The 55,989-nt window shown below is 63.8% G+C and carries 54 protein-coding genes and 1 tRNA gene (1 of these 55 only partly in view); 24 read left to right on the top strand and 31 right to left on the bottom strand.

What is annotated here, in order from left to right:
• Window positions 1-212: 212 nt before the first annotated feature.
• Complete coding sequence (locus AC0YKC_RS14495; RefSeq protein WP_320293106.1) at window positions 213-680, bottom strand: Hsp20 family protein; 468 nt, start codon at window positions 678-680, stop codon at window positions 213-215.
• 517 nt (window positions 681-1,197) lie between these two features.
• Here AC0YKC_RS14495 and AC0YKC_RS14500 point away from each other — a divergent pair.
• Window positions 1,198-2,154, top strand: a complete 957-nt coding sequence (locus tag AC0YKC_RS14500) for an alpha/beta fold hydrolase (RefSeq protein ID WP_488511532.1) — start codon at window positions 1,198-1,200, stop codon at window positions 2,152-2,154.
• A gap of 45 nt (window positions 2,155-2,199) precedes the next feature.
• Here the strand turns inward: AC0YKC_RS14500 and hisN are convergent, their stop codons facing one another.
• Together hisN and AC0YKC_RS14510 are read right to left on the bottom strand one after the other, a co-directional pair.
• Entirely contained in the window at window positions 2,200-2,973 is a 774-nt protein-coding gene (hisN, locus tag AC0YKC_RS14505) for a histidinol-phosphatase (RefSeq protein ID WP_488511533.1), read from the bottom strand.
• A gap of 357 nt (window positions 2,974-3,330) precedes the next feature.
• Window positions 3,331-4,272: an N-formylglutamate amidohydrolase gene (locus tag AC0YKC_RS14510; protein WP_320293103.1), complete on the bottom strand. Its 942-nt coding sequence runs from the start codon at window positions 4,270-4,272 to the stop codon at window positions 3,331-3,333.
• A gap of 164 nt (window positions 4,273-4,436) precedes the next feature.
• Between AC0YKC_RS14510 and cpdR the strand changes: the two genes are divergently transcribed.
• Window positions 4,437-4,799 (top strand): cell cycle two-component system response regulator CpdR, encoded by a 363-nt coding sequence (gene cpdR, locus AC0YKC_RS14515; RefSeq protein WP_006199474.1) that lies wholly within the window; start codon window positions 4,437-4,439, stop codon window positions 4,797-4,799.
• 127 nt (window positions 4,800-4,926) lie between these two features.
• Window positions 4,927-5,001: transfer RNA gene (locus AC0YKC_RS14520), tRNA-Val, on the top strand.
• Between the two features lie 61 nt (window positions 5,002-5,062).
• Here AC0YKC_RS14520 and AC0YKC_RS14525 read toward each other — a convergent pair.
• The 4 genes from AC0YKC_RS14525 to AC0YKC_RS14540 all read right to left on the bottom strand — a co-directional run bounded on the left by AC0YKC_RS14525 (window position 5,063) and on the right by AC0YKC_RS14540 (window position 8,580).
• On the bottom strand, window positions 5,063-5,356 hold the full coding sequence (locus AC0YKC_RS14525; RefSeq protein ID WP_278206875.1) for a DUF1330 domain-containing protein: 294 nt from the start codon (window positions 5,354-5,356) through the stop codon (window positions 5,063-5,065).
• Window positions 5,357-5,384: 28 nt separating this feature from the next.
• Window positions 5,385-6,149 (bottom strand): SDR family NAD(P)-dependent oxidoreductase, encoded by a 765-nt coding sequence (locus tag AC0YKC_RS14530; protein ID WP_488511534.1) that lies wholly within the window; start codon window positions 6,147-6,149, stop codon window positions 5,385-5,387.
• 209 nt (window positions 6,150-6,358) lie between these two features.
• On the bottom strand, window positions 6,359-7,327 hold the full coding sequence (gene fcl, locus AC0YKC_RS14535) for a GDP-L-fucose synthase (protein ID WP_488511535.1): 969 nt from the start codon (window positions 7,325-7,327) through the stop codon (window positions 6,359-6,361).
• 98 nt (window positions 7,328-7,425) lie between these two features.
• Window positions 7,426-8,580, bottom strand: a complete 1,155-nt coding sequence (locus AC0YKC_RS14540; protein ID WP_488511536.1) for a dihydrodipicolinate synthase family protein — start codon at window positions 8,578-8,580, stop codon at window positions 7,426-7,428.
• A gap of 243 nt (window positions 8,581-8,823) precedes the next feature.
• Here AC0YKC_RS14540 and AC0YKC_RS14545 point away from each other — a divergent pair, with 243 nt between their 5' ends.
• The 14 genes from AC0YKC_RS14545 to AC0YKC_RS14610 all read left to right on the top strand — a co-directional run bounded on the left by AC0YKC_RS14545 (window position 8,824) and on the right by AC0YKC_RS14610 (window position 24,968).
• On the top strand, window positions 8,824-9,867 hold the full coding sequence (locus tag AC0YKC_RS14545; protein WP_488511753.1) for a LacI family DNA-binding transcriptional regulator: 1,044 nt from the start codon (window positions 8,824-8,826) through the stop codon (window positions 9,865-9,867).
• On the top strand, window positions 9,864-10,880 hold the full coding sequence (locus AC0YKC_RS14550) for a Gfo/Idh/MocA family protein (RefSeq protein ID WP_488511537.1): 1,017 nt from the start codon (window positions 9,864-9,866) through the stop codon (window positions 10,878-10,880). Before AC0YKC_RS14545 ends, AC0YKC_RS14550 begins: the two co-directional genes overlap by 4 nt.
• Window positions 10,877-12,478, top strand: a complete 1,602-nt coding sequence (locus tag AC0YKC_RS14555) for an acyl CoA:acetate/3-ketoacid CoA transferase (protein WP_488511538.1) — start codon at window positions 10,877-10,879, stop codon at window positions 12,476-12,478. Before AC0YKC_RS14550 ends, AC0YKC_RS14555 begins: the two co-directional genes overlap by 4 nt.
• Entirely contained in the window at window positions 12,471-13,247 is a 777-nt protein-coding gene (locus AC0YKC_RS14560; RefSeq protein ID WP_488511540.1) for an enoyl-CoA hydratase/isomerase family protein, read from the top strand. Before AC0YKC_RS14555 ends, AC0YKC_RS14560 begins: the two co-directional genes overlap by 8 nt.
• A 10-nt stretch (window positions 13,248-13,257) precedes the next feature.
• On the top strand, window positions 13,258-14,769 hold the full coding sequence (locus tag AC0YKC_RS14565) for an aldehyde dehydrogenase family protein (RefSeq protein WP_488511541.1): 1,512 nt from the start codon (window positions 13,258-13,260) through the stop codon (window positions 14,767-14,769).
• 58 nt (window positions 14,770-14,827) lie between these two features.
• Window positions 14,828-16,081 carry an ABC transporter substrate-binding protein gene (locus AC0YKC_RS14570; RefSeq protein WP_488511542.1) on the top strand — a complete coding sequence of 418 codons (1,254 nt, stop codon included), beginning with the start codon at window positions 14,828-14,830 and terminating at the stop codon, window positions 16,079-16,081.
• A 126-nt stretch (window positions 16,082-16,207) separates the two neighbouring features.
• Complete coding sequence (locus AC0YKC_RS14575; protein ID WP_320293093.1) at window positions 16,208-17,167, top strand: carbohydrate ABC transporter permease; 960 nt, start codon at window positions 16,208-16,210, stop codon at window positions 17,165-17,167.
• Complete coding sequence (locus AC0YKC_RS14580; protein ID WP_320293092.1) at window positions 17,164-18,108, top strand: carbohydrate ABC transporter permease; 945 nt, start codon at window positions 17,164-17,166, stop codon at window positions 18,106-18,108. Before AC0YKC_RS14575 ends, AC0YKC_RS14580 begins: the two co-directional genes overlap by 4 nt.
• A gap of 23 nt (window positions 18,109-18,131) precedes the next feature.
• Window positions 18,132-19,247 carry an ABC transporter ATP-binding protein gene (locus AC0YKC_RS14585; RefSeq protein ID WP_434723899.1) on the top strand — a complete coding sequence of 372 codons (1,116 nt, stop codon included), beginning with the start codon at window positions 18,132-18,134 and terminating at the stop codon, window positions 19,245-19,247.
• A 68-nt stretch (window positions 19,248-19,315) separates the two neighbouring features.
• Window positions 19,316-20,818 carry a GMC oxidoreductase gene (locus AC0YKC_RS14590; protein WP_488511543.1) on the top strand — a complete coding sequence of 501 codons (1,503 nt, stop codon included), beginning with the start codon at window positions 19,316-19,318 and terminating at the stop codon, window positions 20,816-20,818.
• Entirely contained in the window at window positions 20,815-21,576 is a 762-nt protein-coding gene (locus tag AC0YKC_RS14595; RefSeq protein ID WP_488511544.1) for a 3-ketoacyl-ACP reductase, read from the top strand. The genes AC0YKC_RS14590 and AC0YKC_RS14595 overlap by 4 nt, the downstream gene beginning before the upstream one ends.
• A 6-nt stretch (window positions 21,577-21,582) precedes the next feature.
• Window positions 21,583-23,211: a GMC family oxidoreductase gene (locus AC0YKC_RS14600; RefSeq protein WP_488511545.1), complete on the top strand. Its 1,629-nt coding sequence runs from the start codon at window positions 21,583-21,585 to the stop codon at window positions 23,209-23,211.
• A 10-nt stretch (window positions 23,212-23,221) separates the two neighbouring features.
• Window positions 23,222-23,542 (top strand): Dabb family protein, encoded by a 321-nt coding sequence (locus AC0YKC_RS14605; RefSeq protein WP_488511546.1) that lies wholly within the window; start codon window positions 23,222-23,224, stop codon window positions 23,540-23,542.
• Between the two features lie 178 nt (window positions 23,543-23,720).
• Window positions 23,721-24,968 carry an MFS transporter gene (locus AC0YKC_RS14610; RefSeq protein WP_488511547.1) on the top strand — a complete coding sequence of 416 codons (1,248 nt, stop codon included), beginning with the start codon at window positions 23,721-23,723 and terminating at the stop codon, window positions 24,966-24,968.
• Between the two features lie 98 nt (window positions 24,969-25,066).
• Here the strand turns inward: AC0YKC_RS14610 and AC0YKC_RS14615 are convergent, their stop codons facing one another.
• From AC0YKC_RS14615 to AC0YKC_RS14680, 14 genes are all read right to left on the bottom strand, one after another.
• A complete protein-coding gene (locus tag AC0YKC_RS14615) occupies window positions 25,067-25,912 on the bottom strand; it encodes an EamA family transporter (RefSeq protein WP_488511548.1) in 846 nt (281 codons plus the stop codon).
• Complete coding sequence (locus tag AC0YKC_RS14620) at window positions 25,909-26,844, bottom strand: endonuclease/exonuclease/phosphatase family protein (RefSeq protein ID WP_488511549.1); 936 nt, start codon at window positions 26,842-26,844, stop codon at window positions 25,909-25,911. The genes AC0YKC_RS14615 and AC0YKC_RS14620 overlap by 4 nt, the downstream gene beginning before the upstream one ends.
• 109 nt (window positions 26,845-26,953) lie before the next feature.
• Entirely contained in the window at window positions 26,954-28,507 is a 1,554-nt protein-coding gene (locus AC0YKC_RS14625) for a cation:proton antiporter (protein ID WP_488511550.1), read from the bottom strand.
• Between the two features lie 176 nt (window positions 28,508-28,683).
• Complete coding sequence (locus AC0YKC_RS14630; protein WP_320293082.1) at window positions 28,684-29,748, bottom strand: ABC transporter ATP-binding protein; 1,065 nt, start codon at window positions 29,746-29,748, stop codon at window positions 28,684-28,686.
• Window positions 29,749-29,763: 15 nt separating this feature from the next.
• Complete coding sequence (locus AC0YKC_RS14635; RefSeq protein ID WP_320293081.1) at window positions 29,764-30,555, bottom strand: ABC transporter permease; 792 nt, start codon at window positions 30,553-30,555, stop codon at window positions 29,764-29,766.
• A complete protein-coding gene (locus tag AC0YKC_RS14640) occupies window positions 30,552-31,469 on the bottom strand; it encodes an ABC transporter permease (protein ID WP_430699200.1) in 918 nt (305 codons plus the stop codon). The genes AC0YKC_RS14635 and AC0YKC_RS14640 overlap by 4 nt, the downstream gene beginning before the upstream one ends.
• 63 nt (window positions 31,470-31,532) lie before the next feature.
• Entirely contained in the window at window positions 31,533-32,639 is a 1,107-nt protein-coding gene (locus tag AC0YKC_RS14645; protein ID WP_488511551.1) for an ABC transporter substrate-binding protein, read from the bottom strand.
• 245 nt (window positions 32,640-32,884) lie between these two features.
• Entirely contained in the window at window positions 32,885-34,057 is a 1,173-nt protein-coding gene (locus AC0YKC_RS14650; RefSeq protein ID WP_320293079.1) for an iron-containing alcohol dehydrogenase, read from the bottom strand.
• An 18-nt stretch (window positions 34,058-34,075) separates the two neighbouring features.
• Entirely contained in the window at window positions 34,076-35,461 is a 1,386-nt protein-coding gene (locus AC0YKC_RS14655) for an aldehyde dehydrogenase family protein (RefSeq protein ID WP_488511552.1), read from the bottom strand.
• A gap of 14 nt (window positions 35,462-35,475) precedes the next feature.
• Window positions 35,476-35,895 carry a type II toxin-antitoxin system VapC family toxin gene (locus AC0YKC_RS14660; RefSeq protein WP_320293077.1) on the bottom strand — a complete coding sequence of 140 codons (420 nt, stop codon included), beginning with the start codon at window positions 35,893-35,895 and terminating at the stop codon, window positions 35,476-35,478.
• Entirely contained in the window at window positions 35,885-36,364 is a 480-nt protein-coding gene (locus AC0YKC_RS14665; RefSeq protein WP_434723911.1) for a DUF7662 domain-containing protein, read from the bottom strand. The genes AC0YKC_RS14660 and AC0YKC_RS14665 overlap by 11 nt, the downstream gene beginning before the upstream one ends.
• Before the next feature lie 72 nt (window positions 36,365-36,436).
• The gene (locus tag AC0YKC_RS14670) at window positions 36,437-37,807 is read right to left on the bottom strand and encodes a glutamine synthetase family protein (RefSeq protein WP_320293075.1); all 1,371 of its coding nucleotides are present in this window, start codon (window positions 37,805-37,807) and stop codon (window positions 36,437-36,439) included.
• 100 nt (window positions 37,808-37,907) lie between these two features.
• A complete protein-coding gene (locus AC0YKC_RS14675) occupies window positions 37,908-39,443 on the bottom strand; it encodes an amino acid permease (protein WP_320293074.1) in 1,536 nt (511 codons plus the stop codon).
• A 22-nt stretch (window positions 39,444-39,465) separates the two neighbouring features.
• A complete protein-coding gene (locus AC0YKC_RS14680) occupies window positions 39,466-40,284 on the bottom strand; it encodes an N-formylglutamate amidohydrolase (RefSeq protein ID WP_434723912.1) in 819 nt (272 codons plus the stop codon).
• A gap of 146 nt (window positions 40,285-40,430) precedes the next feature.
• On the opposite strand from AC0YKC_RS14680, the gene AC0YKC_RS14685 reads away from it, so the two are divergent.
• On the top strand, window positions 40,431-41,255 hold the full coding sequence (locus AC0YKC_RS14685) for a MurR/RpiR family transcriptional regulator (protein ID WP_488511553.1): 825 nt from the start codon (window positions 40,431-40,433) through the stop codon (window positions 41,253-41,255).
• Between the two features lie 251 nt (window positions 41,256-41,506).
• Here AC0YKC_RS14685 and AC0YKC_RS14690 read toward each other — a convergent pair whose 3' ends face one another.
• The 6 genes from AC0YKC_RS14690 to AC0YKC_RS14715 all read right to left on the bottom strand — a co-directional run bounded on the left by AC0YKC_RS14690 (window position 41,507) and on the right by AC0YKC_RS14715 (window position 47,367).
• Entirely contained in the window at window positions 41,507-41,917 is a 411-nt protein-coding gene (locus AC0YKC_RS14690) for a GtrA family protein (protein ID WP_488511554.1), read from the bottom strand.
• Window positions 41,914-42,732: a ChbG/HpnK family deacetylase gene (locus AC0YKC_RS14695; protein WP_434723914.1), complete on the bottom strand. Its 819-nt coding sequence runs from the start codon at window positions 42,730-42,732 to the stop codon at window positions 41,914-41,916. Before AC0YKC_RS14695 ends, AC0YKC_RS14690 begins: the two co-directional genes overlap by 4 nt.
• A complete protein-coding gene (locus AC0YKC_RS14700) occupies window positions 42,729-43,697 on the bottom strand; it encodes a glycosyltransferase family 2 protein (RefSeq protein WP_434723915.1) in 969 nt (322 codons plus the stop codon). Before AC0YKC_RS14700 ends, AC0YKC_RS14695 begins: the two co-directional genes overlap by 4 nt.
• Window positions 43,690-44,856: a glycosyltransferase 87 family protein gene (locus AC0YKC_RS14705; RefSeq protein WP_488511556.1), complete on the bottom strand. Its 1,167-nt coding sequence runs from the start codon at window positions 44,854-44,856 to the stop codon at window positions 43,690-43,692. Before AC0YKC_RS14705 ends, AC0YKC_RS14700 begins: the two co-directional genes overlap by 8 nt.
• 226 nt (window positions 44,857-45,082) lie before the next feature.
• Complete coding sequence (locus tag AC0YKC_RS14710) at window positions 45,083-46,120, bottom strand: zinc-binding dehydrogenase (protein WP_488511557.1); 1,038 nt, start codon at window positions 46,118-46,120, stop codon at window positions 45,083-45,085.
• A gap of 5 nt (window positions 46,121-46,125) precedes the next feature.
• Complete coding sequence (locus AC0YKC_RS14715) at window positions 46,126-47,367, bottom strand: acyl-CoA dehydrogenase family protein (protein ID WP_488511558.1); 1,242 nt, start codon at window positions 47,365-47,367, stop codon at window positions 46,126-46,128.
• 115 nt (window positions 47,368-47,482) lie between these two features.
• On the opposite strand from AC0YKC_RS14715, the gene AC0YKC_RS14720 reads away from it, so the two are divergent.
• The 6 genes from AC0YKC_RS14720 to AC0YKC_RS14745 all read left to right on the top strand — a co-directional run bounded on the left by AC0YKC_RS14720 (window position 47,483) and on the right by AC0YKC_RS14745 (window position 51,947).
• On the top strand, window positions 47,483-48,298 hold the full coding sequence (locus AC0YKC_RS14720; RefSeq protein WP_488511559.1) for an SDR family oxidoreductase: 816 nt from the start codon (window positions 47,483-47,485) through the stop codon (window positions 48,296-48,298).
• A 52-nt stretch (window positions 48,299-48,350) separates the two neighbouring features.
• On the top strand, window positions 48,351-48,830 hold the full coding sequence (locus AC0YKC_RS14725) for a MaoC family dehydratase (protein ID WP_430699199.1): 480 nt from the start codon (window positions 48,351-48,353) through the stop codon (window positions 48,828-48,830).
• Window positions 48,827-49,864: a phosphotransferase family protein gene (locus AC0YKC_RS14730; RefSeq protein ID WP_488511560.1), complete on the top strand. Its 1,038-nt coding sequence runs from the start codon at window positions 48,827-48,829 to the stop codon at window positions 49,862-49,864. The genes AC0YKC_RS14725 and AC0YKC_RS14730 overlap by 4 nt, the downstream gene beginning before the upstream one ends.
• 17 nt (window positions 49,865-49,881) lie before the next feature.
• On the top strand, window positions 49,882-50,658 hold the full coding sequence (locus AC0YKC_RS14735) for an SDR family NAD(P)-dependent oxidoreductase (RefSeq protein WP_488511561.1): 777 nt from the start codon (window positions 49,882-49,884) through the stop codon (window positions 50,656-50,658).
• A 241-nt stretch (window positions 50,659-50,899) separates the two neighbouring features.
• Window positions 50,900-51,544 carry a TetR/AcrR family transcriptional regulator gene (locus AC0YKC_RS14740; protein WP_488511562.1) on the top strand — a complete coding sequence of 215 codons (645 nt, stop codon included), beginning with the start codon at window positions 50,900-50,902 and terminating at the stop codon, window positions 51,542-51,544.
• Between the two features lie 169 nt (window positions 51,545-51,713).
• Window positions 51,714-51,947 (top strand): DUF680 domain-containing protein, encoded by a 234-nt coding sequence (locus AC0YKC_RS14745; RefSeq protein ID WP_320293061.1) that lies wholly within the window; start codon window positions 51,714-51,716, stop codon window positions 51,945-51,947.
• Between the two features lie 85 nt (window positions 51,948-52,032).
• Here the strand turns inward: AC0YKC_RS14745 and AC0YKC_RS14750 are convergent, their stop codons facing one another.
• From AC0YKC_RS14750 to AC0YKC_RS14765, 4 genes are all read right to left on the bottom strand, one after another.
• Window positions 52,033-52,257, bottom strand: a complete 225-nt coding sequence (locus AC0YKC_RS14750) for a hypothetical protein (protein ID WP_488511563.1) — start codon at window positions 52,255-52,257, stop codon at window positions 52,033-52,035.
• 85 nt (window positions 52,258-52,342) lie between these two features.
• Entirely contained in the window at window positions 52,343-52,921 is a 579-nt protein-coding gene (locus AC0YKC_RS14755) for a sarcosine oxidase subunit gamma (protein ID WP_488511564.1), read from the bottom strand.
• Window positions 52,914-55,907: a sarcosine oxidase subunit alpha gene (locus AC0YKC_RS14760; protein WP_488511565.1), complete on the bottom strand. Its 2,994-nt coding sequence runs from the start codon at window positions 55,905-55,907 to the stop codon at window positions 52,914-52,916. The genes AC0YKC_RS14755 and AC0YKC_RS14760 overlap by 8 nt, the downstream gene beginning before the upstream one ends.
• On the bottom strand, window positions 55,904-55,989 hold the end of the coding sequence (locus AC0YKC_RS14765) for a sarcosine oxidase subunit delta (RefSeq protein ID WP_434723926.1). The gene runs 211 nt beyond the window's last position; the window shows 86 of its 297 coding nt (coding positions 212-297); its start codon lies beyond the right edge, outside the window — the gene reads right to left on this strand; the stop codon is at window positions 55,904-55,906. Before AC0YKC_RS14765 ends, AC0YKC_RS14760 begins: the two co-directional genes overlap by 4 nt.

A 55,989-nucleotide genomic window follows, 5' to 3' on the forward strand; every position in this document is an offset into this window, starting at 1 on the left:
AGATCGCAATCAGCCTCTGGCCAAAACCCAAACCAAGCCTCGCATGAGGCCAATCCGCCGCGGCAGCCTCCTGACATCTATTTGCCGAGCGCAATCTATCCACAAAACAAAACCCCGCCGAAAATCGACGGGGTTTGTCAGCGGTCTGGCGGCGCCTCTCGGCGCCGCTTCCGTCTCGGGAGGGAGACGTCGTCCAGGGTGGAGCCGGCCGATTACGCGGCGGCTTTGGCCTCGATCTGCTTGGCCTTGTCCGAAGACTGGGTGATCGCGATCTTGCGCGGCTTCAGCTCCTCGGGAATGTTGCGCTTGAGGTCGACGAAGAGCAGGCCGTTCTTCAGCGTCGCGCCTTCGACCTCGACATGGTCGGCGAGCTGGAAGCGGCGCTCGAAAGCGCGCGAGGCGATGCCGCGATAGAGCAGCTCGGAACCCTCGCCATCGCCCTCTTCCTTGCGCTCGCCCTTGACGGTGAGCACGTTGCGGTGGGCTTCGATCGAAATCTCGTCTTCCGAGAAGCCGGCAACGGCCATCGAGATGCGGTAGGCGTTCTCGCCGGTGCGCTCGATGTTATAGGGCGGATAGGTCTGCGCGGTCTCGGGCTGGCCGAGCGAATCGAGCATGGTGAAGAGCCGGTCGAAGCCGACGGTCGAGCGATAGAGCGGGGAAAAATCAACGTGACGCATGAGGTGTTCTCCTTTGAGCAACATGGTTTGCGTATGACCCGGTGCGAAACCCTCGAAAGGCGTTCCGGATAGGCCAGCGGCCCCGACATCAGCGGCCGCAACCTTCATTTGGGAAGCGCAAAAAGCCATTTCAAGGCTTTTGACCGGCGCAAAACCGCCATGTTGATGAACGGCGGATGAACCCAGGCTTCGGCATCCGTTCAGCCACGCGTCGCTAAGCTTCAGCCAAGGTCGAGCAGTTCCGGGAAAAACGCGAAGCGGTTTCCGCCAGGAATTGCGTCACGACAAAGAGACAAGCGGCGCCTCCTTTCCCGTGCCGCGACGAGGCCGAACCGGGTGCAACGTCCCTTCCTCCCGGATCGACAGAGGCCGGAAGTGCGCCGCAGGCACTTCCGGCCTTCCCATTTCAAGGCGGCCGCGTAAATCCTCGCAACGCCTTTGCTTTTGCCGCCTGGCCGTCTATCACCATGGCCGACGCCTCGCCCGTCCGGGCAAAGGTCAACCAACGACGCGCCGAATGACGTATCTTTTCCATCTGACCGAGGACAATCCCGCGCCGCAGAATGCCGCGGGCGGCTTCTTCACCACGCGTGACGGCAAGAAGATCCGCTACGGCGTCTTTGCCGCTGTCGCCCGTCCGCTGCAGGGCACGGTGGTTCTGCTGACCGGCCGCAACGAATGCATCGAGAAATATTTCGAGACCATTCGCGATCTCGCCGACCGCGGCTTCGGCGTCGCTGTGCTCGACTGGCGCGGCCAGGGCGATTCCAGCCGCCTGCTGCGCAACCGCCAGCGCGGCTATGTCCGCAGCTTCCGCGACTATACGCGCGACCTCGAGCAGTTCTTCGAGGAGATCGTGCTGCCTGACTGCCGCGGCCCCTATTACATCCTCGCCCACTCCACGGGCGCGGTGATTGCGCTGCTTGCCTCGCCGTCGATGGTCAACCGCGTGCGCCGCATGGTGCTGCTGACGCCCTTCCTCGCCGTGCCCGACCTGCCTGTTTCGATAAGCACGGTGCGCCGCATCTGCGCGATCTTCTGCGCGCTGGGTCTTGGCTGGCTCTATGCCGCGCTCGGCCCGCGGCCGAAAGTGCCGCCGCCTTTCGAGCTGAACAAGGTGACCTCGGATCCCGCGCGCTATCGGCGCAATGTCGGCATCTACGAGGCCTGGCCGCATCTCGCGCTCGGCGGCCCGACGATCCGCTGGCTCAAGGCCGCCGCCGCGGCTGCGGAAGCCGTTAGCCATCCGGATTTCATGGCAAGGGTCAAGGTGCCGATGCTGATCGTCGCCGCCGGCGCCGACCGGGTGGTCTCGACCAGGGCGGTGGAGGCCTATGCCAGGAAACTGCGCGTCGGCTCGCTGTTGATGATCGACGGCGCCGAGCACGAAATCCTGCAGGAGAAGGACATCTATCGCGAGCAGCTCCTGGCCGCTTTCGACGCCTTCATTCCAGGCACCGGCGACGGTCCCTGATCGCGGTCGAAATCCTGCGGCGGCCAGCCCACGCCGCTGAGCGCATCAGCCGCGCAGCGCCGCCATCGCCGCAGCGTGAAGCTCGGGCGTCGCCGCCGCCACTATGTCGCCGCCCTTCTCCGCCGGTCCGCCTTCGAAAGTGGTGATGACGCCGCCGGCCTTCTCGATGATCGGGATCAGCGCAACGATGTCGTAGGGCTTCAGGCCCGGATCGGCGACGATGTCGATGCTGCCCGCCGCCAGCATGGCGAAGGCGTAGCAGTCGGTGCCGTAGCGGGCGAGTTGCACCTTTGTCTCGAACTGGTCGTAGCGCTTGCGCGCATCGCCCTTGAACAGGGCCGGCGTGGTCGTGAACAGCGTCGCTTGCGCAAGGTCGGTCGTCTTGCGGGTGGCGAGCCTGCGCGGGCCGCCCGGTCCTTCGTAGTGCGAACCGGACGCGTTGGCATAGAACAACTCGCCGGTGAAAGGTTGCGACATCATGCCGGCGACCGCATCGCCGTCGACGGTCAGCCCGACCAGCGTTCCCCACACCGGGACGCCGGAGATGAAGGCGCGGGTGCCGTCGATCGGATCGATCACCCAGACATGCCGGCTGGCGAGGTTCTGGCTGCCATGCTCCTCGCCGAGAATGCCGTGCTGGGGATATTCGGCGGAAATCAGTGCCCGGATCGCGCGCTCGGCCTCGCGATCGGCCTCCGTTACCGGATCGAAGCTCCCCGCCTCCTTGTTGGCGACCGCCCCCTGGCTGCGGAAGCGCGGCAAGGTTTCGGCGGCGGCGGCATGTGCGATGCGCCGCATGAAATCGATGCTGATATCCAAGTCGCTCTCCCCATCGCGGCCTTTGACGGCCACTCTTTCTCGCCAAACAGGCGCGCTGAAGACCGGTCAGACGCCCGTTTTCTGTTGCCTGAATGTCACATTTGAGCCGCCGAAGCGGAATTTCCACATCATATTGAATTAAAAAAGCCAACTGTCGATTGACATTTGTGCGGCGCACAATAATTTTGCCATCGGACAGGTTTTCCTGTCCATGCCCTCCTTGGGCGTTTCCTCCCTAGACTTCGACCGTGTCGTGAAAACGATGCGGTCTTTTTTTCGAGCAATTCCAGGAAAAGTGTGAGGCGGTTTTCCGTCCGGAATTGCGTTTACAAAGAACTCGGCGCGCCGACCGCGCCGTCATTCCGCCGCCAGCGGCAAATCGACGAAATGATGGTCGGGCATCGACATCAGGTCGGCCGAGAAACGGGTCAGGTCGCGGGCCAAGGTGTCGAAGCCGGCCGATTTCTGGAACGTCCGCTCGTCCATGTAAAGCCCGCGATTGACCTCGATCTGGAGCGCATGCAGATGCCGTGCCGGTCTGCCGTAATGCTCGGTGATGAAGCCGCCGGCATAGGGCTTGTTGTGCGCGACCGTGTAGCCCATGCCGACAAGCAGGCTGATCGCCATTTCGGTCAGCGCCGGCGAGGCCGAGATGCCGAACCGGTCGCCGATGATGAAGTCGGGCCGCACGCCATTGTCGCCGACGCGTATGCTGGCCGGCATCGAGTGGCAGTCGATCAGCACGGCATAGCCGAACCTGGCATGCGTCCTGGTCAGGAGCCGCTTCAGCGTCTCGTGATAGGGCTTGTACACCGCTTCGATGCGTCCCACTGCCTCGGCCAGCGGCAGCCGCCCCGGATAGATATCGAGCCCCTCGCCGACCAGCTTCGGCACCGTGCCGAGCCCGCCGGCGACGCGCGCCGAGCGGATGTTGCAGAAGGACGGCACCGGCTCCGCGAACATGCGCGGGTCGAGCTCCCACGGCTCGCGGTTGACGTCGAGATAAGCGCGCGGAAAGTTCGCCGTCAGCAGCGGTGCGCCGAGCGGCACTGCGCCGCCGAAAAGCTCCTCGACATAGCAGTCCTCCGACCGGCGGATGGCATTGCGGTCGAGCCGCGCCATGGCCAGGAACCGGTCCGGATAGTGGCGGCCGCTATGCGGTGAGTTGAACAGGAAAGGGACGCGCTGTTCGGCGCCCGATCGGATTTCGAAGGGTGGAACGACCGAAAAATCCTCGGCTGCCGTCTTCAATTTGTACGAACCAGGATGAAGCACTGCGTCATGACGTAAAACTGCCACCTTGCGCCTGGCATGTCCAGCATTTCAGGCGGCGAAACCGCGCCCTAAACCGCATGTCGCATGCCCTTCATTCACTTGATGTTTACCGGCTCCATCTCATATACAGGATGGTTAACGGCCTTGCCCGGCGGCAGGCTTGGGGCGGGTGATTCGGACGGGACATGATGGCACGCATTCTGCTGGCGGAAGACGATGACGATATGCGCCGCTTCCTCGTCAAGGCGCTGGAACGCGCCGGCTACCAGGTAAGCGATTTCGACAATGGCGCCAGCGCCTATGAGCGGCTGCGCGAGGAGCCGTTCTCGCTGCTTTTGACCGACATTGTCATGCCGGAAATGGACGGCATAGAGCTCGCCCGCCGCGCCACCGAGATCGACCCGGACCTCAAGGTGATGTTCATCACCGGCTTTGCCGCGGTCGCCCTCAATCCTGATTCCAAGGCACCCAAGGACGCCAAGGTGCTGTCGAAGCCCTTCCACCTGCGCGATCTCGTCAACGAGGTCGAGAAGATGCTGCAGGCGGCCTGAGCCGTCCTTAGGGTGCATCGAGGCCTGCGTCGGCAAGCACTTCGCCGATGCGACAAACGGAAGCCGTCTTTCCACATTCCCGCTATTGACGCGCCGGATCAAAAGTGGTGTATGCGCGGCGTCGGATGGGCGTGTAGCTCAGCGGGAGAGCACTGCATTGACATTGCAGGGGTCACAAGTTCAATCCTTGTCACGCCCACCATCCTTTCAATAACTCAGCCACTTGGTTTGGCACCGCCCCCGGGCAGCACCGTTTAAAGCTGCTACCCGAGATCCCCTTCGAACATCACCAGCACGCGATTCGACGCCTTGAGCGCGAAGCGCATGGCTTCCTCATAGGCCGGGTCGGCATAGCAGGCCTTGGCGATCTCCAGCGACGGAAATTCCACCAGGACCATGCGCTTGGCATCGCGCGCCTCGACGAGCAGAGGCGGTTGCTTCGTCGTGTTGGTGCGTGCCTGGTATTTTTCGCCGATCGGCTTCCAGAGCCGGCCATATTCGGCCTGCGCCTCCTGGTCCGAGATTTCGGTTCCGACGATGAGCCAGTATCCCTTCACGCTGAAGCGCTCCCTGATGATTGCAGGCCTACACCATGAACTCGCCGCCGTTGATGTGCAACAAATGGCCGGTGACGAACTTGCCCATATCCGATGCGAGATAGAGGCAGGCATTGGCGACGTCCTCGGCTGTCCCCAGCGCCCTTAGCGGCACGGTCGCCTTAACATGCTCGTAGGTTTCCGCGAGGTCGGGGTACCACGCTGCGTTCCTGTCGGTGTCCAGCCATCCGGGGGCAATGCTGTTGGCGGTCACGCCGTCCGGCCCGCATTCCAGCGCCACGGCCTTCGCCAGCCCGTGCATGCCGTGCTTGGCGGCAACGACATGCGCCCTGTTTGCCAGCGGGAAAAGAGCGTCCGTGCCGGCCATGTAAAGCAGGCGCCCGAACTTTTTTCGGCGCATGTGCGGCAGCACCGCCTGGGTTAGGATGAATGCCGACCCAAGGTTGGTGTCGATCACTTTCTGCCAGTCCTGAACGGTAATCTCGTCGATGCGCTGATGCGGTCTTATCCCCACGCAGGATACCGCGATGTCGACGCCGCCGAGCTCCGCGGCTGCCCTCTCGACCAGAGCGTTCATGGCGATCTCGTCGGTGCCGTCGCAGATAGATGCCAGCGCCTCGACACCGAGGGATCGAGCCTCGTCCGCGACGGCCTCGATCTTGGCCGCGTCGCTGCCGCCAGTTATGACGATGTGCGCCCCGGCTCGAGCGAACGCCAGGGCGGCGGCCTTGCCGATGTTTTGACCGGCCGCGGTGATGACCGCCACCCGCCCCTTCAAGCCGGAAACTTCCATATGCTCACCTGTAGTCACAGTCGCGTTGACGGATCGCGTCCTTTTCGGACCGATCATTTTGCAAGATGAGAACCAAAGCCGAGGCTCCGCGGAGAAGCAAGCCGAAGCGATAGCCAAGCGTGTCGGCAAGCGACTTCGCATTGACCATGGCCAGAAGGCGGCCGCCCAGACCGTCGTCCCTTGTCGCCGCTATGAGCTTCGATCGGGGATCATGCCGAGCCAAGACGGATGTCGCCCTTCTCGACATGTTCGAGGAACCAGGCATAGGTCTGCTTCAGTCCGTCGCGCAGCGCGTATTTCGGCCGCCAGCCGGTCGCGAACAGGCGCGACACATCCATCAGCTTGCGCGGCGTGCCGTCCGGCTTCGTCGGATCGAACACGATCGTGGCGCCGGCGCCGACGACCGATACGACGGCGCCGGCAAGCTCGGCGATGGTGACGTCCTCGCCGCTCCCGACATTGACATGGCCATCGCCGGAATAATTCTTCAAAAGCCAGACAAAGGCATCGGCCGCGTCGTCGACATGCAGGAACTCCCGCATCGGACGGCCCGATCCCCACACCTGCAGGGTCTTTTGACCGGTGAGCTTCGCCTCATGCGCCTTGCGCATCAGCGCCGGCACGACATGGCTGCTGTCGAGGTCGAAATTGTCGCCCGGACCGTAGAGATTGGTCGGCATGGCCGAGATGTAGTTGACGCCATATTGCCGCCGGTAGGCCTGGCAAAGTTTCAAGCCGGCTATCTTGGCGACGGCGTACCATTCGTTGGTGGGTTCGAGCGGGCCGGTGAGCAGCGCGTCTTCCGGGATCGGCTGCGGCGCGAGCTTTGGGTAGATGCAGGACGAGCCCAGGAACAGGAGCTTCCGCACCCCGCTGCGGAAGGCAGCCTCGATGACGTTGGTCTGCACGACGAGGTTTTCGTAAAGGAAATCCACCGGGAAGCTGTTGTTGGCCAGGATGCCGCCGACCTTGGCGGCCGCCATGATCACCGCGTCCGGCCGCCGGTCCTCCATCCAGCGGCGCACGCCGGCCTGGTCGAGAAGGTCGAGCTCGCTTCGCGCCACCGTCACGATCTCGCAATCCTCGCCCGCCAGGCGGCGCACCAGCGCCGAGCCGACCATGCCGCGATGGCCGGCGACGAAAATGCGCTTTCCCTTGAGATCGAAGGTCTGATCCATCCGGCAGCCTCCGCCATTGCCGTATTCGTCCGCGCCCGTTTTCGGCAAGCGAATACGATTTACCGGCGGAACGCAAATCCCCCGCGCGGGGGATGACCTCAGATGCCGGCCATCGCCAGCAGGGTCTTCATCCTGGCGACGGCCAGCTCGGGGTCGGCCAGCAGACCGGCCTGGTCGGAGAGGCGGAAGACATCCGCGTAATGGCATATGCCGCGCGCCGACTGCATGCCGCCCACCATGGTGAAGTGGTTCTGATGTCCGTTCAGCCAGGCCATGAACACGATGCCCGCCTTGTAGTATTCCGTCGGCGCCTCGAAGATCTTGCGCGACAGCGGCACTGTCGGCGCCATCAGCACGTCGTAGCCGGCCCTGTTGCCTTCCGCCAGTTTCGCCAGTGCGGCGTTCGCCACGGGGGCGATGGCGTCGAAGATGCCGAGCAGCGCGTGCGAGTGTTTCCTGCCGTCGCCGACGATCAGCTCGGGGTAGTTGAAGTCGTCGCCGGTGAACATCATCACCCCGTCGGGCAGTCGGTCGCGCAGCAGCACCTCCTTCTCCGCATCGAGCAGCGATATCTTGATGCCTTCGACCTTGTCGGCGTGCCGCTCGATGATGGCCACGACCGTGTCCAGCGCCGCGCCGAAATCGTTGCTGCCCCAGTAGCCCTTGAGCGCCGGATCGAACATGTCGCCCAGCCAGTGCAGGATGACCTTGCCCGATGCCTGGGAGAGCATCCGGTCATAGACGCGGGCATAATCGTCGGGACCTTTTGCCACCGCCGCCAGCGCGCGGCTCGCCATCATGATCGCCTTGCCACCCTCGCCTTCGATGAAGGCGAATTGTTCTTCATAGGCGCGGATGACGTCGTCGAGCGTCTTGGCCGCAGCCGGCGCCAGGTGATCGGTCCCAGCTCCCGATGCGAGGTCGGCGCCCGGCACCGTTTTAGCCTCCGCGATCGAACGCCGGATCAGTTCCTTCGCGCTCGCCCAGTCGAAACCCATGCCGCGCTGGGACGTGTCCATGGCCTCGGCGATGCGGAAGCCGAGCCGCCACAGATGGTGGCGGAACGCCATCGTCCTGTCCCAGTCGACCGCCGGCCGCGACCACGGATTGGTCATGGCGATGGGGTCGGCAACGACATGGGCGGCGGCATAGGCGACGCGCGAAAAACGCGCGCCCTTGATCGCTTCGACTGGTTTGCCGACGAGCCGGTAGCTGACCCGGTCGCCGTTTGCCGCAGGCAAGATGATGTCCATGGAACCTCTCCCGTTGCGGTCGCTATAAATGGAACGTTCCAATAAATCAAGAAGCTTTATGATCCAAGGCGCTCAGGCCGACCGAGCATATCGTCTCCATCGAGTAACCCTTGCATTCATTGGAGTTTTGAACCGCTTCAATCAATTTTTCGAATCCCGGCCGGAATCACGATTGACTCTGATTTGGATCAATGATTAGAACGTTCCAATAAAGTTGCTCGAAAATTGGAGGACATGACGAGGATGGCCAGCCGGGCCAAGGCGACGATCCTGGACATCGCCCGCGAGGCCGGCGTGTCCAAATCGACGGTATCGCTCGTGCTACAGGGCAGCGGGCTGATCCGGCCTGAAACCGCGGTCAAGGTGCGCAAGGCGATCGAGGATGTCGGCTATGTCTACAACCGCGGCGCCGCCAATCTGCGCAAGGCCCATTCCAACGTCATCGGCATGGTGATCAACGATCTCACCAACCCGTTCTTCGCCGAGCTTGCCGTCGGCATGGAACGCGTCTTCCAGGCGGCAGGCATCGTGCCCTTCATCGCCAACACGGCCGAGAACCCGGTGCGCCAGGAAGAGGTGCTGAAGTCGCTGATGGAGCAGGGCGTGGCTGGCCTCATCGTCTCGCCGGCGCGCGGCACCACGCCGGGCGCCTTCCGCCGCATCGAGACGGCCGGCGTGCCGATCGTCTTTGCCATGCGCCGCCTGCCCGACAGCCGCATCCCGGTGATCGCGCCGGACAATCATCGCGGCGCGGTGCTTGCCACCGAGCATCTGATCCACAGGGGCCATCGCCGCCTGGCCTTCTTCGGCGGCTCATCCGACCTCGTCGTCTATCACGAGCGCCTGGGCGGTTTCCTCGAAGCCTGCAAGACGCTTGGCATCCCGGCCTCCGATCGGCTGATCGTCGAGGGCGAGACCAGCCGCAAGGGCGGCATGGCTTGCCTGGAGACGGCGCTTGCCGCGGCCGAACCGCCGACGGCCGCACTCTGCTTCAACGACGCGGTTGCCTTCGGCGTCATGCTGGCGCTGCGCCGGCGCAATCTGGAAGCGGGAGTGGACTTTGCCGTCGTCGGCTTCGACGACGTCACCGAGGCCGAGCACTATAGTCCGGCGCTGACCAGCGTTGCCGTCGACACAGCGGGCCTCGGCGAGCGCGCGGCCCATGTCATGCTGAAGATGATCCAGTCTCGCACCACGCGCGCCGAGGACCATACCGGCGCCGTCAGCCTGGTCGTGCGGGAAAGCTGCGGACCGGACCGCAACAGCCAAGTGGGAGACGCGGCATGAGCGTGCGATGGGGACTGATCGGCGCCAGCACGATCGCCAGACAGTTCATGATCGATGCCATCCGCGCGCAGGCCGATGGCGAGGTCGCTGCCGTCATGAGCTCGAACGCCGAGCGCGCAAAGGCCTATGCCCACGAGAACGGCATTCCGGCCGCCGTCTCGACCCTCGATGCGCTGCTCGGCACGGATATCGACGCCGTCTACATCTCGACCACCAATGAATTGCACCTCGAACAGGGGCTTGCCGCGATCAAGGCGGGCAAGCATGTGCTGTGCGAAAAGCCGCTGGCGCTGACCAGCGCCGATGCAAGGAAGATGGTCGCCGCGGCGAAAGCTGCTGGCATCGTCTTCGGCACCAATCATCATTTGCGCAATGCCGGCGCCCACCGTGCCATGCGCGAGGCGATTGCCGCCGGCCGCATCGGCAAGCCGGTCGCGGCGCGCGTCTTCCACTCGGTTTTCCTGCCGGAGAACCTTCAGGGCTGGCGCATCACCAGGCCGGACGCCGGCGGCGGCGTGGTGCTCGATATCACCGTGCACGATGCCGACACGCTGCGCTTCGTGCTCGGCGACGATCCGGTCGAGATATCGGCCTTCACGCAGTCGGCCGGCATGGCCGGCGGCGGGCTGGAGGACGGCGCCATGTGCATCTGGCGCTTCAAGTCCGGCGTCATTGCACAGTCGCATGAGGGCTTCACGACCAAGTTCGCCGGCACCGGCTTCGAGGTGCACGGATCGGAAGGATCGCTGGTCGCCACCGATGTGATGACGCAGAAGCCAGTCGGCTCGGTGCTGCTGCGCAGCGCGAAGGGCGAGGAAGAGCTGAATTTCGATCGCGAGGACCTTTACACCCGCTCGGTGCGCCGGTTCCACGCCGCGATCCGTGGCGAGGGCCAGCCCTCCGCCACCGGCGAGGACGGCATCTGGTCGCTGGCCTCTGCCGAGGCGGCTTTGCAGTCGGCGAAGACCGGCAAGACTGTTTCAATCGATCCGAAACTCGGGAGCGGAAATTGAGCAAGGTCGTTTCCGCGGCGCATGCCGCCAGCCTGATCAAGGACGGCATGGTCGTCTCGGTGTCGTCGTCGAGCGGCCTCGGCTGCCCGGACGCCGTGCTTGCCGCGATTGGCGAGCGTTTCGACACCCAAGGCCATCCGAAGGCGATCACCACGCTGCATCCGATCGCCGCCGGCGACATGTACGGCATCAAGGGCATCGACCATCTCGCCAAGCCGGGACTGTTGAAGCGCACGCTCTGCGGCTCCTACCCGTCCGGCCCCTCCTCCGCCGAGCCGCCACGGATCTGGAAGATGATCGGCGACAATTCCGTCGCCGCCTACAACGTGCCTTCGGGCATCCTGTTCGACATGCATCGCGAGGCCGCCGCCAAGCGGCCGGGCGTGCTGACCAAGGTCGGCCTCGACACCTTCGCCGACCCGCGCCACCAGGGCTGTGCCATGAACGCGGCGGCCAGTGAGCCGATCGTTTCGGTACAGCAGTTCGACGGCGAGGAATGGCTCTATTTCCGCGCCATCGTGCCGAACATCTCGATCATCCGCGCCACCACGGCCGACGAGCGCGGCAACCTGACCTATGAGCACGAAGGCGCCTATCTCGGCGGCCTGGAGCAGGCGCTGGCGGCCCGCAACAATGGCGGCATTGTCATCGCGCAGGTAAAGCGCGTCGTCGAGAAGGGCACGCTGAAGCCGCATGATGTGCGCGTTCCGGGCGTCCTGGTCGACCATATCGTGGTGGCGCCCGACCAGTTGCAGACGACGCAGACACCTTACGACCCGGCGATCTCGGGCGAGATCTTCCGGCCGCTGTCGAGCTTCCGCACGCCGGAGATGAACGTCCAGAAGGTCATCGCGCGCCGCGTCGCCATGGAATTGCGCGACGGCATGGCCGTCAACATCGGCTTCGGCATCTCCGCCAACGTGCCGCGCATCCTTCTCGAGGAAGGCCAGCACGGCAAGGTCACCTGGGTGATCGAGCAGGGCGCGGTCGGCGGCGTGCCGCTGCTCGACTTCAAGTTCGGCTGCGCCTCGAACGCCGAGGCGATCATGCCCTCGCCACACCAGTTCATCTACTTCCAGGCCGGCGGCTTCGACGCCTCGCTGCTCTCCTTCCTGCAGATCGACCGCCATGGCTCGGTCAACGTGTCGAAGCTTTCGGCGCGGCCGCATGTGACGGCCGGCGCGGGCGGCTTCGTCGACATCACGTCGCGGGCGAAGAAGATCGTCTTCTCCGGCTTCTTCAATGCCGGCGCCAAGCTTTCGCTGGCGAACGGCGCCATCCGCATCGACCAGGAAGGCAAGGTGAAGAAGGTGGTCGAGGAGGTGGAGCACATCTCCTTCTCGGGAAAACGCGCTGTCGCCCAGGGACAGGACATCACCTATGTCACCGAGCGCTGTGTGATGAAGCTGACACCGGACGGGCTGATGGTGACGGAGCTCGCGCGCGGCATCGACCTCGAACGTGACGTGCTGGCGCAGGCAGAGATCCCGCTTGGCGTCGCCAACGACCTCAAGATCACGCATGCGTCGCTTTACCAGGACAGGCCGATCGGCCTGTCGCTCAACGGCGGCGCCTCGCTCGGAGGCACGCATGGCTGAGCGTCTCGTCACTTTCGAGCAGGACGGCGCCATCGGCGTCGTCACATTGCGCCGGCCGGAGAAATTCAATGCGCTCGACATCCCGATGCTGCGCGTGCTGGAGACAGCGCTCGACGAGGCGGAGCTGGCCGAGGGCGTCCGCGTCGTGCTTCTCCGCGGCGAAGGCAAGGGCTTTTGCGCCGGCGGTGACGTCGAGGCCTGGGGTGCGATGAGCGCCGCCGATTTCCAGATGCAATGGGTGCGCTACGGCCATCGCGTCTTCGACCGACTGGCCCGGCTCAGACAACCAACCATCGCCGTGCTGTCTGGTCATGCTTTGGGCGGCGGACTGGAACTGGCCGCAGCCTGTGATTTCCGCGTCGCCGAAACCCAGGTGAAGCTCGGCTTCCCGGAAACCTCGATCGGCGTCGTGCCTGGATGGTCCGGCACGCAGCGCGCCGTGCGCCGCTTCGGCGCGCAAATCGTGCGACGCATGGCGATTGGCGGCGAGGTTTTCCCGGCAAAAGACGCATTCGCGCACGGCATCGTCGACCGGCTGGTCGAAACCGGCAAGGCTTTTGACGAAGCCAAGGTGTGGGCCGAAAAAATTGCCGAACGCGGCCCGCTGGCGACCGAGGCCGCCAAGCTGATGATCGGCGTTGCCGAAGGCGAGGAAAACGCCGCCGCGACCGAGGCGCTGGCCAGCGGCTTCATTGCGCTGACCGGCGACCTCAAAGCCGGTGTCGACGCCTTCAAGGCCAAGCAGAAGCCGGCCTTTTCGAGATCCTAGAGAAGAAACGATGAACGCACCGCTCAACATCTCCGTGCCGGTCGAGGCGTCCCAGGCTCCGAAGGCCTACAAGCTTTTGATCGACGGCAAGCATGTCGAAGCCCGCGACGGCCGCAGCATCGAGCGCGCCAGCCCCGGCCACGGTTTTGTCGTCTCGCGCTATGCCCAGGCCAGCGCTGCGGACGTCGAGGCGGCGGTGCAGGCCGCGCACAAGGCGTTCGAGACCGGCCCGTGGCCGCGCATGAAGGCATCGGAGCGCGCGGCGGTTCTGCTGAAGGCCGCCGACCTGATCGAGACCCGGCTGGAAGAGATCGCCCGCCTCGACGCGCTGGAATCGGGCAAGCCGATCGCCCAGGCGCGCGGCGAGATCGGCGGCGCGGTCGACATCTGGCGCTATGCCGCTTCGCTTGCCCGCACGCTGCATGGCGAAAGCTATGCCAATCTGGGCGACGATATGCTCGGCGTCGTGCTGCGCGAGCCAATCGGCGTCGTCTCGATCATCACGCCGTGGAATTTCCCCTTCCTGATCGTCAGCCAGAAACTGCCTTTCGCGCTCGCCGCCGGCTGCACGGCGGTGGTGAAGCCGAGCGAGATGACGTCGGCCTCGACCTTCGTGCTCGGCGACATCCTGCTCGAGGCTGGATTGCCGGCCGGCGTCGTCAACATCCTCGCCGGCTTCGGCGCCGATGTCGGCGCGCCGATGGTCAGCCATCCGCTGGTCGAGATGGTCTCCTTCACCGGCTCGACCCGTGTTGGCAAGACGACCATGGCCGCCGCTTCCGATTCCTTGAAGAAGGTCTCGATGGAACTCGGCGGCAAGAACGGCCAGATCGTCTTTCCCGACGCCGACCTCGAGGCGGCGGCGGATGCCGCGGTGTTCGGCGGCTTCTTCAACGCCGGCGAATGCTGCAATGCCGGCAGCCGCCTGATCGTGCATGAGGCGATCGCCGACGACTTCCTCAACGCGGTCAAGGCGCTGTCCCGGAAGGTCCGCGTCGGCGATCCACTCGACGATCGCACCAAGGTCGGCGCGATGATCTCGGCCGACCACATGGAAAAGGTAGCCGGCTATGTGACGGCGGCGGAAACCGACGGCGGCAACGTTTTCGCCGGCGGCGCCAGGCTTGCCTCCAATGCCGGCCAATATCTCGATCCGACCATCATCAGTAACGTTACAGAGGATATGGCGATCGCGCGCGAGGAAGTGTTCGGACCGGTGCTGTCCGTGCTCACTTTTGAAACGATTGAAAAGGCATTGCGCATTGCCAACAACACGCCCTATGGTCTGTCTGCAGGGGTATGGAGCGCCGGCGTCGACACGTGCATGTCGGTGGCGCGCGGTGTGCGTTCGGGGACGGTTTGGGTGAATACGTTCATGGAAGGTTATCCCGAACTGCCCTTCGGCGGCTACAAGCAGTCCGGTCTGGGACGTGAACTCGGCAAACGCGCCGTCGAGGATTATACCGAGGAAAAGACAATCCAGTTTCATCGCGGCCGGCGCACCGGTTGGTGGGTCGGCTGAGTTGGGAGACCCCGGCGGACACCCGCCGGTTATGTGCATGCAACAAGGGAGGTAGTACATGTTGCGCAAACTGCTTATCGGAACGGCTCTTGCGACGAGCTTTGCGTTCTCGGCGCATGCCGCGGACGTCAAGGAAGTGCAGATGCTGCATTGGTGGACGTCGGGCGGCGAAGCGGCTGCTCTGAACGTGCTGAAGCAGGATCTGGCCAAGGAAGGTTATTCCTGGAAGGACGTGCCGGTAGCCGGCGGCGGCGGCGACGCCGCCATGACCGCGCTGAAGGCTATGGTCGCGGCCGGCAACTATCCGACCGCATCGCAGATGCTTGGCTACACCGTGCTCGACTATGCCGCCGCCGGCGTCATGGGCGACCTGACCGAGACCGCCAAGAAGGAAGGCTGGGACAAGTCGGTTCCGGCGGCGCTGCAGAAGTTCTCCGTCTATGATGGCAAGTGGGTCGCGGCTCCGGTCAACGTCCACTCGGTCAACTGGCTGTGGATCAACAAGGCGGTGATGGACAAGATCGGCGGCACCGAGCCTAAGACCTTCGACGACTTCATCGCCCTGCTCGACAAGGCCAAGGCTGCCGGCGTCACCCCGCTCGCTCTGGGTGGCCAGAACTGGCAGGAAGCCACCATGTTCGACTCCGTCGTGCTGTCGACCGGCGGGCCGGAATTTTACAAGAAGGCGATGAACGATCTCGATGAGGAGTCGCTCAAGTCCGATACGATGAAGAAGTCGTTCGACAACCTCGCCAAGCTCGTCAAATATGTCGACCCGAACTTCTCGGGCCGCGACTGGAACCTTGCCACCGCCATGGTCATCAAGGGCGACGCGCTGGTTCAGGTCATGGGCGACTGGGCCAAGGGCGAGTTCCACGCCGCCAAGAAGACCCCGGGCACCGACTTCCTTTGCTACCGCTTCCCGGGCACCGACGGCTCGGTGATCTACAACTCCGACATGTTCGGCATGTTCAACGTTCCGGACGACCGCAAGGCCGCCCAGATCGCTCTGGCCACCGCCACCCTGTCGAAGAGCTTCCAGTCGGCCTTCAACGTGGTGAAGGGTTCGGTCCCGGCCCGCACCGACGTGCCTGACACCGACTTCGACGCCTGCGGCAAGAAGGGCATCGCAGACCTGAAGAAGGCCAATGACGGCGGCACGCTGTTCGGCTCGCTGGCCCAGGGCTATGGCGCCCCGCCGGCCGTCGCCAACGCCTACAAGGATGTCGTGTCGAAATTCGTCCATGGTCAGATCAAGACCTCCGACGAAGCCGTGACCGAACTGGTCAAGGCGATCGACGACGCCAAGTAAGGTTCACTTGAACCAAATCTCCCCCGCTTCGGCGGGGGAGGTCTCCTGTCGACAAAAGGTGTGGGACAAAACCCTGGTGCGATTTCGCGCTGGGCTGTTTCCGACCAACCGGTACTGGATGAGCCGATGAGCACAGTCGCCGAGACCCAGATCAAGCTGACACCGGAGCACGACGCCCGCCCTGGCGCGTCGGTCCGTTCGCGGCTGCAGGACCTGCTGCCGAAGATCGTATTGGCGCCAAGCTTCGCGGCTACGATCGTCTTCGTCTACGGCTTCATCCTGTGGACGATCTATCTGTCCTTCACCAACTCCAAGACCTTCCCGTCCTACGACATCACCGGCGCCCGGGCCTATCAGCGGCTGTGGCGCTGGACCTTCGAAAGCGACCCGCCGTCGAGCTGGTACACCTCGATCACCAACATGGGCATTTTCGGTTTCCTCTACATCGCCATCTGCCTGGCGCTCGGCCTGTTCCTGGCCATCTTGCTCGACCAGAAGATCCGCGGCGAAGGCGTCTTGAGGCCGATCTATCTCTACCCGATGGCGCTCTCCTTCATCGTCACCGGCGTCGCCTGGAAATGGTTCCTCGACCCCGGCCTCGGCCTCGAGCAGACGCTGCATCAATGGGGCTGGACGAGCTTCCACTTCGACTGGATCAAGAACAAGGATTTCGTCATCTACACGGTGGTCATCGCCGGCGTCTGGCAGGCTTCCGGCTTCATCATGGCGATGTTTTTGGCCGGGCTTCGCGGCATCGACGGCGAGATCATGAAGGCCGCGCAGATCGACGGCGCATCCACCTTCCAGCTCTACCGCCGCATCGTCATTCCGCTGCTCAGGCCCGTGTTTCTGTCGGCCTTCATCGTGCTCGCGCACCTCGCCATCAAGTCCTATGACTTGGTGGTGGCGCTGACCAGCGGCGGCCCCGGCGGCTCGGCCTGGCTGCCCTCCAACTTCATGTATGAGTTCACCTTCAAGCGCAACGAAATGGCGGTCGGCTCGGCAAGCGCGGTGATCATGCTGATGACCATCACGGCCATCATCGTTCCGTATCTCTATTCCGAGCTCAGGGAGAAGTCGCGATGAGCGCCGTCGCTTCACCCGCCCGCCAGGCCTCAAGCGGCGTCCGCGCCAGAACGTTCAACCGCATCGTGATCTACGGGCTGCTCGCGCTGTTCGCGATCTTCTATCTGATGCCGCTCTTCGTCATGCTGGTCACCTCGTTCAAGACCATGGAAGAGATCCAGAACGGCAACATGCTGTCGCTGCCGCATGCGCCGACCTTCGCGCCATGGATAAAGGCGTGGAGCGAAGTTTGCTCGGGCCTGACTTGCGTCGGCATGAAGGGCTACTTCTGGAACTCCATCAAGATGGTCGTGCCGGCGGTGCTGATCTCGACGCTGCTCGGCGCTTTGAACGGTTATGTGCTGACCAAATGGCGCTTCCGCGGCCACACGCTGGTCTTCGCGATGATGCTGTTTGCCTGCTTCATTCCGTTCCAGTCGGTGCTGTTGCCGATGGCAACGATCCTCGGCAGCCTCGGCCGCTTCGGTGTCACCCTGCAGAACGCCACCGGCTTCAACTTCGGCCTCGGCAATTCGACCGTCAATCTCGTCTTCGTCCATGTGGTCTACGGCCTTGGCTTCACCACACTCTTCTTCCGCAACTATTACGAAGCCTTCCCCACCGAGTTGATCAAGGCGGCACAGGTCGACGGCGCCTCCTTCTTCCAGATATTTCGGCGCATCATGCTGCCCAATTCGCTGCCGATCATCGTGGTGACGGTGATCTACCAGTTCACCAACATCTGGAACGACTTCCTGTTCGCCTCCGCCTATGCCGGGTCCGGCGACGTGATGCCGATGACGGTGGCGCTGAACAACGTCGTCAACACTTCGACCGGCGTCGTCGAATACAACGTCAACATGGCGGCGGCGATGATTGCCGCGCTCCCCACCTTGATCGTCTATGTCGTCGCCGGCCGTTATTTCGTGCGCGGGCTGATGGCTGGCGCGGTCAAGGGCTGACCCTGTTTTCTGAAGGAACGATCATGGCTTTTCTGGAAATTGATGGGCTGAAGAAGCGCTTCGGGAATGTCGAGATCCTGAAGGGCATCGATGTCGAGCTCGAAAAGGGCGGCTTCCTCGTGCTGGTCGGCCCGTCCGGCTGCGGCAAGTCCACGCTGCTCAACACCATTGCCGGTCTCGAGAACATCACCGAGGGCGAGATCCGCGTCGAAGGCCGGGCGATCAACGATCTGCATCCTTCGAAGCGCGATATCGCCATGGTCTTCCAGAGCTACGCGCTCTATCCGAACATGACGGTCGCCGGCAACATCGCCTTCGGCATGGAGATGCGCGGCGTGCCTGCCGCCGAGCGTCAGGCGGCGATCGACAAGGTGGCCAAGATCCTGCAGATCGGTCACCTCCTCGGTCGCAAGCCCAGCCAGCTTTCCGGCGGCCAGCGCCAGCGCGTCGCCATGGGCCGGGCGCTGGTGCGCGACCCGAAGCTCTTCCTGTTCGACGAGCCGCTCTCCAACCTCGACGCCAAGCTGCGCGTCGACATGCGCATCGAGATCAAGCGCCTGCACGCGACCACCGGCACGACGATCGTCTATGTCACCCACGACCAGATCGAGGCGATGACGCTGGCGACCAAGATCGCCGTGATGCGCGACGGCGAGGTGCAGCAGTTCGGCACGCCGGCCGAGATCTACAACAACCCGACCAACATCTTCGTCGCCGACTTCATGGGCTCGCCGGCGATGAACCTGATCCCCGCCAGGATCGACGCTAATGGCAGCGGGCTGTCGGTGGTGCTGGAACGCGAAGCCCGCCAGCCGATCACGCTGGCGGTGCCCGGCGCGCCGGCCGGCCTTGCCGCCTTCAAGGACAAGCCGGTGATCTTCGGCGTCCGCCCCGAAGCGCTGACCGATCCGGAAGGCGCCGAGCGCAACGGATCCGAGATCGCCACAGCCGACTGCCACATCGAAGTGGTCGAGCCGGCGGGGTCGGACACTTTCGCCGTCACCAATCTGGGCGGCAAGGGCGTGGTGGCCCGGTTGCGCGCCGATGCAAGGATCCAGCCCAACACCAGCACGCCGCTTGCCTTCAACCTCAGCAAGGCCGTGTTCTTCGACCCGGCGACCGAGAAGCGCATCCTCTGATGCATGTCGCCCAAAAGTGGCTCCGGTTTTGGGGCAACGACATGCATCAAAATAAAGACCCTTAGACCATGGCAAACCCGGATATCGTCATCATCGGCTCCGGCATCGGCGGCGCCACGATCGCCTCCGGCTTGGCCGGCAGCGGCGCCTCGATCCTGATCCTGGAGCGCGGCGAGCCGCTGCCCGCGACGCCGCATGCGCGCTCGACGCGCTCGATCTTCGTCGAAGAGCACTACCGGCCGAAGGAGATGTGGCGCGAGGCCGGAGGCGCCGCCTTCAATCCCGGCAACTATTACTATGTCGGCGGCAATTCGAAATTCTTCGGCGCGGTGCTGATCCGCTACCGCAAGGAGGACTTTTCCGAGCTTGAGCATTTCGGCGGCGTCTCGCCGGCGTGGCCGTTTTCCTATGACGAATTCGAACCATGGTATTCGAAGGCCGAGCAGTTGTTTCGCGTGCGCGGCTCACTCGGCGAGGACCCGACCGAGCCGTTCCATTCGATCCCCTACCCCTTCAAGCCGGTGCCGGACGAGCCGCCGATCGCGCGCGCCCGCGCCGAGCTGAAAAGCCTCGGCCTGCATCCCGCTTCGCTGCCGCTCGGCGTCGACATCGAGACCTGGCTGAAGGAAGGCAAGACCGGCTGGGATGCATTCCCCAACACCGGCCAGGGCAAGATCGACGCCCAGACCGGCCCGCTGACGGCGGCGCTGAAAGATCCAGACATCCGGCTCGAAACCAGCGCCCATGTCGACTGGCTGGAAACCGCGCCGGACGGCAGGTCGATCGCCGCCATTCACTACACCCAGAACGGCGCGCGAAAGACGCTGTCGCCGAAGCTCGTCATCCTGTCCGCCGGCGCGATCAACTCGGCCGCCATCCTGCTGCGCTCGCCGTCGGCGAATGGCCAAGGCCTCGCCAACAGCTCCGACCAGGTCGGGCGCAATTTCATGAACCACAATTCGAGCGCGATGCTGGCGATCGACCCGCGCCGCCGCAACGACAGCGTCTACCAGAAGACGCTGATGCTCAACGATTACTATCTGTCGGACGGCAAGGGCGGCAAGCCGCTCGGCAATGTGCAGCTGCTCGGCAAGATCGACGGCAACATGCTGAAGGCCAATGTGAAGTCGATGCCGAAATTCGTGCTCGACTACATGGCTGGCCACGCCGTCGACTGGTACCTGATGTGCGAGGACCTGCCCGACCCCGAAAGCCGCATCATGGTCGACGGCAAGGACATCGTCATGCAGTGGCGGCGCTCCAACATGCAGTCGCTGGAAGGCCTGACCAGGGTCATGCGCGAGAACCTTCGCGCCTGCGGTTATCCGATCGTGCTGTCACGCCCCTTCGACAAGCGCACACCCTCGCATCAGTGCGGCACGGTGAAGATGGGCAACGACCCGGCCACCTCGCCGCTCGATCCGCTCTGCCGCGCCTATGACCACCGGAACCTCTACGTCGTCGATGGCGGCTTCCTGCCGACATCGGCCGCGGTCAATCCCGCACTGTCGATCGCAGCGCAAGCGTTGCGCGTCGCCGATCACATCCGCAAGACGGAGCTTGCCGCATGAGCCGCCCGGCAGCCATCGTCACGGGAGGCGCGCGCGGCATCGGGCTCGCCTGCGCCGAGGCGCTGGCCGATGCCGGCTTCGACATCCTTGTTGCCGACCTTGCCGAGAAACCTGCGCACGGACTGGCAGAGAATATCGCGGCACGCGGCGTGAAGTTCGCCTATGCCCGATGCGATATTGCCGACCTTGCCGCCCATCAAAGACTGGTCGACGCCGCGATCGCCGCCTTCGGCCGCATCGACTGCGTGGTCAACAATGCCGGCGTCGGGGCCGTGGCGCGCGGCGACCTGCTGGAGCTGAAGCCGGAGAATTTCGACCGCGCCTTGAACATCAACCTGCGCGGCACGGTGTTCCTAAGCCAGGCCGTCGCCAAGGCCATGCTGGCGACGCCTGCCGGCCCAGCCAGATCGATCATCACCATCACCTCGGTCAGCGCAGCGATGGCCTCGCCGGAGCGTGCGGACTACTGCATTTCCAAGGCCGGTCTTTCGATGTGGGTGAAGAACCTGGCGCTGCGGCTCGCCGCCGAGAACATCGGCGTGTTCGAAGTGCGGCCGGGCATCATCCGCACCGACATGACATCAGGGGTTTCCGCCAAATATGACGCGCTGATCGAGGGCGGCATGGTGCCGGCAAAGCGATGGGGCGAGGCCGGCGACATCGGCACCGTCGTCGCAGCACTTGCCTCAGGCAAATTCGGCTTTTCGACCGGGTCGGTCATCGATGTCGATGGCGCGCTCTCGGTGCCACGCTTGTGAGGAACAATGGCTGACTACATCATTGTTGGCGCCGGTCCGGCCGGCTGCGTTCTTGCCAACCGGCTGAGCGAGGATCCGTCCAATTCCGTCCTGCTCCTCGAAGCCGGCGGCAAGGACTGGCATCCGCTGATCCATATGCCGGCGGGCTTCGCCAAGATGACCAAGGGCATCGCCTCCTGGGGCTGGTCGACCGTGCCGCAGAGAAACATGAAGGATCGCGTCTTCTGGTACACCCAGGCCAAGGTGGTCGGCGGCGGCTCTTCGATCAACGCGCAGATCTATACGCGCGGCAACGCCCGCGACTACGATGCCTGGGAGAAGGACGAGGGGCTGACCGGCTGGGGCTATCGCGACGTGCTGCCCTATTTCAAGCGCGCCGAAAACAACCAGCGCTTCGCCAACGATTTCCATGGCGACCAGGGTCCGCTCGGGGTGTCGAACCCGATCTCGCCGCTGCCGATCTGCGAAGCTTATTTCCGCGCCGGCCAGGAAATGGGCATCCCGTTCAATCCGGACTTCAATGGCGCCAGCCAGGAAGGCGTCGGCTACTATCAGCTTACCCAGAAGAATGCGCGGCGCTCATCGGCCTCCGTCGCTTATCTGAAGCCGATCGGCGCCCGCAGGAACCTGACGGTCAGGACCGATGTGCTGGTCACCCGGGTCGTCGTCGAGAACGGCCGCGCCATCGGCGTCGAGGTGGTCGACAGACCCGGCGGCGAGAAGACGATCCTGCGCGCCGGACGCGAGGTGATCGTCTCGTCGGGCGCGATCGGCTCGCCTAAGCTCCTCATGCAATCGGGCATCGGCCCGGCCGATCATCTGAAATCGGTTGGCGTGACACCGGTGCATGACCTGCCCGGCGTCGGCTCCAACATGCAGGACCATCTCGACCTGTTCGTGATCGCCGAATGCACCGGCGACCACACCTATGACAATTATGCCAAGCTGCACCGCACCCTCTGGGCCGGGCTGCAATACCTCTTGCTCAAGAAGGGTCCGGTCGCCTCGAGCCTGTTCGAGACCGGCGGCTTCTGGTACGCCGACCCGACGGCCGCCTCGCCCGACATCCAGTTCCACCTCGGTCTCGGCTCCGGCATCGAGGCCGGCGTGGAAAAACTGAAGAATCCGGGGGTCACGTTGAACTCGGCCTTCCTGCGCCCGCGCTCGCGCGGCACGGTGCGATTGAAGAGCGCCGACCCGGCCGACCACCCGCTGATCGATCCCAACTACTGGTCCGATCCTTACGACCGCGACATGTCGATCAAGGGGCTTAGGCTGGCCCGCGAGATCATGCGCCAGAAGGCGTTGCAGCCCTATGTGCTGCGCGAGGTGCTGCCTGGGCCGAACCTGCAAAGCGACGCGGACCTTTTCGACTATGCTTGCCGCACGTCCAAGACCGACCACCACCCGGTCGGTACCTGCCGCATGGGCCATGATGCGATGGCCGTGGTGACGCCCGATCTCAGGCTGCGCGGCATCGACGCCTTACGCGTCTGCGACGCCTCGGTGATGCCGCGCGTGCCTTCCTCCAACACCAATGCGCCAACCATCATGGTCGGTGAAAAAGGCGCCGACCTCATCCTCGGCCGCGAGCCGCTGCCGCCGGCCGTGTTCAAGGGCAACCAGGCGGCGTGAGGCATCAACGATGATCCGGCATTGCGTCTTCGTCCGCTTTCGCGACGACGTTCCTGCAACCGAGCGCGCGGCGATCCATGCCGATCTCGAAGCGCTGCGCACCGTCGTCGACGGCATGGGCAAGGTGCATTTCAGCGCCAATGTCAGTCCCGAACCCTTTGCGCGCGGTTTCGACCATGGCTTCACCATCGACTTTGACGATGCCGCCGCCCGTGACGCCTATCTGGTTCACGAGGCGCATCAGCGGGCAGGCGCCCGCCTGGTCGCCGCGCTCAAGGGCGGCACTGACGGGCTGATGGTCATCGACCTCGAGCATGATCCCGAAAAGTGAGAATCGGTTTTCGGGAAAGATCATGCTCCACAAAAGAGTTGGATCAGGATGACGTTTCATCCTGATCCAGAGGTGACGCAAATGTGACCGCTCGCCGACTTAAAACCGGCAGCTGTCCCGTTCTCTTTTGCACCTTATGGAACATATCGTTCCTTGGGGGATGCAAAGGAGGACCGCCTTGAACCTCACCAGCGAACAGAAGAAAACCGTAACCGCATCGTTCCTCGGCTGGACGCTTGATGCTTTCGATTTCTTCCTTTTGACTTTCCTGCTGACCGATATTGCCGCTGAATTCCAGACAGACGTGCCGGCGGTCTCCAAAGCGCTGTTCCTAACACTGGCGACGCGCTTCATCGGTGCGTTCTTCTTCGGCATGCTTGCCGACAAATACGGCCGTAAGCCCATTCTGATGCTGAATATCGTCAGCTATTCGGTGATCGGCGCCTTGGCCGCCTTCTCGCCAAATCTCGGCATATTCCTGGCGCTGCGCGCCCTGTTTGGCATCGCCATGGGCGGCGAGTGGGGCCTGGGCAGCTCGCTTGCCATGGAATCCATTCCGCCGAGCGCTCGCGGCATGGTCTCGGGCATCCTGCAATGCGGTTATCCGGCCGGCTACCTGCTGGCGGCGGTGGTCTACGGGCTGCTCTATGGCCAGAAGATCGGCGACTTCACCTTCGGCTGGCGCGCCATGTTCCTCTTGAGCTTTCTGCCGGCGCTGATCGTGCTTTTCATCCGCTCGCATGTGCCGGAATCGCCCGCCTTCGCCGAGGCTCGCCAGCACGTGAAGCCAGGATTGCTCGAAACGCTGCGGAAGCACTGGGGCATCGCGCTCTATGCCGTGGTGCTGATGATGTTCTTCAACTTCTTCAGCCATGGCACGCAGGATCTCTATCCCACCTTCCTAAAGAAACAGCATGGCTTTGATCCGCACACGGTGAGCTGGATCACCATCGTCGCCAACATCGGCGCGATTGTCGGCGGACTGGCCTTCGGCGCCCTGTCGGAAAGGATCGGCCGCGTCAATGCCATCACGCTCGCCTGCCTGATTGCCTTGCCGGCGCTCCCCCTATGGGCCTATTCGACCACGCCCTTCATGCTGGCGGTCGGCGCCTTCGTCATGCAGATCGCGGTGCAAGGCGCCTGGGGCGTCATCCCGGTGCATCTCAACGAGCTCTCACCCGGTGCGGTGCGCGCGACCTTACCCGGCTTCATCTATCAGGCCGGCAATCTCGCGGCGTCCTATGGTGGTCCGTATCAGGCGGGCATCGCCGAGGCGCCCGGCAGCAGCTATGGCTACGCGCTGGCGCTGTTCGCCGGCGTGGTCGCCGTCTGCATCATCATCGTCATCCGCTTCAGCCCGGAAAAGCGCGGCCAGGTGATGACCGTGTTGGACCATGAGGTTGGAGCAATTCCGAGAAAAGTGTGAACGGTCACGCTCGGCGACATCGCCGGAGCCTCCGTCTGAATTGGCTCAAAAACAAAGGGATAGGGCGGATCGCCGCTTCAGTGAGACGGGGATCTGCCCTATCCGAGTCTGAGCGCCGCGACGCCGGCAATGATGCCGAGCGCCGCGGCTGCGCGCCAGGCCGTCATCTTCTCGCCCAGCGCCAGCACCGAGATCAGCATGGCGAACAGGATCGAGGTCTCGCGCAGCGACGCCACCGAGGCGATCGGCGCCTTGGTCATAGCCCACATCACGATCCAGTAGGCCGCGCCGCTGAGCGTGCCGGTGAACAGCCCGGCCTTCCAGTCGCGCGCCAGCATCGGAAGCGACTGCGGTCCGCGAAAGACGATGCAAAGCACGAGCGCCCACGCCGCATCGCAGACGAAGAGCCAGGCCGCGTAGCTTTGCGCGGTTGCCGCAAGCCGCGCGCCGCTGCCGTCGGAGAGCGTGTAGCTGGCGATGAAGATCGAGGTGCCGAGCGCAAAGCCGACCGCGCGCAGATTGAGCTTCTCCAGATGCGCCCCGCCGCGAAACGACATGACCAGCGTGCCTGCCGACAAAAGCACGATGCCGAGGATGGCGAACGGTGCCGGCACCTCGCCGACCACGACGATGGCGCCGAGCGCCGAGAGCAGCGGCGCGGTGCCGCGCGCAAGCGGATAGGTCTGGGCGAAATCGCCTGCCTTGTAGGCGCCGACCAGGAAGGTGCGATAGCCCATATGGAACAAGACCGAGGCGAGGATGAACGGCCAGACCTCGGCCTTCGGCACCTCGACGAAAGGCAGCACCACCAGCGCCGCGAACCCCATGCCGAGCGTCATCAGCGTGATCGACAGGAAGCGGTCTAGATGCACCTTGACCAGCGCGTTCCAGATCGCGTGCATGGCCGCCGCCGAGAGCACGGCCAGGAAGACGAACAGCGTCATGTCGGTTTCATCGACCCCGGTTTCATAGACCTTGTCGAGCCGAAAGGCGTTTCGAGATCGATGTCGATCCTGAGCGGGAAATGATCCGAAGCGACCTCGCCGATATCGGCCCGGATCGAGCGCACGCGATCCGCCAAACCGCCGCCGACGAAGCAATGGTCGAGCCGTCGTTTCGCCAGCCTGCCATCGATGATCTTTTCGTGCGTATGGAAGTCCGGCCCGGCCTCGCCGGCGACGGCCGCGGCATCGACGAACCCGTCGATGTAAGCGGCGCCCCGGTGGTAGGGCGTATTGCCGACGACACGCCGGTATTCGGCGCTGCCCGGCTCCATGTTGAAGTCGCCCAGCCAGATCGCCGCCAGCGGATTTTCCGGTTCCGCCTGGCCGTTCGACCAGTTGCGCTGCGGCTCGTCGTCGACGCCGCTCCAGGGGCCGCCATCGGACGGCGCGCGGCGATGCTCGGCATTGAGATAATCGATCTGCTCCAGCCGCTCCTCCGCCGCGACATGGGCAAGATGCAGCGAGAGCACCCGCACCGGCCCTGCCGGCGTGCGGATCATGCATTCGAGTGCCGCGTTGCGGGTGTTGAGCGGCTTTGCCGTGCGCCGCAGCGGCAGCGTGTGCAGCCTCGACCAGACGATCGGCAGCTTCGACAGGATCATCGTGCCGAACTGCCGCCGGCGGTTGACGATGCGATCGTCGCGCCTCTCGCTGGCATCCATGTCGAAGGCGGGGCCATAGGCCCAGTAATAGTCGGGCAGCAGCCCGGACAGGATCGCGGGCTGGTCGTCCTCATTGCTGCGCTGCCAATGCCGCTCGACCTCCTGCAGCGCGATGATGTCGGCGCCGTCCACCAGCCTGGCGGCTCGCGTGAGATCGTAGCGCCCGTCGCTGCCGTAGCCGTACTGGATGTTGTAGCTGATCAGCTTCATTGATTAACCGGCTCACTTCTGGTGATCGCAGTAGCGCTCCACCCACCGCGTTGCAATGGACCGCGAGGGCAAGCGGATAGTCCAACGAATGACGACCGAACTGCCCGCTCTAATAGGTCGTCAGCGGCTGAAAGCTTCCGGCCGGTGATGCCGCCAGTTCCGACCAGTCGATCTCCTCTTCCAGCCGGTGATAGGCTTCGTCGCCGATCGTGCCGTTGCTGCGCAGTTCCTCCAGCCTGTCGCGCTGCCGTTTGATGGCGTAGAGGCGCAGCCGGTCGTATTCCGTCGCGGCTTGCGCGTCCTCGGGATTTTCGGCGATCCGGCGTTGAGCCTCGTACTGCTCCCGCACGACGGCGGCAGCGGCGGATGTCTTGCGGTTCAGCACGTCGAGCGCGGCCTGCATGATGGCGACGCGCGCCTCGGCCACCTCGCGATCGATCGTCGTATCCCGGTCGAAATTGAGCCAGCGCAGCAGCGGCTTCAGGCTCATCCCTTGCAGGACCAGCGTGCCAAGCACGACAGCGAACGCGGCAAGCACGATCGGATCACGCCCGGGAAAATTGGCCGGCAAGGCAATTGCCACCACCAGCGTCACCAGACCGCGCATGCCGCACCAGCCGACCAGCACGGCGCCGCGGAATGTCGGCCTATCCCGCTTCTGCTCATCGCTGTCGAAGCGGGCAAGCCAGCGTATGACCGCGACGTAGCCCATCACCCAGACGAAACGCGCCGCGATGACGACGGCCAGCACAATTGCGGCGAAGAGAAAGGCCTCGCCCTGCCCGTCGCCGGAGAGTCGGCCGACGATCGACCGCGCCTGCAGGCCCATCAGCACGAAGGCCAGCACGTTGAGCACGAACACGGCCGATTCCCAGACCGAATAGGTGCTGACGCGGCGTCTCGCCGACATGCGGCGTGGCCCGGTGCGCGCGATGGTGATGGCATAGACGACGATGGTGATGATGGCGGAAAGGCCGAGCTTGTCGGCAATGATCCAGACGGCGAAGGTTCCGGCGAACTGCACGACAGTGCTGCTTGCCGCATCCTCGATGCGCGTCAGCGTGAGCAGCGACACCCGGCCGAACAGGTAGCCCGCGACAACGCTGCCGACCGTTGCAAGCAGGATGACGGGCACTGCGTCCTTCAGCATGAGCGAGCCGATGGCGGCCGCAACCGATATCCGGTAGATCAACAGCGCCGTGGCGTCGTTGAGCAGGCTCTCGCCCTGCAGGATCGCGGTCAGACGGTGCGGCACCTTGAACTGATTGAGCACAGCACTTGCGGCGACCGCATCCGGCGGCGCTACGATGGCGCCGAGCGCGATCGCCGCCGCGATCGGCAGCCCGGCCATCTTCCAGCCGACAAAGGCAACGACCACAGTGGTGAAGACGACGGCGCCGAGCGCCAGGAGAACCAGCGACAGCCGGTAGCGCTTCAGGTCGCGCAGCGAGGTGTCATAGGCAGCATCGAGCAGCACCGGCGCGATGAACAGCGCCAGCGCCAGTTCCGGATCGATTTCGATCATCGGCGCGCCCGGCACGAAGGCGATCCCGACGCCGGCAAGCGCCAGCAGCGAGGGGTAAGGCACCTCAAGCCATCGCGATACGGCCGTCAGCGCAACGGCAATGAGAAGCAGGATCAGGGTGATCTCGAAAAGCGCCATGGCTCATCGTAGCCATGGAACCAGACGTTGGGCACTGCAAAAGTGAATGGTGAATGGTGAATGGTGAATGGTGAATGGTGAATGGTGAATGGGCATCATCAGAAGATTTGAGCACGTAAAGTGCTCTTTTTCGCTGATTGCCACTCACCATTCACTATTCGCTATTCACTCTTTCTCTAGTGCAGGACCAGCATATCGCCTGACGAAAACGAGATATCCGCCTTGTCGCCGACGACCGGCGGCGGAGTCGTCGAGTTGTTGAAGGTGTCGAGCGACACCGTGTTGCCGCCGATGCCGACGCGCACGCGGATGACCGAGCCGAGGAAATGCACTTCGGCGATCTCGCCCGACAGGCTGGTGTCGTGCCCGGGCTGGCGGGCCAGCGAAATCGCTTCCGGCCGCAACGCCAGCGACAGCGTATCGCCAGACTTCGAGCCGTTGAGCTTGCCCTTGAGCGAGACTTCCTGGGCGTTGACCTGCACCTTGCCTGTAGAGGCGTCGGTGACCTTGCCTTCGAGCACATTGAGCGTGCCGACGAAATTGGCGACGAACTTGGTCGCCGGTCGGTTGTAGATCTCGAACGGCGTGCCGACCTGCTCGGCCTTGCCGCCATACATCACCGCGATGCGATCGGAGATCGACAGCGCCTCTTCCTGGTCATGCGTGACGAAGATGGTGGTGATGCCGAGCTTCTTCTGGATCGAACGGATTTCCTCGCGCAGCGACACGCGCACCTTGGCGTCGAGCGCCGACAGCGGCTCGTCGAGCAGAAGCAGTTTGGGTTTCGGGGCAATCGCCCGCGCCAGCGCGATGCGCTGCTGCTGGCCGCCGGACAACTGGTAGGGATAGCGGTCGGCCATCTGCGGCAGCTTGATGATGTCGAGCATCTCGGCGACGCGCCTGTCGCAATCCGCCCTGGGCATGCCGGCGACCTTGAGGCCGAAGGCGATGTTCTGCGCCACGGTCAGGTTCGGGAACAGCGCGTAGGCCTGGAACACCATGCCGACATTGCGCTGGTTGGGCTTCAGCCGGGTGATGTCCTTGCCGGCGACGACGATCTTGCCGGCCGAGGGCTCCTCGAAACCGGCGACCATGCGCAGCACCGTCGTCTTGCCGCAGCCGGACGGGCCGAGGAAGGAGACGAACTCGCCGGGCTCTACATCGAGGTTGAAATCCTGCACCACGGTGTTGGCGCCGTAGGACTTTCGCACATGCTGGATGGACAGGAATGGCTCGGCCATGGCTTTTCTCTCAGGTCAATTCGGTCGGTTCGCCGATTTCGGCGCGAAACGGGACAGGATCTGGATCAGCGACATGCAGCCCCAGGTAATCGCGAAGGCGATGATGGCAAGGGCTGCCGGCTCATAGGCGCGGTTGGCGCCGATGTTCTGCAGATACGGCCCGAACGCCGGACGGTTGAGCAGGCTCGCCATCGTGAATTCGCCGATGACGATGGCGAAGGTCAGGAACGCGCCCGACAGCACCGCGATCAGTACATTGGGCAGAATAACGCGGGTTATGATCGTGGTCCAGCCGGCGCCTAGAATCTGCGCTGCTTCGGTCAATGTCCTGACATCGATGGTGCGAAGGCCAGTGTCGACGGCACGGTACATATAAGGCAGCGCCAGCGTCGCATAGCCAATCACCAGCAGGGCGCTGGCGCCCAAGTCGGTGGACAGGAAAGGCAGAGGCGAGTTCGAGCCGTACATGCGGATATAGCCGAACACGATGACGATCGCTGGAATGACCAAAGGCAGCAGTGTGATGAACTCGACGATCGGCCTGATTTGAGGCAGGCGCAGGCGGATCCAGTAGGCCGCCGGCACCACGACCAGCACACCGAGGACGATGGTGAAGATCGCAGCGATGACCGAATACAGGAACGTCGCCTGGAAGCGTGGGTCGCCGAGCACGACCTGATAGGCGTCGAAGGAATGGACACCGCGCCGCATGCGCATCGAAAACTCGAATGTCGCGAGCAGCGGAATGAAGAAATAGGCCGTGCCTATACCGAAGACGACCCAGGCCCAGAATTTGCCCGACTTCATTTCAGCCACCTCTCGGAACGGGTCCGGAACCAGATGTAGAAGACATTGGCGAGTCCGGTGATGACGATCATGCCGAAGGCGATCGCATAGCCGAGCTGCGGGTTGTGCAGCACGTCGCCGTTGATCTGCGAGTAGAGCTTGATGGGCACGATGTTGAGCTGCGGGCCGGAGAACGCATAGGCCGTCGCGATGGCGCCGAAGGCATTGGCGAACAACAGGATGACGGTGCCGAGGAAGCTTGGGAACAACACCGGTATCACCACCATCCGCCAGTACTGCCACTGCGTGGCGCCAAGCGTGGCCGCTGCCTCGTTCCATTCCTTCTTCAAGCCGTCGATCGCCGGCACGATGATGACCACCATCAGTGGGATCTGGAAGAACAGATAGACCACGATAAGGCCCCATGTGGTGAGGAAGTTGAACCCCATCGCATAGATGTTCAGATTGAATATGTCGCGCAGCAGCACGGTCACGATGCCAACGCGGCCGAGCGTCGCGATGAAGGCGAAGGCCAGCGGCAAGCCGGCAAAATTGGAGGCAACGCCGGAGAAGGTCAGCGTCGCGGAACGGACCCAGCTGGGCAGGCCGCCGCGCACGATGGCGATCGCTATCGCGAGCCCGGCGAACGCGCCGATGATGGCCGACCAGAAGCTGATCTTGATCGAAACCCAGTAGGAATTGCTGATCGAAGGATCGCTCACCAGCTGCAGGATGTTGTCCAGCGTGAACCCGCCTTCGCCGGTCTCGAACGCGCCGATGACGAGATAGATCGTCGGCAGGATCAGGAACATCAGCACAAAAACGAAGAAAGGCGCGACACCAATCCACTGCGTCGGCAGCCGAAAGGCCGTTGCCTGACTTGGCGGCGCGGATTTGGTGGCAATCGACTGATTTGAAAGCGAGAGATCGGTCATGCGCCGGCACCGTCTTCGAGAGAAAGCCGGGCGGCCGTTTGGCCGCCCGGTGCATTTCAAGTCTTACTTGACGTTGGCGCCGACGGTGGCGTCCCAGTTCTTGCTGATGACTTCCTTGGCCTTGGCCTGCTCATCGAGCGTCGGGAACACGGCCGCGGCATAGGACTCGGCCGGCGGCAGCTTGGCCAGCACGTCCGCCGGGATCTTGCCGTTCTTGGCGAGGTCGTTGAAGCGGATCGGGTGGCAGTAGCCCTTCAGCCAGCCGATCTGGCCTTCGTCGGAGTAGAGATACTCCAACCACAGCTTGGCGGCATTCGGATGCGGCGCGAAGGCGCTGATCGCCTGCACGTAGACACCGGCGACGACGCCCGTCTTCGGCACGATGACGTCGACCGGCGGGTTGCCCTTCAGCGTGTCGCGGCCGGCGAGCGCGTTGTAGTCCCAGGTGATCAGGATCGGCGTCTGGCCCTGCGCCAGCGTCGCGGACTTGCCGACGACCGGAACGAAATTGCCGGCGGCATTGAGCTTCTTGAAGAAGTCGAGACCGGCGGTGCCGGCGGCTTCGCCAGCGGCCGCACCCGTCGAAAGGCCGGCGGCATAGACGCCCTGGATGGCCTGGTTCGAAGCACGCGGATCACCGGCGAGCGCGACGGTGTTGGCGAATTCCGGCTTCAGCAGGTCGGCCCAATCGGCCGGCGATTCCTTGACCAGATCCTTGTTCACTTCGAAGGAAAGCACGCCGTAGTAGTCGCCTGTCCAGGCGCCGTCGGCATCCTTGGCGCTGTCCGGGATCGAGTCCCAGGTCGACACCTTGTAAGGCATCAGCAGGCCGTCTTTCTTGGCGGTCGGGCCGAAGGAGAGGCCGACGTCGATCACGTCAGGCGCCTGCGGGCCCTTGTTGTCCTTGTTGGCTTTGATCGCCTCGACCTCGTCGCCCGAACCGGCGTCCGGGTTGAGTTCGTTGACCTTGATTTCCGGATATTTAGCCTTGAAAGCGTCGATCACTGCCCCGTAGCCGCACCAGTCATGCGGAAGCGCGATGACAGTGAGCTGGCCTTCAGCCTTCGCGGCCTTGACGAGATCGTCCATCGAAGCAGCGGACGAAATCACCGTCGACGCGAAGAGCGTCGCGGCCGAGAGGGAAAGCACTTTCCCCGTGAACTTGAACATGTGTTCTCTCCGTTGAACTGGCGCGCTTAAGCGCCTGCGATGCGGGTATCGTTTTCGTGTGACAGCCAGATGAAGGCTTTTTGAAACCCGAGCCCGCGGCCAAAAAAGTTAACTCTTTTTAACAGACTGTAGCAATTAGCCCGCACTTAATTTTCCGGCTAATGGTTAGTCACCTTGCCTTTTGCCCTCTCCCTCCCGCTCTGGAACGCCCCTTCATTCAACTCTTCGGCATTGAAAGCCGGCTCTCAGACGGAGCCGGCGATCGCATTTTCGAGCAGCGTCAGCGCCGCTTTCTTGGTGAGCTTGACCGGATTGCCGCCGGCGGTGGGGTCGACCACCGCCATGTCGGCGATCAGGCCTTTTCGCTTCTTGTCCATGTCAAGGCCCTTGATCAGGCCGGGCAGCGCATGCGGCACCTTGAGCTCCTTGCGCAATTTGATGATCGCCTTGGCGAAGCCGTCGAAGCCGCCCTTGATACCGCAATAGGCTGCGAGCCGGGCGATGCGCTCCTCGATGCTCTCCCTGTTGAAGGCGAGCACATAGGGCATGAACACGGCATTGGTCATGCCGTGATGGGTGTCGTAGAGCGCGCCGATCGGATGCGACAGCGAATGGATGGCACCCAGCCCTTTCTGGAAGGCGGCGGCGCCCATGGCGGCGGCGCTCATCATATGAGCGCGGGCAACCAGATCCTTGCCGTTGGCGAAAGCCTTGGGCAGGTTCTCGAACACCAGCCGGATGCCTTCCACCGCGATGCCGTCGGCCATCGGATGGTAGCCCGGCGCGCAATAGGCCTCGAGGCAATGCGCCAGCGCGTCCATGCCGGTGCCGGCGGTGATGAAGGCCGGCATGCCGACCGACAGCTCCGGATCGGCAATGACGATCGCCGGCAGAAGCTTCGGATGGAAGATGACCTTCTTGGTGTGGGTCGCCTCATTGGTGATGACGCCGGCGCGGCCGACCTCGGAGCCGGTTCCCGCCGTGGTCGGCACGGCGATGATTGGCGCGATCGCGTCCGAGTTGGCCCTGGTCCACCAGTCGCCGACGTCCTCGAAATCCCATACGGGCCGTGTCTGCCCGGCCTGGAAGGCGATCAGCTTGCCGAGGTCGAGCGCCGAGCCGCCGCCGAAGGCGATGACGCCGTCATGCTTGCCCTTCTTGAACACGGCGATGCCGGCGGTGAGGTTGGACTCGACCGGGTTCGGCTTCACCTCCGAAAAAACGCCATAGGGAACCTTGGCGTCGTCGAGGATTTTCAGCGTCGAGGCGACGACCGGAAGTTTCGCCAGGCCCGGGTCGGTGACGAAGAGAGGGCGCTTGATGCCCGTGGCAGCCAGTACGTCCGGCAGTTCCTTGATACGCCCGGCGCCGAAACGGACGGTGGTGGGGTAGTTCCATTTGGAGATCAGCTTGGACATGTCTTGTCTTTCAAAAAGTCAGATTGCTTCGCGCAGGTGATAGGATTTTGGCCGGGTCAGATTGTCGTAGCCGATGGCCGAAAGGGCTGCGCCCTTGCCGGTGTCCTTGACGCCGGTCCAGACCAGCGCCGGGTCGAGATAGTCGCAGCGGTTCATGAACACTGTGCCGGTTTCGACGCGGTCGCCGATCACCACCGCGCGCTCGGTGTCGCGGGTCCAGATCGAGGCCGTCAGCCCATAGGGGCTGTCGTTCATCAGCGCGATCGCCTCCTCGTCGTTGCGCACCTTCATGATGCCGACGATCGGCCCAAAACTTTCCTCGCGCATGACGCTCATCTGGTGATCGACTTCGGTCAGCACCTCCGGCGCCAGATAGGGCGAGCCGGCCCTGTCGTTCTCGACCTTCATGTCGATATGCGCCCTGGCGCCCTTGCGCAGTGCCTCGGCCTTCTGCTCGCGGATCAGGTCGGCGAAACGCGCCTGCGCCATCGGCCCCATGGTGGTCGCCTGCTCCAGCGGATTGCCGACGACATAGTTCCTGGTCTCGGCGACAAAGCCCTCGACGAATTCGTCATAGACCTTCTCATGCACATAGACGCGCTCGATGCCGCAGCAGCACTGGCCGGAATTGAAGAAAGCGCCATCGACCAGGTTGGCGACCGCATGGTCCATCTTGGCGTCGGGCAGCACATAGGCCGGGTCCTTGCCGCCGAGCTCGAGGCCGAGCGTCATGAAAGTGCCGGCCGCGGCCTTCTCGATGGCGCGGCCGCCGCCGACCGAGCCGGTGAAGTTGACATGATCGATCTTGCCGGAGCCGAGCAGCTTCTCGGTCTGGGCGTGGTTCATGACCAGGTTCTGGAACAGCCCCTTGGGCAGGCCGGCCTTGTCGAAAGCCCGTTGGAAGCGCTCGCCGACCAGCAACGTCTGCGCGGCATGCTTGAGGATGACGGCGCTGCCCGCCATCAAGGCCGGCACGATGGTGTTGACCGCGGTGAGATAGGGATAGTTCCAAGGCGCGATCACCAGCACGACGCCGAGCGGCACCTTCTTCACATAGCGGCGGAAGCCGTCCTTCGGATTGGAGGCCAGGACCGGCTTCAGCGCGGCTTCGGCGATCTCGACCATGTAGCTGGTGCGTTCCTTGACGCCGCCGAACTCGCCGCCATAGCGCACCGGCCGTCCCATCTGCCAGGCGATCTCGGGCACGATCTCGTCGGTCATGGCGACCAGCGCCTCGAGCATCGCCAGCATGTACTTGCCGCGTTCGACGACCGGCGTCTCGGCCCATTTCTCCTGCGCCGCCCTGGCGCGCTCGACCGCCGCGTTGATCGCCTGGTCGGTCGCGACCGGCCGCTCGGCATAGATCGAGCCGTCGATGGGGGATTTGAGTTTTACCGTTTCCAAGAAGACGTCTCCAATCAACAAGGTACTGTTTTGACGAAGCCCGCCGCGCCATAGGCGAGGATGGCGCGATCGCGGGTGATGATTTCCAGGTTCCTCGAACGGGCCGTCGCTATGATGATCCGGTCCGTCGGGTCATTGTGAACGGCGCCGGGCAGAAACGACGATTCGACCAAGAGCTCGCTGTCGATCCCCTCGACGCTGGTGGCACCGGCTTTCACGAACCCTTCGAACCATGCAAGCGGCGACTTGATGAACGGAAGCCGGCCCTTGGAGACGAGCATTCCGATTTCCCAGGCCGACATGACCGAAACAGCGATCACGCCACCGTTCTTTCGCGTGCTGGCCACCTTATCAACGGCCGCTCTTGCGACCGGCTGTTCGGTCGACAGCCACAGCATGAAGCACGTGTCCAGCAATATCCCATCAGTCGTCATACACTTTGCCCCAGTCCGGATCCGCAGGGGCGGTGTAGTCGACGTCGGGAAGAAGCGTGAGAGTCCCGGCCATGCATCCAAACAGCGGATCGCCGCCCCGAGGCGGCACGATATAGTCTTGGCTCTTGCCGCTCATGTCCGGTGCGTTCTTGAAACCCACCTTATCCTCCATGAAGCCTGACCGGCGCCCCGAACCTCCTTCCCCGGCTTGCCCCCCTGCCGTTCCTTGCGGAGAACGCCGAAACACCAGTTTTTCGCCGGCGATATTGACCGACTCCGTCTGGAAGCCGGCGGCCAGCCACTCCTTGGTCATCGGATTGTTGCTGGGATTGTTGCTCCACCAAGCGGGATACTGCTTGGACGCCGGTAACCTTTCACCCAGCAGCTTCTCGATGTCGCTGAACGACATCGGGACCCGCTCACCGGCTTGAGCCATAAGATACGAACGCAAAGGCGAGTATTTTCCCATTTTTTACGCTCCCGAACCTAACTAAGCTGGAACTACAGCTTTAGTTAGGTTCAGTCAACGCCTATTACAGCTTTAGTATCGCTCGAACCCTCTGTGCAGTTCCCAATCCGTGATGCGGCGGTCGTATTCGAACTGCTCCCAGCGGGCGGTGTGCACATAGTGCTCAATCACGTCGTCGCCGAAGGCCTGCTTCAGCATTTTCGACTTGGCCAGCGTCTCGGTGGCGTCGCGCAATGTCTTCGGGATCTCAGGCAGGCGCGAGGCCTGATAGGCGTCGCCGACGAACGGCTTCTGCAACTCAAGCTTCTCGTCGATGCCGGCGAGGCCGGACGCGATCAGGGCGGCGAAGGCGAGATACGGATTGAGATCGGCGCCGCCGATGCGGCATTCCATGCGGATGCCCTTGGTGCCCTCGCCGCAGAGCCGGAAGCCGGCGGTACGGTTGTCCTCGCTCCACATGATCTTGGTCGGCGCGAAGGTGCCCGCCTGGAAGCGCTTGTAGGAATTGATGTAGGGCGCCAGGAACCAAGTGAATTCCTTGGCGTATTTGAGCTGTCCGGCGGCCCATTGCTGGCCGAGGCTCGACAGCGTCCAGTCGGCTTGTCTGTCGAAGAACAGCGGAGTCTTGCCGTCCGCGCTCCACAGCGAATTGTGGATGTGGCTGGAATTGCCGGCGAGGCCGTAATTGTACTTGGCCATGAAGGAGATGGCCTTGCCCTCGGAATCGGCGATCTCCTTGGCGCCGTTCTTCAGGATGACGTGGCGGTCGGCCATGTCGAGCGCCTCGGCATAGCGCACATTGATCTCTTCCTGGCCCGGTCCCCACTCGCCCTTGGAGTTCTCGATCGGAATGCCGGCAGCTTCCATCTCGTTGCGAAGCCGGCGCATGACGCCTTCTTCCTTGCTGGTGATGCCGATCTGGTAATCGCCGATATAGGGCGACGCGCTATCGAGCCCCTGCCAGTGCTTCTTGCGCGCCGAATCGTAGGTTTCGCTGAACAGGTAGAATTCGAGCTCGGAGGCGAAATAGCCGATATAGCCGCGCTCCTGCAGGCGCTTGACCTGCTTCTTCAGGATCGCGCGGGGGGAGTGTGCCAAATCGTCATGCGTGTGATGGTCGAGCACGTCGCAGATGACCAGCGCCGTCTTTTCCAGCCACGGAATGCGACGCAGCGTCGACAGGTCAGGCTTCATGACGAAGTCGCCATAGCCCTTCGACCAGCTTGCCGCCTTGTAGCCCGGCACCGGCTCCATATCGATGTCGCAGGCCAAGAGATAGTTGCAGCCATGCGTCTCGCCATGCGCGGAATCGACGAAATACTGGGCCAGAAAGCGTTTTCCCGCGAGCCGGCCCTGCATATCGACGATGCAGGCCAGCACCGTGTCGATCTCGCCGTTCGAGACCGCTTTCTTCAACTGATCGAACGAGAAATTTCCGGCCATTCCTTTGGCGCTCCAGTGCTTGTCTTTTCGGGCTTGTCAGATGAGGAACATTAAGAAAACCATGGCCGGCGCGATGCCGGCCATGGCTCGATGGTCGATTTCACTGACCGGTTTCGCCTACTGCCACTTCGGCTGCCGCAATTTCCGCCTGACGACGAGCAATATCGGCGCCGATCGGCGGGCCCTTGAACCGCCGGGATTCGAGGCCGAACCACAGCACCGCGAGAAGGATGATCAAACCGATGGCATAGTTGATCAAGATATCGAAGGGCGGTTGGATACCGGCATACATCAGGACCAGAACGCCAAGGACGGTGATAATGGCGAACGGCTTGGACCACATGCCCAGACGGAACGGACCGAATTCGGTCCAGGTCTTGCCTTCCGCAAGAAGGCCAGCCGCCACCGGCATCGCATAAGACACATAGAGGAACAGGGCGCAGCCGGCCGCCAACGCTGCGAAAGCCGGCGAGTAAAGCGTGGCGGCGATCGACAGCACGACGCCGAGCCAGATGGCCGGGACGGGCGTGCGCCAGGTCGGCGAAACCTGCTTCCACAGTGACGACCCCGGCAGGCCTCCGTCGCGCGAAAAGGCGAAGATCATGCGTGAGGTCGACGTGAGCCCGGCCAGCGCGCACAGATAGTTCGACAGCACGATTGAGATGCCGAGCAGGTCTTTCAACCAGGTCGGCGCCGGCAGGTTGTTGAACAGGTTGAACCAGGCATTGCCGCCGTCCTTTGCGGTCGCCGCCAGATCTGGGCTGGCCAGCACGAAGGAGACGGCCATGACGAAGCCGAAGATGAGCGACCACAGCACTGCATGGATCATGCCTCTCGGCACCGCGACGCGGGCGTTGTGGGTTTCCTCGGCGGTATGCGCCGAGGCGTCGAAGCCGGTGATCGTATAGAGCGGATAGAGAAGGCCGATCAGGAAGGCCACGAACGCGGTTCGGGCCGTCGGAACATAGCCGCCGCCCAGATCGCCGGTCGTGTTGACGAAAGTCGTCAACCGCGAAAGATCGAAGCCATGCGCGCCCCAGATCAGGAAGGTCAGCGTCAGCACCACCGCGACGACGAGGATGAGATAGCCGGAAAAGTCGGTCAGCCTCGTCGTCGTCTTGATGCCTAGATGATTGAACAGGCCTTGGGTGACGGTAATGATGACGACCGCCGCCGTCTGTTGCCAGAAGCCCCAGGTCGAGGTGTCCAGGCCGAGGATCGGACCAGCGACCAGCCCTTGGAACAACAGATAGACACCGACATTGACCGAAGCGACGACGAAGATCAGGCCGAGCAGATTGATCCAGGCCGTGGCCCAGCCCCAGCCGCGCCCACCGAGAATCGAGGACCAGTGGTATAAACCGCCGGCGGTAGGATAGGCCGAGCCGATCTGGCCGAGCGAAGCGGCGACGACAAGGGCGAACAGGCCACCTACGAGCCAGCCGATGGTCGCCTCAAAACCGCTGCCGGTGGCCATGGCCAGCGGGAACGATGTGATGCCGCCAGCCAGGATGCAAATGATCGAAAAGGAAATGGCAAAGTTGGAGAAGCCGCCCATGCGGCGCGCCAATTCCTGGGCGTAACCCATGCTGTGAAGGATTTTTACGTCCTCCGACTTGTGATCCGGTGTTGTCATGTTGGAAGTCCCCTATTGGTTTTTAGCTGGCCGATTGTACTGACTTTCCCATTGTGCGTTGTCGGGAGCCCCTGGCCTCCTCGGGCTCCAGGTTAGAAAAGATGCCGGTGAGCAGATCCGCCCATTTCCGCTGTCCGGTCTCGCCGGCGATTTCGTCGTTGCGGATTTCGATCATCGCGCAGGGCAGCCCGCGCGAGCGCGCATGCCGTTCCAGCGTGAAATAGACGCGGTCGGCCGGCGAATAGGGTTCGTTGACGCCTACTGTGACGCCGGAGAGCCGCCGCAGCGCCGATATCAGCGGCGCAGCCAGGCGGCGATCCTCGTCATGGATGATGCCGATATGCCATGGCCGGCTTTTGCCCTTGTAGATCGGCGTGAAGGAGTGGACCGACACCAGCCGCGTCTCCTGGCCGCGCGCCAGCCGCCGTTCGACGATTTGGGCAATCGTGTCGTGGAACGGGCGCCAGGCAAGGTCGATGCGCGCGGCGCGCTGCTTGTCGGACAAGCCCGAATTTCCGGGAATGGCTGTCGTTTCGCTGACCGGCGGAACGAGGTCCGGCGCGTCGAGCGGCCGGTTGCAATCGATGACCAGCCGCGACACACGGGTCTCTATCAAGGTCGCGTCCAGCGCCTCGGCCATGCGGAGTGCGACAGGAAGCGCGCCCGGGTCCCAGGCGATATGGCGCGAAAGGTCCGCAGCCGGCAGGCCAAGCGTTCCGAACTCGGCGGGCAGGACGTTGGAAGCGTGGTCGCAGGTGAAGACGAAAGGACTGAGTCCGCCAGGGTTGGTCACCCTTACGGTTTCATACGGTGCAAGGCTGGCGGGCCGTGCTTTCTCCATACTGCCGTCCCCTGGGGAGCGCTGTATCGTATGTTACGTATTTTGCCTCATTGCGTCCCTGTGAATGATTTCATACAGTTTGACCGGCTTTGTCAAACGCGAATTCGGGAAAACGGCGTCGGCGGGCCAACAGGCGGGGGAAAACCATGGTTTCCAGCATTGCCGAACTGATCTCGGACCGCATCGGCACGATGCCGGCCGGCGAGCGCCGCGCCGCGCAGACGCTGATTGCCAACTATCCTTTGACCGGGCTGAAGACCGTCGCCGAATTCTCGACCGCGGCCGGCGTGTCCTCGCCGACGATCTTGCGCTTCGTCGCCAGGCTCGGTTTCCAGAACTATCCTGAATTCCAGTCGGCGCTGCAGGATGAGCTGGCGGCGCAATTGCAGTCGCCCGCTTCGCGCACGCTCAATCCGTCCTCGGCCGGCGGCGCCGCCTCGCCGATGCTCGAGGCGACGCTCGACAACATGCGCGAGACCTTCCGGCATCTCACCGACAAGCAGCTCGCCGACATCGCCGCGCGGCTCGCCGAGCGGCGCGGCAAGACCTTCCTCATCGGTGGTCGCTTCACCGATCCGCTGGCGCGCTACATGGCCGCCCACCTGGCCATCATCCAGCCGGACGTCTATCATCTCGCCGGCCAGGAGAGCATCTGGCGCGACCGCCTGATCGACATGGGCAAGCGCGACGTTCTGGTGATCTTCGACATCCGCCGCTACCAGGAAAGTCTCGTCCGCTTTGCCGAGAAGGCACATCACCGCGGCGTGCAGATCATTCTGTTCACCGACCAATGGCTTTCGCCGATCGCCCGCTTCGCCCGCCACGTGATCGCCGGGCGCACCGCCGTGCCTTCGGCCTGGGATTCGTCCGCCGCCCTGTTCGTCGTCGTTGAGACGTTGATCGGTGCTGTGACCAGGCAGTTGGAAGCCGCCGGCGCCAAGCGCATCCGCGACCTGGAGAGCTTGCGCTAATGCAGTTGCCCAGAAGCGCGCAACGGTTCCGGGGCGACGACATCCATCAAAACTAAAGACCTGAAGCGCGTCGCCCAAAATTCGTTTCAGTGTGACACGCTTTAGCACATCCGGCCCCCGCGAAAACGCGGCAAGGATCGGGACCGCGGCGGCAATCCGGCTTTACATCGACCATGATACCGAAAAGTGGGACCCGGTTTTCGGAAAGATCATGGTTGGATCAGGCCCTGACGCGGAGCCGGCCGCGTAGACTATTTCAACAGCCGGCCCTCGATCGACCAGCGCGCCGCCAGGAAGTTCAGCACAGCCGCCACCAGGACGCCGATGATCTTGGCCGGCCACACGCCGACGGTCCCGGCCAGGACGGCGATCGAGAGGCTGGAGACGCCAAGCGAAATCAGCGCTCCCAGCGAGACGAAGCGCAGGAAGGAATGGTGCAGCCGGATGTTCGGGTCCCGCTCGAACGACCAGAAGCCGTTCGCCACGAAGGAGAAGAGCACGGCGACGAACCAGGCGCCGACATTGGCGGCCAAAGCCGGCACCGCGAGCTTGAGCAGCAGGAAAAAAGCGGCGAGGTCGATGCCGGTGTTGACCAGCCCGACCATGGCGAAGCGGACGATCTTGTTGCCGGTCGAACGCTGCGGCTGGCCGGCGCCGGTCATGCGCGACCGTCCATGACGCGAGTTCCGGCCTTGTCGAGGCTGACGCCGAAATCCTGCGAGGAAAGAACCGTGAACTCGGCCTCACGTGCGCCCTGCATCGGGTCGCGAGCGCGCAACACGTCATCGACATGGCCCGGATGGCACATGAACACCCCTTGTTCTGGCAAGGTGTCGAGCGCGGCGCGCAGCGTCGAAGCGAATTTCTCCGGCTGTCGCCAGTCATAGATGCCGGAAAGCGGCGTCATGAGGCTGAAGCCCGCCCGTTGCATCGCTCTGTTGAAGCCCGCGGCCAGAGTGGCGATCGCCGCGACCTTGGCCGCCGCGTCCAGGCCGGAAAACCCTGGCGCGCCTCGTAGCGCGGGCCTGCGTGCGCTTTCTCCAAAACGCGCGAGCAGCCAATGTCGTACCACGGGAAGGAAATGCACATGCTGGTGCCCGTCGATGTGGTCCGGCGGGCCGGCCAGCGCTTCGGTGAAGCGGTCGTACTGGGCGTCGAGCTCGGCATGAACGTCCCGCTCGTCGATGCGCCCGCGCCGCACCGGCAGCGCAAGCGAGGCAAGTCCGGGCAATTTGCCTTCCGGCGCCAGGCTGGACGAACCGGTCACCGCGATCTGATCGGTGAGGGTGAGGTGCAGCCCGACGGCCGCCCGTTGACGCAACGGCCTGATGCGCGCCGCCGCCTCCTCCCATTCGGGAAAGCCGGTCATGCAACTGGTGCCGGTCAGGCGGCCGCGCTCGATGAGGTCGAGGATCGCGCTCGATACCCCCGGCGCCAGGCCGTAGTCGTCGGCGATCAGGCGGATCGACCTGGTCATTTGTCGGCGGCAACCCGCTCGGCGGCATTGCCATGCAGGACGTCGCGCACGATGTAGACGGGCCGGTCCTTGCTTTCGCTGAGCGTCACCCAGACATACTCGCCGATCAGGCCGAGCAGCGCCAGGTTGAGACCGCCCAGCAGCACGACGGCGACCATGATGCTGGGGTAGCCAGGCACGGCGATGCCGTAGAACAGCACCTCGAAGAGCACTTTCACGCCATAGGCGAGACCGGCAAATGCCCCCAGCAATCCGATGAGGCTGATGACGCGCAGCGGGATCACGGAGAACGAGGTGAACCCTTCGAGCGAGAACGCGATCAGGTTGAACCTTGTCCACTTCGACGTGCCGCCGGCGCGGTTCTCCGGCGAGTAGAGCACCGCCTTCTGGCGGAAGCCGGCCCAGGCGAACAGGCCCTTGTTGAAACGGCGCTTGTCGCGCACGCTGGTCAAGGCCCGCGCCACCGCGCCGCGCATGACGCGGAAGTCCCCGGCATTCTCGGGAATATCGAAACGCTGGCTGCTGTTGATCAGCTTGTAGAAAAGCCGCGCCAGCTGGCTGCGCCGCCAGCTCCCCTCGCGCCGGTCGTTCTGCGCGTAGACGACATCGATCTCCGGATCCTCGACCAGTTCGCCGATCATCCTCAGGCTGATGTCCATGGAATGCTGGAGGTCGGAGTCCATGATCAGGACCATGTCACCGCGGGAATGATCAAGGCCGGCGAGCACCGCCGCTTCCTTGCCGAAATTGCGGCTGAGCCGCACGATTTCCCAGGAGCCCGACAACGACGCGGCGAATGTCTCGGCACTGCCGTCGCGGCTGCCGTCGTCGACGAGTATCTTGCGGACGGTCATGCCGAAGCGCTCCGCCACGGCCACTTCCAGCCTGTCGAGCAACTCGACGAAGGCGATGGCGGATTCGGCCTCGTTGAAGAAGGGCGCGATGACGTCGAGCATCTCAGCCATGCGCTACAGCTCCGGGGGTCGGCACATTCTGTCGGCCTTGCGTCCAGAACCAGCCGACGAGCAGGCAGGCGATTATGCTGATGCTGATCGGCCGGAACCATAGGTGGAAAAGATCGTGCAGCCGCGGATCGACACTGGTCAGCCCGGTGACGAAGAGGAGCGTTGCCAAAAACCAGCGCATGGCCCCGGCTCCCTTCTCCCGCCACAGCAGGGCGATGCAAAGGCCAGCTGGCACCGCCACCATGGCATAGGTGTTCTGCTCGACCCGCGGATTGAAGACGCACATGTAGAACGCCGCAATGAGGAATATGGCCAGTCCGCTAATGTTGGCGTCCAGCCTGCGGTCGAACTGGAGCACCGCCCACAGCGTAAGCAAACCCGCGACGACGCGCACGATCGTCGCCTGGGATTCCGAAAGCGGCACCCCAAACCGCGTGAAAGGCGCCGTGAAGTCGGCCGGAACGAAGGAACCGGTCGGGTCGACCGTCATCGACGTCAGCATGCGGAAGAAATCCTGGTACTGGGCGTTGATGTAGTCCGCGGGCGCAAAACCATAGGGGATGGCGAGCACGAGAAGGACCGCCAGCGCCAGCACCGGTATCAGCCTGGGACGCAGCGCCCCCACCAGAAGCAGCATGATGATCGCGGTCGGCTTGGCTATGACCGCAAGCGTGGCCCAGAAGAAGCTTTCAGCCCGGCGCCCCTCGAGCGCCGACAGCGTGAGAAACCAGCACGCCCCGGTGAGCAGGATCGTCGCCTGGCCGTTGCGAAGCGCGGCCAGCGCCATCGGCAAGGCGAGGAACAGACCGAAGGACAGCAGCCATGTCTGTTCCTGGCCGCCGATCTTGCGCACCTGACGCATTGCGGCGAAGGTCAGCGCGCCGAAGCCCAGCACGTGCCAAAGAACGCTGCCCAGATGCGGCCCGAGTTTCACCAGGGGAACGTAAAGGGCGGCGAAGGCGGGCGCGTAAAGATACCCCATCGCGGCCTGGACGTGATACAGCGGCTCACGGTTCAGGAAAGCTTCGCTGCCATGTCCGTAGATATGGACCACCGAACGCGTGTCGGGCGACCATAGCGCCAGCCCAAGCACGATCAGAAACGACCCGACCCATAGCCAAAACCCCAAACGGTCGAAAACCGGCTTGGTTACCGTCATAGCGCACCCCGCGTTCCGACCAGGACGGCTTTCCCATCGCCGCCTGGCTTCACCGCCGGCGAGATATCACATCGAAATGGAATAAGACATCCAAGCGTGACTGCTGTCGGCGCGGGGCAAGGGACGGCGCAACAGCGGCATTTTTCCGCCGCTGCCTTGTCGATCACAGCTTTGTGTTCGAGGCTTTGGGCCGCGATCTGAACACCTGCAATCGGCACCCGGGTGCTTACGGCCTGATGAACACCTTTCCGTTGGGCTTGGCGAGCTCGGCCGGAAGCCGCGCCATGGCTGCGTCCAGCGGCACCACCGCCGTGACGTCGGTCGACCAGCGTCCGTCGGAAAAGCGCTTCTGCGCTTCCAGCACCGCCGGGCCCAGCCGGTCGCGGAACTGGCGCATCCATTCGGCCAGCCAGAAACCTTCGACACGCTTGTGCTGGAAGATCAGTTGGCCGGGCTCGCGGATCACCGTCGGCTCGGCGTCGAGCCGGCCGTAGACGATCCAGCGCGCGCGTTTCGGCATGGCGTTGAAGATGGCGGAAGCCAGCGGCCCGGTCACCGCGTCGAGGAAGATGCGCGGCTGCTCTGCCTTCATCGCTTCGCGCAACGCCGCCTCGAAATCTGCCGCCTTCTCGTTGAGCACGTGGGCGGCGCCGAGCTCTTTCAACAGCGGTATCTGCTCGTCGCGACGCACCGTGACGATCGGCCGGAAACCCGCCTCCTTCGCCAACCCGATGATCAGCTTGCAGAGCTGGCTGGCGCCCGCGGTCATGATGAAGGCCTTTTCGCCTTCCTCTCTGACGATGTCGAACATGGCCAAGGCGGTCAGCGGATTGACGATCATCGCGGCGCCATCCTCGTCGCGCACCGTGTCGATGAGCGGGATGCAGGAAGCCGCCTCGGCAACCGCATATTCCGCCCATGCCCCCCAGTTCGAGACGCCGGTGGCGAAGGCAACACGCTTTCCGTCGAGGCTTCTGGCATAGGCGTCGTCTCCGGTGGCGACGACGGTGCCGACGCCTTCGAAACCCGCCGGCCGGCCCTTGACCCGCGGCTGGCCATACTGGCCCTTGATGAAGGCGATATCGGACGGGTTGATCGAGGCGAGGCTGACCTTGATCAGCGCCTGCGACGGACCGGGCGCCGGCACCGCGATGCTGCCGGGCTGGAGATAGGGCTCCATTGCCTCCAGCGCGGCCGCCGAGGGCGTCCTTGTGTAACCGTCGCCGACAAGCAGCAAGCCCCGCATTTGCGATGGAAGCGTCATGATCGTCAGACCTTTTCCTGCGTGTATTTCCTCAGTTCCGTGCGCGCCACCTGCCGCCGGTGCACAGCATCCGGCCCGTCGGCCAGCCGCAACGTCCTCAGATGCGTCCAGGAGCGGGCGAGCGGCGTATCCTGGCTGATGCCTTGCGCGCCGAACATCTGCACCGCCTCGTCGGTGACCTTCAGCGCGACGCGCGGCGCCACTACCTTGATCTGGCTGATCCAGGGCGCGGCGGCGCGCGCATCGCCCTGGTCGATCATCCAGGCCGCCTTGAGGCAGAGCAGCCTCGCCATCTCGATCTCCATCCGGCATTCGGCGATAATGTCGAAATTGGCGCCGAGTTTTGCCAGGGGCTGGCCGAAGGCCTCGCGCCGCACCGAGCGCTGGCACAACATTTCCAGCGCCATCTCGGCCTGGCCGATGGCGCGCATGCAATGGTGGATGCGGCCAGGACCGAGCCTGCCTTGCGCGATCTCGAACCCCCTGCCCTCGCCGAGGATCAGGTTTGCCGCCGGCACCCGCACATTGTCGAATCTGAGATGCATATGGCCGTGCGGCGCGTCGTCGTCGCCATAGACCTGCATTGGCCGCAACTTGCTGATGCCCTTGCTGTCAGCCGGCACCAGGATCATCGAATGCCGTCGATGCTGCGGCTCCGCGTCCGAGCCGGTCCTGACCATGACGATATAGATGGCGCAGCGCGGATCGCCCGCTCCGGAAGCCCACCATTTCTCGCCGTTCAGCACATAGTCGTCGCCCTGCCGCTCGCAACGCATCGAAATGTTCGTCGCGTCCGAGGAGGCGACGTCCGGCTCGGTCATCAGATAGGCCGAGCGAATCTTGCCCTCGAGCAGCGGCTCCAGCCAGTCTCGCTTGTGCGCTTCCGAGCCGTAACGCTCCAGCACTTCCATGTTGCCGGTGTCGGGCGCCGAGCAGTTGAAAGTCTCGGCGCCGAGATGCGCCTTGCCCATCTCTTCCGCCAGATAGGCATATTCGACAGTGGAAAGACCATAGCCGCGCCCGGAGTCGGTCAGCCAGAAATTCCACAGCCCGCGCTCCCGCGCCGTCTTCTTCAGGCCTTCCAGGATTTCCGTTTGCCTCGCCGTATAGGACCAGCGGTCGCCACCCTTGCCGATCTCGGCGAGAAATTCCTCGCCGAGCGGCGCGATCTCGTCGCGCACCATCGCCGCCACGCGCTGATGGATTGGCTTCAGCCGCTCGCTCATGCCGAGATTCATATCCGTCATCGCTTACGGCCTTTCCGAAGATAGATCTTTACCCGTGGCAAGGATGACCGTACTTCGGCTAGCCTTGTCAACGCGAGTCCCTCGCCGGTTTGATCGAGATGTGCGGAGAAATGCAATGAGCTATCTGGACAAGCTGTTCTCGGTCGCCGGCAAGACCGCGCTGGTGACGGGTGCGGCGACCGGCATCGGCCGCATGGTGGCAACCGGTCTGGTCCGCGCCGGCGCTCATGTGATGATCGCCTCGCGCAAGGGTAAGGATTGCACGAAAGTCGCCAACGACTTGAACGCGCTCGGCGGCTCCGGCCATGCCGAGGGCTTCGCCGGCGACGTGTCCAGCGAAGCGGGCATCGCCGCTTTAGTCGCCGAGGTCAAGGCGCGCACGGAGCACCTGCACATCCTGGTCAACAATGCCGGCATTTCCTGGGGCGCACCGCTGCAGGATTTCCCTTACCACGCCTGGGCCAAGGTGTTCGGCGTCAATGTCACCGCCGTCTTCCACCTGACGCGGGAGCTGTTGCCGTTGCTCGACGCCGCCGCGAGCCAGGAGGATCCTGCCCGCGTCATCAATCTCGGCTCGGTGATGGGCACCCAGCCGCTGGCCGACGATGCCTATTCCTACGCGGCCTCGAAAGCGGCGGTGCATCATTTGACACGCACGCTGGCGATCGAGTTCGCCGCCCGCCACATCACCGTCAACGCCTTTGCACCGGGTCCTTTCCAGAGCCGGATGACGGCGTTTGCCACCGCGACCGAGGAGCAGGCGAAACATGTCGGTAACCATGTTCCGCTCGGCCGCATCGGCGTGGCGGATGACATTGCCGGCGCAACGCTTTATTTGTGCAGCCGAGCCGGAAGCTATGTCACCGGTGCCATCCTGCCGATCGACGGCGGCCAGTCGGTGCAGCATGGAATGACGTTGTTCAAGGAATAAGACGCCCGGTTCGAGGAACCGTAGTCCGGGCGGGGGTGCGGAGGACATCAGCGTGGAACCGATCAGTCTCGATACGCTTCTGGCAAGCGTCGGCAAGGAGGTCGGCGTCTCGCCCTGGCGAACGGTGACGCAGCGCATGATCGACCAGTTCGCCGATGCGACCGACGACCACCAGTTCATCCATTGCGATCCGGAGCGCGCCGAGCGCGAGACGCCTTTCGGCGGCACCATCGCGCATGGTTTCCTGTCGCTGTCGCTTCTGTCGGCAATGACCTTCGAGACCATGCCGCCGCTGGAGAACGGCAAGATGGGCGTCAACCACGGTTTCGATACGCTGCGCTTCCTGGCGCCGGTGAAGACCGGCTCGCGCATCCGCACCCATTTCGTGCTGGCGGACGTCAAGGTGAGGCCCTCGGGCTGGGTGCAGACCGCGCATGACGTGACCATCGAGATCGAAGGCTCGAAGAAGCCGGCGCTGACGGCGCGTTGGCTGACCTTGACGCTGATCGAGCGCCAGCCCGAGAACGCATGAGCAGCGAGGCCGGTGCCATAGACCAGGCGGCGCTAGCGCCCTATCTCGAGGCGCATATCCCGGGTTTTGCCAGCCTGTCCGCGATCGAAAAATTCAAATCCGGGCAATCCAATCCGACCTATCTTTTGACCGCCGCCAGTGGCCGCTATGTGCTGCGCGCCAAGCCGCCGGGACAACTGCTGAAATCCGCGCATCAGGTCGACCGCGAATTCCGGGTCATGCGGGCGCTCGCCGGCACGACTGTGCCGGTGCCGCGCATGCTGCATCTGTCGGGCGAGGACTCTCCGATCGACCGCATGTTCTACGTCATGGAATATCTCGACGGCCGCATCTTCTGGGATCCGTCGCTGCCTGAGGTTTCGGGCAATGAAGAGCGTGCCGCGATCTACGACGCGATGAACGCGACGCTTGCCGCCCTGCACGATGTCGATGTCGGCGCCGTCGGCCTTGGCGATTTCGGCAAGCCCGGCAGCTATTTCGAGCGCCAGCTCGCGCGCTGGGCCGGCCAATACCGGGCCTCCGAAACCGAAACCATAGCCGATATCGACAGGCTGATTGCATGGCTCGAAACGCATATGCCGGCCGATGACGGCCGCGTGTCGCTTGTCCATGGCGACTATCGGCTGGACAACATGATGTTCGCGCCCGATGCGCCGAAAGTCATCGCGCTGCTCGACTGGGAGCTGTCGACGCTCGGCCACCCCTTCGCCGACCTCGCCTATCAATGCATGCAATGGCGCCTGCCGCATGCCTCGGGCTTTCGCGGCCTTGACGGCGTCGACCGCGCCGCTGCCGGCCTGCCTTCCGAGGAGGCCTATGTCGCGGCCTATTGCAGGCGGCGCGGCATCCAGAAGATCGACAACTGGACCTTCTTCCTCGCCTTCTCGTTCTTCCGGCTGGCGGCGATCTGCCAGGGCGTCTATCGCCGCGCGCTGGACGGCAACGCCTCCAATCCGGAAAAGGCAAAGACCTATGGCGAGGCGGTGAAGCTGCTTGCCGCGCTTGCGGCGGAACTAATCGACGAGAACAGGTGAAAGCGGAGAGCCGAGCGATGGGCCGTTTCGATGGGATGACGGTGCTGATCACCGGCGCGACCGGCGGCCTCGGCAGCGGCGCGGCAAAAGCCTTCGCCACCGAAGGGGCGCGGCTCGTGCTCTCTGATATCGACGAGACTGCGCTCGGCGGTTTCGCCGCAACGCTCGACGCCGAGACTGCTCACCTTGCCGGCAACATTGCCGACGAAAAACTCTCGGAGGACCTGGTGAAGCTTGCCGTTCAAAAATTCGGCCGGCTCGACATCGCCGTCAACAATGCCGGCATCGTGCACGCCTTCGTGCGCCTGCCACAGGTGACCTCGGAGGAAGCGCGCCGCGTGGTCGAGGTCGACCTGCTCGGCGTGTTCTATGCCATGAAGCACCAGATCCCTCAGTTGGAACGGCAGTTCAGGGAAAGCGGCAAGGGCGGCGTCATCGTCAACATCGCCTCGGTCGCCGGTCTCTCCGGCGCGCCGAAGCTTTCGGTCTATGCCGCCGCCAAGCACGGCGTCGTCGGGCTGACCCACTCTGCCGCCGCGGAATATGCCAGCAAAGGGATCCGCATCAACGCCGTCTGCCCGGCCCACACCCGCACGGCGATGGTCGACGGTTTCGTGCGTTTCACCGGAGCGCCCGAAGCCGAAGCGCTTGCCGAGCTTACGCGCGGCGTGCCGATGAAGCGCGTCGGCGAGGTCGATGAGATCACCACCGGCATCCTGTTCCTTGCCGACCCCGGCAACTCCTTCATGACCGGCCATGCGCTGGCGCTCGACGGCGGCATCGGCGCCATTTGAACGTGCTGGGGAACGGCTAGAGCAATTCCAGGAAAAGGTGATCGGTTTTCCGTTCGGAATTGCGTAAAAACAAAGAGATAGAGCGTTTCGCCGTTTCCGTGAAACGGTGAAACGTTCTAGGCTCCGCAATCGCGTTAACCGAAGAGTTTGAACGGACGTTGCGGAACCGGAGCGCTCTCTTGTCCGTTTCCGTACAGCGTATATAATTTCGTCAGGCAACCAACGAAAAAGGCAGCGGACATTGACGCCGAGCGTTCAGAAACGCCGCGAAAAACAAAAGGCGGAGCTTCGCTCCGAACTGGTCGCGGCGGCTCACAAGCTGGTGCAGGAAGAAGGCTATGAGGGCCTGACCATCCGCAAGCTGGCCAAGCGGGTCGGCTATGCGCCGATGTCGGTCTATTCCTATTTCGCCGACAAGCAGGACATCCTCTTCGCGCTGGCCGAAGATGCCTTCGAAACGCTCGCCCGGCGCATCGAGGACCATCCCGCCGACGATCCGGTCGAGGCGCTCAAGGCGGTGATGACCGAATATGCCGCCTTCGGGCTCGGCAATCCCAATGAGTATCGCACCGTCTTCATGACCGAGAAGACCAAGCTGCCCGAGGGCCGCAGCTACGAGGACATGGAAGAGGGCAATCCGGCCATGAAGGTGCTGATCAAACGCGTCGAGGCCTGCGTCGCGGCCGGCAAGCTCAAGGGCGATCCGCGCGCCATCGCGACCATGCTGTGGACGGTCGGCCACGGCACGATTTCGTTGCTGATCACCTTTCCCTTCTATCCTTTCGGCGACCCCGAGACTTACGTGAAGCGCATGTGCAACTTCATGATGGCCTCGCTGTCGGAACACGAAATCCCGCCGCTCACCGAAACCCCGGTCGACTGCTGATCGCCACAGCTGTTTTTGCGCCACCATCGGCTTGATTCGCCGTGGCGAGTTCCTAGGTTCAAAAAAAAGTTGTCGTACACGTACAGATTTCCTCTTGAATTCCGTTTCCGCTCGCCGTATTTGTACGCTGTATCGTACATGTACGAAAAGAGATGACTGGAGACGGAAAATGAAGAAGACCATCCTCACCCTCGCCGCCGTGCTGGCTTTCTCGGGCGCCGCTTTTGCCGGCACGACCCAGTCGGTCAAGCACGCTCCGGCCGCCTGCGTCCAGACCAAGGCCAATGTGGTTCTCGATTGCACCGCCACCGGTTCGGTCGAAAAGGCGGACGCCACCAAGACCCAGACCAAGACCCCGCGCCTTGGCATCGACGTCAGCCCGTGGTTCGTGCCTGGCCTGTAAGTTCTGTCGGGACGATCAATGAAAATGGGCGGCACTTGGCCGCCCTTTTTCGTTTTGCCTGCAGCTTCGAGGACCGGCCCGAAGCCTATTTCTTGGGCCGTTTCGTTCCCGCCACGGCCTTGGCCTTGCCGGGCCTGGCCGGCGCGCCGGGGATGGCGCTGCTGGTGATCGACACCGGGTCACTGGCTGGAAACGTGTCCTCGAGGCCTTCCTCGAGTTCCTCTTCCTCGACCTCGTGATGGCGCTCCTGCTCCAGCGAACGGACTGCCGCCGTCTTCTTCGGCGACTTCGGCGCGGTTCTGGACGGCATCGACAACCTCCCTCGCAAGCTGCGGAAACGGACAGGGCCGGCGATGGTTCCTGCCGCGCGGCTTTCCGACAGCGCAGCGTGAAGATCAGTTCGCCGCGTCGCTTGCCGCTTCCGACAGCAGAGTAAAGACATAGTCCGAGAAGGAACGCCAGCACTCCACCCGGAACGCGTCGGCCGCCGTGCGCAACAGCACGATCTCGGATTTGCCGAGGATGGTGCGCGAGGCCGCGCCGACGGGGAAAGCCTCGAGCGACAGGTCCTGCGGACAGCCCGAATTGACCGTCACCGCGGCCGATGGTCCAGCGACCGAAATCCCGACATTGCGGTGCGAGATACCGACCGCCGAATGCAGCGCCGTCACCTTGGCGCAGTCGGCGAGCGGATCGTTGCCCGCCTCGTCGATGATCAGCCATTCGTCCGGTCCGAGCCACAGCGCCGTGCGCCCGTCCTTGGTCGCCGAGGTCTTCGGCTTTGTCGGCAGCGTGACGCCGAGCGCCTTGGAGAGTTCGGCAAGCGAAGCCTGCGGCGCGCGCAGTGAAATACGCTCGGCCGGCGGCAGCATCTCCACCTTCACGCCAGGCGCCGACACCGTGCGACCGGCAAGCGCTGGGCGCCGCTCGACGGAAGCGGAAGCGGCTTTTGTCTTGGCGGTGGCCTTAGCCATTGAGGCGTTCTCCCTTCTCGTCGACGAACACCATGCCTGTGACCTCGACCTCGATCGTGCCGTTCGGCATCGGCACGTAGAGCGTCTCACCCAGGCGGTCGCGACCGCCGGCGACCAGCGCGAGCGCGATCGAGCGGCCGCAATTCTCCGACCAGTAGCTCGACGTGACATGGCCGATCATCTTCATCGGGATCGGCTGCTTCGGATCGGCGACGATCTGCGCGCCCTCTTCCAGCACGACCTTTGGATCCTTGGTCTTCAGGCCGACGAGTTGCTTGCGGCCCTTGGCCACCAGATCCGTCCGGGTCAGGCCGCGGATGCCGACGAAGTCGGTCTTCTTCTTGCCGACCGCCCAGTCGAGCCCGGCGTCGTTCGGCGTCACCGTGCCATCGGTATCCTGGCCGACGATGATGTAGCCCTTTTCGGCGCGCAGCACGTGCATCGACTCGGTGCCGTAGGCGGTCGCGCCATGTTTCTGGCCTTCGGCCCACAACGCTTCCCAGACCGCCTCACCGTAATCGGCCGGCACGTTGACCTCGAACCCGCGCTCGCCGGTGAAGGACATGCGGAACAGCCTCGTCGGCACCCCGCAGATCTTGCCTTCGCGCACCGACATATGCGGCATTCCCTCATCCGACATGTCGATGCCCTCGACCAGCGGCGCGATGATTTCGCGCGACTTCGGCCCCTGCACCGCGATCACCGCCCACTGCTCGGTGATCGAGGTCAGCCAGACGTTGAGATGCGGGAACTCGGTCTGGAGGTAATCCTCCATGTGGTTCATGACGCGCGGCGCGCCGCCGGTCGTCGTCGTCACGTGGAAGCGATCGGGTGCTAGCCGACCGACGACGCCGTCATCATAGATGAAGCCGTCCTCGCGCAGCATGATGCCATAGCGGCAGCGCCCGGTTTCCAGCTTCTCCCATGGGTTGGTGTAGAGCAGCTCCATGAATTTCGCGGCATCCGGCCCGACCACCTCGATCTTGCCGAGCGTCGAGGCGTCGAACAGCCCGCCGACCTTGCGCACCGTCACGCATTCGCGGTCGACCGCCTTGTGCATGTCCTCGCCGGCTTTCGGGAAATACCACGCGCGCTTCCAGTGGCCGACATCCTCAAACACGGCGCCATGCGAGGCCGCCCAGCCATGCGTCGCCGTACGCCGGGTCGGATCGAACAGCGCGCCGCGCGCATGCCCGACGATCGAGCCGAAGGTCACCGGCGTGTAGGGCGCGCGGAACGTTGTGAGGCCGACCTGCGGGATCGGCTTGCCGAGTTCCTCGGCGGCGATCGCCAGCCCATGCATGTTCGACGTCTTGCCCTGGTCGGTCGCCATGCCGTTGGTGGTGAAGCGCTTGACGTGCTCGATAGAGTGCATGCCTTCATGCACCGCCTGGCGGATGTCCTTGGCGGTGACGTCGTTCTGGAAATCGACGAAGGCCTTGACCGTGGTACCCGGCCCGGCACCGGGCCCTGCGCCCAGCATGCCGCGCGACCAGCTCTCGCCGGCGTCGACCTTCGGCTTGGCTCCCTTGCCGGCTTTGCCGCCGGCGTCCTTCGCCGCCTTGGCGCCCGCCGCATAGGCCTCGTCGACCGTCGCGTCCAGTCCGTCTGTGCCGTTGCAGGCGCCGACCGAGACGCAGTCCTGCGCATAGGTGCCGGGCACGAAGCGCTTGGTCTCATCGTTGAAGGCGACCTTGCCGCGCGACTGCGAGAACAGATGCACCGACGGCGTCCAGCCGGCCGACATCAGGACCGCGTCCACCGGAATGGTCCGCTCGCCGCCGCCATTCTTCGGTTGCACGGTCATGGAGGACACGCGCAGCTTGCCGCCGGCGCTGACCACCGCACGGCCGAAATTGATCTCGATGCCGAGCGCCCTCGCCTCGTCGATCGCCGGTCCAGCCGGGTTGTCGCGCAGGTCGACGATCGCCGCGACATTGACGCCTGCCTTCTTGAGGTCGATGGCCGCCGCGTAAGCGGAATCGTTGGCCGTATAGACGCCGACATTCCTGCCGACCGCGACGCCATAGTGGTTGAGGTATGTGCGCGCCGCAGAAGCCAGCATCACGCCCGGGCGGTCGTTGTTGGCGAACACCATATGGCGCTCGATTGCGCCGGTGGCGATCACGACGCGCCCGGCGCGAACCTGCCACAGGCGTTCGCGCGCCAGCTCATGTCCGGGGCTCTTGAGATGGTCGCTGACCCGCTCGACCAAGCCGACGAAATTCTGCGCGTAATAGCCGAAGGCAGTCGTGCGCGACAGCACGCGCACATTGTCCATCGCCTTGAGCTTCGCGATTGCGGCTTGCGCCCACGCATGGCCGCTCTGGCCGTCGATCCTGGCGCCGCTCTCGAAGCGCAGGCTGCCGCCGAATTCGGCCTGTTCGTCGGCGAGGATCACCCGCACGCCCGTTTCGGCAGCGGCGAGCGCGGCCGCAATGCCGGCGGCGCCGCCGCCCAGCACCAGCACCTCGCAATGCGCGTAGCGCGCGGCATAGTGGTCCGGATCCGGCTTCTCGGGTGAAACGCCGAGGCCGGCGGCCGCGCGGATCTTCGGCTCGTAGAGATCCTTCCAGGCCCATTTCGGCCACATGAAGGTCTTGTAGTAGAAGCCGGCCGAGAACATCGGCGAGGCGATGTCGTTGACGGCGCCGATGTCGAAGGCGAGCGAGGGCCAGCGGTTCTGCGAGTTGGCCGTCAGCCCGTCATAGAGCTCCTGCACGGTGGCGCGCACATTGGGCGTCTTGCGCGCATCGTCGCGCACGATCTGCACCAGCGCATTGGGCTCTTCCGCGCCGGCCGAGAGGAAGCCGCGCGGCCGGTGGTACTTGAACGAGCGCCCGACCAGATGCACGCCATTGGCGAGCAGCGCCGAGGCAAGCGTGTCGCCCTCGATGCCGGTATAGGACTTGTCGTCGAAGCTGAACGAGGCGGTCTTCGCCTGGCTCAGGCGGCCGGCGCCGGAGATACGGAATGCGGCGCTCATTTCGCGGCTCCAGGCAGTTTCGCCGGCTTCGGCTCGCCGGCCTTGTAGGTCATGACGAACCTGTCGGTGACGGTGTCGCGCA

It is taken from the genome of Mesorhizobium sp. CNPSo 4661 (assembly GCF_057784215.1).

Excerpts from the sequence above, each read along its gene's own strand:
- AC0YKC_RS14495 (WP_320293106.1), bottom strand. The coding sequence starts at position 680 with ATGCGTCACGTTGATTTTTCCCCGCTCTATCGCTCGACCGTCGGCTTC.
- AC0YKC_RS14500 (WP_488511532.1), top strand. The coding sequence starts at position 1,198 with ATGACGTATCTTTTCCATCTGACCGAGGACAATCCCGCGCCGCAGAAT.
- cpdR (WP_006199474.1), top strand. The coding sequence starts at position 4,437 with ATGGCACGCATTCTGCTGGCGGAAGACGATGACGATATGCGCCGCTTC.
- AC0YKC_RS14530 (WP_488511534.1), bottom strand. The coding sequence starts at position 6,149 with ATGGAAGTTTCCGGCTTGAAGGGGCGGGTGGCGGTCATCACCGCGGCC.
- fcl (WP_488511535.1), bottom strand. The coding sequence starts at position 7,327 with ATGGATCAGACCTTCGATCTCAAGGGAAAGCGCATTTTCGTCGCCGGC.
- AC0YKC_RS14540 (WP_488511536.1), bottom strand. The coding sequence starts at position 8,580 with ATGGACATCATCTTGCCTGCGGCAAACGGCGACCGGGTCAGCTACCGG.
- AC0YKC_RS14545 (WP_488511753.1), top strand. The coding sequence starts at position 8,824 with ATGGCCAGCCGGGCCAAGGCGACGATCCTGGACATCGCCCGCGAGGCC.
- AC0YKC_RS14550 (WP_488511537.1), top strand. The coding sequence starts at position 9,864 with ATGAGCGTGCGATGGGGACTGATCGGCGCCAGCACGATCGCCAGACAG.
- AC0YKC_RS14560 (WP_488511540.1), top strand. The coding sequence starts at position 12,471 with ATGGCTGAGCGTCTCGTCACTTTCGAGCAGGACGGCGCCATCGGCGTC.
- AC0YKC_RS14565 (WP_488511541.1), top strand. The coding sequence starts at position 13,258 with ATGAACGCACCGCTCAACATCTCCGTGCCGGTCGAGGCGTCCCAGGCT.
- AC0YKC_RS14570 (WP_488511542.1), top strand. The coding sequence starts at position 14,828 with ATGTTGCGCAAACTGCTTATCGGAACGGCTCTTGCGACGAGCTTTGCG.
- AC0YKC_RS14575 (WP_320293093.1), top strand. The coding sequence starts at position 16,208 with ATGAGCACAGTCGCCGAGACCCAGATCAAGCTGACACCGGAGCACGAC.
- AC0YKC_RS14580 (WP_320293092.1), top strand. The coding sequence starts at position 17,164 with ATGAGCGCCGTCGCTTCACCCGCCCGCCAGGCCTCAAGCGGCGTCCGC.
- AC0YKC_RS14585 (WP_434723899.1), top strand. The coding sequence starts at position 18,132 with ATGGCTTTTCTGGAAATTGATGGGCTGAAGAAGCGCTTCGGGAATGTC.
- AC0YKC_RS14590 (WP_488511543.1), top strand. The coding sequence starts at position 19,316 with ATGGCAAACCCGGATATCGTCATCATCGGCTCCGGCATCGGCGGCGCC.
- AC0YKC_RS14595 (WP_488511544.1), top strand. The coding sequence starts at position 20,815 with ATGAGCCGCCCGGCAGCCATCGTCACGGGAGGCGCGCGCGGCATCGGG.
- AC0YKC_RS14600 (WP_488511545.1), top strand. The coding sequence starts at position 21,583 with ATGGCTGACTACATCATTGTTGGCGCCGGTCCGGCCGGCTGCGTTCTT.
- AC0YKC_RS14605 (WP_488511546.1), top strand. The coding sequence starts at position 23,222 with ATGATCCGGCATTGCGTCTTCGTCCGCTTTCGCGACGACGTTCCTGCA.
- AC0YKC_RS14615 (WP_488511548.1), bottom strand. The coding sequence starts at position 25,912 with ATGACGCTGTTCGTCTTCCTGGCCGTGCTCTCGGCGGCGGCCATGCAC.
- AC0YKC_RS14620 (WP_488511549.1), bottom strand. The coding sequence starts at position 26,844 with ATGAAGCTGATCAGCTACAACATCCAGTACGGCTACGGCAGCGACGGG.
- AC0YKC_RS14625 (WP_488511550.1), bottom strand. The coding sequence starts at position 28,507 with ATGGCGCTTTTCGAGATCACCCTGATCCTGCTTCTCATTGCCGTTGCG.
- AC0YKC_RS14630 (WP_320293082.1), bottom strand. The coding sequence starts at position 29,748 with ATGGCCGAGCCATTCCTGTCCATCCAGCATGTGCGAAAGTCCTACGGC.
- AC0YKC_RS14635 (WP_320293081.1), bottom strand. The coding sequence starts at position 30,555 with ATGAAGTCGGGCAAATTCTGGGCCTGGGTCGTCTTCGGTATAGGCACG.
- AC0YKC_RS14640 (WP_430699200.1), bottom strand. The coding sequence starts at position 31,469 with ATGACCGATCTCTCGCTTTCAAATCAGTCGATTGCCACCAAATCCGCG.
- AC0YKC_RS14645 (WP_488511551.1), bottom strand. The coding sequence starts at position 32,639 with ATGTTCAAGTTCACGGGGAAAGTGCTTTCCCTCTCGGCCGCGACGCTC.
- AC0YKC_RS14650 (WP_320293079.1), bottom strand. The coding sequence starts at position 34,057 with ATGTCCAAGCTGATCTCCAAATGGAACTACCCCACCACCGTCCGTTTC.
- AC0YKC_RS14660 (WP_320293077.1), bottom strand. The coding sequence starts at position 35,895 with ATGACGACTGATGGGATATTGCTGGACACGTGCTTCATGCTGTGGCTG.
- AC0YKC_RS14665 (WP_434723911.1), bottom strand. The coding sequence starts at position 36,364 with ATGGGAAAATACTCGCCTTTGCGTTCGTATCTTATGGCTCAAGCCGGT.
- AC0YKC_RS14670 (WP_320293075.1), bottom strand. The coding sequence starts at position 37,807 with ATGGCCGGAAATTTCTCGTTCGATCAGTTGAAGAAAGCGGTCTCGAAC.
- AC0YKC_RS14675 (WP_320293074.1), bottom strand. The coding sequence starts at position 39,443 with ATGACAACACCGGATCACAAGTCGGAGGACGTAAAAATCCTTCACAGC.
- AC0YKC_RS14680 (WP_434723912.1), bottom strand. The coding sequence starts at position 40,284 with ATGGAGAAAGCACGGCCCGCCAGCCTTGCACCGTATGAAACCGTAAGG.
- AC0YKC_RS14685 (WP_488511553.1), top strand. The coding sequence starts at position 40,431 with ATGGTTTCCAGCATTGCCGAACTGATCTCGGACCGCATCGGCACGATG.
- AC0YKC_RS14690 (WP_488511554.1), bottom strand. The coding sequence starts at position 41,917 with ATGACCGGCGCCGGCCAGCCGCAGCGTTCGACCGGCAACAAGATCGTC.
- AC0YKC_RS14695 (WP_434723914.1), bottom strand. The coding sequence starts at position 42,732 with ATGACCAGGTCGATCCGCCTGATCGCCGACGACTACGGCCTGGCGCCG.
- AC0YKC_RS14700 (WP_434723915.1), bottom strand. The coding sequence starts at position 43,697 with ATGGCTGAGATGCTCGACGTCATCGCGCCCTTCTTCAACGAGGCCGAA.
- AC0YKC_RS14705 (WP_488511556.1), bottom strand. The coding sequence starts at position 44,856 with ATGACGGTAACCAAGCCGGTTTTCGACCGTTTGGGGTTTTGGCTATGG.
- AC0YKC_RS14710 (WP_488511557.1), bottom strand. The coding sequence starts at position 46,120 with ATGACGCTTCCATCGCAAATGCGGGGCTTGCTGCTTGTCGGCGACGGT.
- AC0YKC_RS14715 (WP_488511558.1), bottom strand. The coding sequence starts at position 47,367 with ATGACGGATATGAATCTCGGCATGAGCGAGCGGCTGAAGCCAATCCAT.
- AC0YKC_RS14720 (WP_488511559.1), top strand. The coding sequence starts at position 47,483 with ATGAGCTATCTGGACAAGCTGTTCTCGGTCGCCGGCAAGACCGCGCTG.
- AC0YKC_RS14730 (WP_488511560.1), top strand. The coding sequence starts at position 48,827 with ATGAGCAGCGAGGCCGGTGCCATAGACCAGGCGGCGCTAGCGCCCTAT.
- AC0YKC_RS14735 (WP_488511561.1), top strand. The coding sequence starts at position 49,882 with ATGGGCCGTTTCGATGGGATGACGGTGCTGATCACCGGCGCGACCGGC.
- AC0YKC_RS14745 (WP_320293061.1), top strand. The coding sequence starts at position 51,714 with ATGAAGAAGACCATCCTCACCCTCGCCGCCGTGCTGGCTTTCTCGGGC.
- AC0YKC_RS14750 (WP_488511563.1), bottom strand. The coding sequence starts at position 52,257 with ATGCCGTCCAGAACCGCGCCGAAGTCGCCGAAGAAGACGGCGGCAGTC.
- AC0YKC_RS14755 (WP_488511564.1), bottom strand. The coding sequence starts at position 52,921 with ATGGCTAAGGCCACCGCCAAGACAAAAGCCGCTTCCGCTTCCGTCGAG.
- AC0YKC_RS14760 (WP_488511565.1), bottom strand. The coding sequence starts at position 55,907 with ATGAGCGCCGCATTCCGTATCTCCGGCGCCGGCCGCCTGAGCCAGGCG.